49 protein-coding genes (1 of these 49 cut by a window edge) are annotated in these 56823 nt (G+C 66.5%); 18 read left to right on the forward strand and 31 right to left on the reverse strand.

What is annotated here, in order from left to right; translation table 11 throughout:
• Window positions 1–68: 68 nt before the first annotated feature.
• The 14 genes from cheY to flhD form a co-directional block, all read right to left on the reverse strand.
• Window positions 69–458 (reverse strand): chemotaxis response regulator CheY, encoded by a 390-nt coding sequence (gene cheY / locus H3H37_RS01330; RefSeq protein WP_028104141.1) that lies wholly within the window; start codon window positions 456–458, stop codon window positions 69–71.
• A gap of 125 nt (window positions 459–583) precedes the next feature.
• A complete protein-coding gene (locus tag H3H37_RS01335; RefSeq protein WP_182159287.1) occupies window positions 584–1654 on the reverse strand; it encodes a protein-glutamate methylesterase/protein-glutamine glutaminase in 1071 nt (356 codons plus the stop codon).
• 43 nt (window positions 1655–1697) lie between these two features.
• Window positions 1698–2294, reverse strand: a complete 597-nt coding sequence (gene cheD, locus H3H37_RS01340) for a chemoreceptor glutamine deamidase CheD (protein WP_182159289.1) — start codon at window positions 2292–2294, stop codon at window positions 1698–1700.
• A 9-nt stretch (window positions 2295–2303) separates the two neighbouring features.
• Window positions 2304–3176 (reverse strand): CheR family methyltransferase, encoded by an 873-nt coding sequence (locus tag H3H37_RS01345; protein ID WP_182159292.1) that lies wholly within the window; start codon window positions 3174–3176, stop codon window positions 2304–2306.
• A 64-nt stretch (window positions 3177–3240) separates the two neighbouring features.
• Entirely contained in the window at window positions 3241–4962 is a 1722-nt protein-coding gene (locus H3H37_RS01350) for a methyl-accepting chemotaxis protein (RefSeq protein WP_182159295.1), read from the reverse strand.
• A gap of 133 nt (window positions 4963–5095) precedes the next feature.
• Complete coding sequence (locus H3H37_RS01355; RefSeq protein WP_182159298.1) at window positions 5096–5584, reverse strand: chemotaxis protein CheW; 489 nt, start codon at window positions 5582–5584, stop codon at window positions 5096–5098.
• A 29-nt stretch (window positions 5585–5613) separates the two neighbouring features.
• Entirely contained in the window at window positions 5614–7833 is a 2220-nt protein-coding gene (gene cheA, locus H3H37_RS01360; protein ID WP_182159300.1) for a chemotaxis protein CheA, read from the reverse strand.
• Between the two features lie 45 nt (window positions 7834–7878).
• Entirely contained in the window at window positions 7879–8244 is a 366-nt protein-coding gene (locus H3H37_RS01365; protein WP_182152942.1) for a response regulator, read from the reverse strand.
• Between the two features lie 68 nt (window positions 8245–8312).
• Window positions 8313–8861, reverse strand: coding sequence for a chemotaxis protein (locus H3H37_RS01370; RefSeq protein WP_182159302.1), 549 nt, complete (start codon window positions 8859–8861; stop codon window positions 8313–8315).
• Between the two features lie 45 nt (window positions 8862–8906).
• Entirely contained in the window at window positions 8907–9833 is a 927-nt protein-coding gene (gene motB / locus H3H37_RS01375) for a flagellar motor protein MotB (protein WP_182159305.1), read from the reverse strand.
• Window positions 9834–9885: 52 nt separating this feature from the next.
• Complete coding sequence (gene motA, locus H3H37_RS01380) at window positions 9886–10746, reverse strand: flagellar motor stator protein MotA (RefSeq protein WP_182159308.1); 861 nt, start codon at window positions 10744–10746, stop codon at window positions 9886–9888.
• 188 nt (window positions 10747–10934) lie between these two features.
• Window positions 10935–11747, reverse strand: a complete 813-nt coding sequence (locus tag H3H37_RS01385) for a class I SAM-dependent methyltransferase (RefSeq protein WP_375539972.1) — start codon at window positions 11745–11747, stop codon at window positions 10935–10937.
• A 40-nt stretch (window positions 11748–11787) separates the two neighbouring features.
• Window positions 11788–12333 carry a flagellar transcriptional regulator FlhC gene (gene flhC / locus H3H37_RS01390; protein WP_182159311.1) on the reverse strand — a complete coding sequence of 182 codons (546 nt, stop codon included), beginning with the start codon at window positions 12331–12333 and terminating at the stop codon, window positions 11788–11790.
• A gap of 51 nt (window positions 12334–12384) precedes the next feature.
• Window positions 12385–12702 (reverse strand): flagellar transcriptional regulator FlhD, encoded by a 318-nt coding sequence (gene flhD, locus H3H37_RS01395; protein ID WP_182159314.1) that lies wholly within the window; start codon window positions 12700–12702, stop codon window positions 12385–12387.
• Between the two features lie 647 nt (window positions 12703–13349).
• Here flhD and kynU point away from each other — a divergent pair.
• The 3 genes from kynU to H3H37_RS01410 all read left to right on the forward strand — a co-directional run bounded on the left by kynU (window position 13350) and on the right by H3H37_RS01410 (window position 16267).
• Window positions 13350–14600, forward strand: a complete 1251-nt coding sequence (kynU, locus tag H3H37_RS01400) for a kynureninase (protein WP_182159317.1) — start codon at window positions 13350–13352, stop codon at window positions 14598–14600.
• Window positions 14601–14621: 21 nt separating this feature from the next.
• Window positions 14622–15515: a tryptophan 2,3-dioxygenase gene (gene kynA / locus H3H37_RS01405; RefSeq protein WP_182159320.1), complete on the forward strand. Its 894-nt coding sequence runs from the start codon at window positions 14622–14624 to the stop codon at window positions 15513–15515.
• A 140-nt stretch (window positions 15516–15655) separates the two neighbouring features.
• Complete coding sequence (locus tag H3H37_RS01410; protein WP_182159323.1) at window positions 15656–16267, forward strand: CHRD domain-containing protein; 612 nt, start codon at window positions 15656–15658, stop codon at window positions 16265–16267.
• A gap of 98 nt (window positions 16268–16365) precedes the next feature.
• Here H3H37_RS01410 and htpG read toward each other — a convergent pair whose 3' ends face one another.
• Window positions 16366–18285 (reverse strand): molecular chaperone HtpG, encoded by a 1920-nt coding sequence (gene htpG / locus H3H37_RS01415; RefSeq protein WP_182159326.1) that lies wholly within the window; start codon window positions 18283–18285, stop codon window positions 16366–16368.
• Window positions 18286–18557: 272 nt separating this feature from the next.
• Between htpG and H3H37_RS01420 the strand changes: the two genes are divergently transcribed.
• The 4 genes from H3H37_RS01420 (at window position 18558) to H3H37_RS01435 (ending at window position 23752) form a co-directional block, all read left to right on the forward strand.
• Window positions 18558–20507, forward strand: a complete 1950-nt coding sequence (locus H3H37_RS01420; protein WP_182159329.1) for a hypothetical protein — start codon at window positions 18558–18560, stop codon at window positions 20505–20507.
• A gap of 8 nt (window positions 20508–20515) precedes the next feature.
• Entirely contained in the window at window positions 20516–22099 is a 1584-nt protein-coding gene (locus H3H37_RS01425) for a hypothetical protein (protein ID WP_229218593.1), read from the forward strand.
• A 2-nt stretch (window positions 22100–22101) separates the two neighbouring features.
• Complete coding sequence (locus H3H37_RS01430; protein WP_182159331.1) at window positions 22102–23112, forward strand: CFI-box extended C-terminal domain-containing protein; 1011 nt, start codon at window positions 22102–22104, stop codon at window positions 23110–23112.
• Window positions 23113–23305: 193 nt separating this feature from the next.
• A complete protein-coding gene (locus H3H37_RS01435) occupies window positions 23306–23752 on the forward strand; it encodes a phosphatase PAP2 family protein (RefSeq protein WP_229218594.1) in 447 nt (148 codons plus the stop codon).
• Here the strand turns inward: H3H37_RS01435 and H3H37_RS01440 are convergent.
• Window positions 23709–27047: a thioester reductase domain-containing protein gene (locus H3H37_RS01440; protein WP_182159335.1), complete on the reverse strand. Its 3339-nt coding sequence runs from the start codon at window positions 27045–27047 to the stop codon at window positions 23709–23711. The genes H3H37_RS01435 and H3H37_RS01440 overlap by 44 nt on opposite strands.
• Before the next feature lie 173 nt (window positions 27048–27220).
• Window positions 27221–28735 carry an aminotransferase-like domain-containing protein gene (locus tag H3H37_RS01445; RefSeq protein ID WP_182159337.1) on the reverse strand — a complete coding sequence of 505 codons (1515 nt, stop codon included), beginning with the start codon at window positions 28733–28735 and terminating at the stop codon, window positions 27221–27223.
• A 113-nt stretch (window positions 28736–28848) separates the two neighbouring features.
• On the opposite strand from H3H37_RS01445, the gene H3H37_RS01450 reads away from it, so the two are divergent.
• The 5 genes from H3H37_RS01450 to H3H37_RS01470 all read left to right on the forward strand — a co-directional run bounded on the left by H3H37_RS01450 (window position 28849) and on the right by H3H37_RS01470 (window position 34448).
• Window positions 28849–29817, forward strand: coding sequence for a threonine dehydratase (locus H3H37_RS01450; protein WP_182159339.1), 969 nt, complete (start codon window positions 28849–28851; stop codon window positions 29815–29817).
• 72 nt (window positions 29818–29889) lie between these two features.
• Window positions 29890–30819, forward strand: coding sequence for a DMT family transporter (locus H3H37_RS01455; RefSeq protein ID WP_229218595.1), 930 nt, complete (start codon window positions 29890–29892; stop codon window positions 30817–30819).
• 173 nt (window positions 30820–30992) lie between these two features.
• On the forward strand, window positions 30993–31454 hold the full coding sequence (locus tag H3H37_RS01460) for a RidA family protein (RefSeq protein WP_182159341.1): 462 nt from the start codon (window positions 30993–30995) through the stop codon (window positions 31452–31454).
• A gap of 101 nt (window positions 31455–31555) precedes the next feature.
• Window positions 31556–32749, forward strand: coding sequence for an aminotransferase-like domain-containing protein (locus H3H37_RS01465; RefSeq protein WP_182159343.1), 1194 nt, complete (start codon window positions 31556–31558; stop codon window positions 32747–32749).
• A 319-nt stretch (window positions 32750–33068) separates the two neighbouring features.
• Window positions 33069–34448, forward strand: coding sequence for a diguanylate cyclase (locus H3H37_RS01470; RefSeq protein ID WP_220456300.1), 1380 nt, complete (start codon window positions 33069–33071; stop codon window positions 34446–34448).
• A gap of 12 nt (window positions 34449–34460) precedes the next feature.
• On the opposite strand, the gene H3H37_RS01475 is transcribed toward H3H37_RS01470, so the two are convergent.
• The 3 genes from H3H37_RS01475 to H3H37_RS01485 are packed head-to-tail and all read right to left on the reverse strand — an operon-like array spanning window position 34461 to window position 39252.
• On the reverse strand, window positions 34461–36023 hold the full coding sequence (locus H3H37_RS01475; protein WP_182159346.1) for an FGGY-family carbohydrate kinase: 1563 nt from the start codon (window positions 36021–36023) through the stop codon (window positions 34461–34463).
• A gap of 14 nt (window positions 36024–36037) precedes the next feature.
• Window positions 36038–37645 carry a glycerol-3-phosphate dehydrogenase/oxidase gene (locus H3H37_RS01480; protein ID WP_182159349.1) on the reverse strand — a complete coding sequence of 536 codons (1608 nt, stop codon included), beginning with the start codon at window positions 37643–37645 and terminating at the stop codon, window positions 36038–36040.
• Entirely contained in the window at window positions 37642–39252 is a 1611-nt protein-coding gene (locus H3H37_RS01485; protein WP_182159351.1) for an FAD-binding oxidoreductase, read from the reverse strand. The genes H3H37_RS01480 and H3H37_RS01485 overlap by 4 nt, the downstream gene beginning before the upstream one ends.
• Before the next feature lie 132 nt (window positions 39253–39384).
• On the opposite strand from H3H37_RS01485, the gene H3H37_RS01490 reads away from it, so the two are divergent.
• Entirely contained in the window at window positions 39385–40440 is a 1056-nt protein-coding gene (locus tag H3H37_RS01490; protein WP_182159354.1) for an AraC family transcriptional regulator, read from the forward strand.
• A 15-nt stretch (window positions 40441–40455) separates the two neighbouring features.
• Here the strand turns inward: H3H37_RS01490 and H3H37_RS01495 are convergent, their stop codons facing one another.
• The 5 genes from H3H37_RS01495 to H3H37_RS01515 form a co-directional block, all read right to left on the reverse strand.
• Window positions 40456–40893, reverse strand: coding sequence for a hypothetical protein (locus H3H37_RS01495; protein ID WP_182159357.1), 438 nt, complete (start codon window positions 40891–40893; stop codon window positions 40456–40458).
• 33 nt (window positions 40894–40926) lie between these two features.
• Window positions 40927–42420 carry a cytochrome P450 gene (locus H3H37_RS01500; RefSeq protein WP_229218596.1) on the reverse strand — a complete coding sequence of 498 codons (1494 nt, stop codon included), beginning with the start codon at window positions 42418–42420 and terminating at the stop codon, window positions 40927–40929.
• Window positions 42421–42464: 44 nt separating this feature from the next.
• A complete protein-coding gene (locus H3H37_RS01505; protein WP_182159360.1) occupies window positions 42465–43403 on the reverse strand; it encodes a sulfurtransferase in 939 nt (312 codons plus the stop codon).
• Window positions 43404–43515: 112 nt separating this feature from the next.
• Window positions 43516–43716 (reverse strand): hypothetical protein, encoded by a 201-nt coding sequence (locus H3H37_RS01510; RefSeq protein ID WP_182159363.1) that lies wholly within the window; start codon window positions 43714–43716, stop codon window positions 43516–43518.
• Between the two features lie 104 nt (window positions 43717–43820).
• Window positions 43821–46658 carry a M16 family metallopeptidase gene (locus H3H37_RS01515; protein ID WP_311197375.1) on the reverse strand — a complete coding sequence of 946 codons (2838 nt, stop codon included), beginning with the start codon at window positions 46656–46658 and terminating at the stop codon, window positions 43821–43823.
• Between the two features lie 75 nt (window positions 46659–46733).
• Here H3H37_RS01515 and H3H37_RS01520 point away from each other — a divergent pair, with 75 nt between their 5' ends.
• The 3 genes from H3H37_RS01520 to H3H37_RS01530 are packed head-to-tail and all read left to right on the forward strand — an operon-like array spanning window position 46734 to window position 49173.
• The gene (locus H3H37_RS01520; protein ID WP_229218597.1) at window positions 46734–47525 is read left to right on the forward strand and encodes an ABC transporter permease; all 792 of its coding nucleotides are present in this window, start codon (window positions 46734–46736) and stop codon (window positions 47523–47525) included.
• An 11-nt stretch (window positions 47526–47536) separates the two neighbouring features.
• Complete coding sequence (locus H3H37_RS01525) at window positions 47537–48514, forward strand: MlaD family protein (RefSeq protein ID WP_182159366.1); 978 nt, start codon at window positions 47537–47539, stop codon at window positions 48512–48514.
• Window positions 48511–49173 (forward strand): hypothetical protein, encoded by a 663-nt coding sequence (locus tag H3H37_RS01530; protein WP_182159369.1) that lies wholly within the window; start codon window positions 48511–48513, stop codon window positions 49171–49173. Before H3H37_RS01525 ends, H3H37_RS01530 begins: the two co-directional genes overlap by 4 nt.
• 52 nt (window positions 49174–49225) lie before the next feature.
• On the opposite strand, the gene H3H37_RS01535 is transcribed toward H3H37_RS01530, so the two are convergent.
• Window positions 49226–50482, reverse strand: a complete 1257-nt coding sequence (locus tag H3H37_RS01535; RefSeq protein ID WP_182159372.1) for a DEAD/DEAH box helicase — start codon at window positions 50480–50482, stop codon at window positions 49226–49228.
• A gap of 175 nt (window positions 50483–50657) precedes the next feature.
• On the opposite strand from H3H37_RS01535, the gene H3H37_RS01540 reads away from it, so the two are divergent.
• Window positions 50658–51647, forward strand: coding sequence for a dipeptidase (locus tag H3H37_RS01540; protein ID WP_182159374.1), 990 nt, complete (start codon window positions 50658–50660; stop codon window positions 51645–51647).
• Between the two features lie 106 nt (window positions 51648–51753).
• Here the strand turns inward: H3H37_RS01540 and H3H37_RS01545 are convergent, their stop codons facing one another.
• Window positions 51754–52923 (reverse strand): 4-hydroxybenzoate 3-monooxygenase, encoded by a 1170-nt coding sequence (locus tag H3H37_RS01545; protein WP_182159377.1) that lies wholly within the window; start codon window positions 52921–52923, stop codon window positions 51754–51756.
• A 120-nt stretch (window positions 52924–53043) separates the two neighbouring features.
• On the opposite strand from H3H37_RS01545, the gene H3H37_RS01550 reads away from it, so the two are divergent.
• Window positions 53044–53934: a helix-turn-helix domain-containing protein gene (locus H3H37_RS01550; protein ID WP_182159380.1), complete on the forward strand. Its 891-nt coding sequence runs from the start codon at window positions 53044–53046 to the stop codon at window positions 53932–53934.
• A gap of 24 nt (window positions 53935–53958) precedes the next feature.
• On the opposite strand, the gene H3H37_RS01555 is transcribed toward H3H37_RS01550, so the two are convergent.
• The 4 genes in view from H3H37_RS01555 to ligA are tightly spaced (at most 13 nt apart) and all read right to left on the reverse strand, a layout consistent with a single transcriptional unit that may run on beyond the window.
• Window positions 53959–54972 carry an aldo/keto reductase gene (locus tag H3H37_RS01555; protein ID WP_182159382.1) on the reverse strand — a complete coding sequence of 338 codons (1014 nt, stop codon included), beginning with the start codon at window positions 54970–54972 and terminating at the stop codon, window positions 53959–53961.
• 13 nt (window positions 54973–54985) lie between these two features.
• Window positions 54986–55939 carry a Gfo/Idh/MocA family oxidoreductase gene (locus tag H3H37_RS01560; RefSeq protein ID WP_182159385.1) on the reverse strand — a complete coding sequence of 318 codons (954 nt, stop codon included), beginning with the start codon at window positions 55937–55939 and terminating at the stop codon, window positions 54986–54988.
• A complete protein-coding gene (locus H3H37_RS01565) occupies window positions 55940–56794 on the reverse strand; it encodes a class III extradiol dioxygenase subunit beta (RefSeq protein WP_182159387.1) in 855 nt (284 codons plus the stop codon).
• A 1-nt stretch (window position 56795) separates the two neighbouring features.
• Window positions 56796–56823, reverse strand: partial view of a protocatechuate 4,5-dioxygenase subunit alpha gene (gene ligA / locus H3H37_RS01570; RefSeq protein ID WP_182159390.1) — the final stretch only. The gene runs 398 nt beyond the window's last position; the window shows 28 of its 426 coding nt (coding positions 399–426); its start codon lies beyond the right edge, outside the window; it ends in the stop codon at window positions 56796–56798.

The following is a 56823-nucleotide window of genomic DNA, read 5'->3' on the forward strand; positions in this document are numbered from 1 at the left end:
TTCAGCAAGCTGTTTTCATGCTTCTTGCGCATCGTTGCGGGGCGCCGCTGGCATGCGCCCCCTTTTCATCACGCGCCGAGCTTCTCGAAGATCTTGTTGAGCTTTTCGTCCAGCGTGGCGGCCGTGAACGGCTTGACCACGTAGCCATTGGCGCCGGCCTGGGCCGCCGCAATGATGTTTTCCTTCTTCGCTTCGGCAGTCACCATCAACACGGGCAGCTTGGCCAGCGCGGGATCGGCACGGATGTTTTGCAGCATGGTCAGGCCGTCCATGTTCGGCATGTTCCAGTCCGACACCACGAAGTCGAACTGTTCGGCGCGCAACTTGGCCAGCGCCATCACGCCGTCCTCAGCCTCGTCGACGTTGGCATAACCCAGTTCTTTCAACAGATTCCGGACGATGCGGCGCATCGTCGAAAAATCGTCTACGACTAAAAATTTCATCTTTGGATCAGCCATGAATTACTCCGTTGATTCTCTTACGCGGTTGTTAATAGTGACTACAATTGCCAGCAAGTTGTAGGATAGCATTTTCGTTGCTTGAAGGCGAACAAAGTAGCAGTAAAACGTCATCCTTGCACGGATTACACGCGCAGGGCGCGCATACCATGGGCCGCCAGGTAACCGAGCACCATGCCGGGCAGCGCCTGCAGTGCGCCCACCTCGTGCGCGGCGCCGATCGCGATCGCTTCGCGCGGCATGCCGAACACCACGCAACTGGCCTCGTCCTGCGCAAAATTATACGCGCCGGCCGTTTTCATCTCCAGCATGCCCTGCGCACCATCCTTGCCCATGCCCGTCAGGATCACGCCGACCGCGTTCTTGCCCGCGCACTGGGCGGCCGAGCGGAACAGCACGTCCACCGAGGGGCGGTGGCGGTTCACCGGTTCGCTCTGCTCGATCCTGGTCATGTAGTTGGCGCCGCTGCGGGTCAGCAGCAGGTGCGAATGGCCGGGCGCGATGTAGGCGTGGCCTGGCAGCACGCGTTCGTTGCCGGCCGCCTCCTGCACCGAGATCTTGCACAGCGAATCGAGCCGCTTGGCGAACGAGCGCGTGAAGCCTTCGGGCATGTGCTGGGTGATCAGGATGCCGGGGCAGTCGGACGGCATCTGCATCAGGAATTCGCGGATCGCTTCCGTGCCGCCGGTCGACGCGCCGATGATGATCAGCTTTTCCGACGAGGTGAGCGGATTGCGCAACTGCGGCAGCGGCGCATGGCCGTCCGCGCCCGGCTGGGGCAAGGTGCGGGCCCGCACGCGCGCCTTGGAGGCGGCCCGGATCTTGTCCGTGATCAGCTCCGTGTATTCGCGCATGCCGGCCTGGATCGAGATCTTGGGCTTGGTGACGAAATCGACAGCGCCCAGTTCCAGCGCGCGCATGGTGATCTCGGAGCCGCGCTCGGTCAGCGACGACACCATCACCACCGGCATGGGGCGCAGGCGCATCAGCTTTTCCAGGAAGTCGAGGCCGTCCATCTTGGGCATCTCCACGTCCAGGGTCAGGACGTCGGGATTGGTCTGCTTGATCAACTCGCGCGCCACCAGGGGGTCGGGGGCCGCTGCCACCACTTCCATGTCGGGCTGGCTGTTGATAATTTCCGTCATGACCTTGCGGATCAGCGCAGAGTCATCGACGATCAGGACTTTGATCTTCATACACGTCTTTCCGGGCTTGTCGCCCTCTTCTTATCAGAACAGATCAGAACAGATCGATGGCACCGGCCACCGGCGCCACCTTGAGGCGGCTGGCGTACTCGATCTCGCGCCGCGCCAGCGTATCGTTGTGGGTCTGCATCAGCTTCTTGACCAGCACCTTGCCGGTGCGGGGGAAGAAATACACCTTGCGCGGGTGGATGTCGTTGAGGTCCTCGGCCACCACGCGGATGCGCTCGACCTTGAGGAAGTTGAGCACGAAGGCGGCGTTGCGCTCGCCCACGTTGATGGCCGTGAAGCCCTTGAGCACGGCGCCGCCGCCGAATACCTTCGCTTCCAGGTTCTCGCGCTTGGCGCCGGCCTTGAGCAGGTCGTTGATCAGCACTTCCATGGCGTAGGTGCCGTAGCGGGCCGAGGCCGACACGGGGCTGCCGTCGCCGCCGCCGTCGGGCAGCATGAAGTGGTTCATGCCGCCCAGCCCGGTGGTGCGGTCGCGGATGCAGGCCGACACGCACGAGCCGAGCACGGTCACGATCAGCATGTCCTTGTTGGTGTAGTAGTACTCGCCGGGCAGGATCTTGGCGGCGTCGCAGTCGAACGTTCTATCGTAGTAGACGTTCGTGGCAAATTGTTCGAGGTCCATGTTCTAGTCTCACGCGCGGTGGGCCGCGACCTTGTGCACCGCGCCCTGGTGCTGGGTATCGAGCTCGTACACGGTCTTGCCGCGCAGTTTCAGCGAGTCCGACACGTAGAGGAAATTCTCCGAGTGGCCCGCGAACAGCAGCGCATGCGGTTTCATCAGGGGCACGAAGCGCGACAGGATCTTGCGCTGGGTGGCCTTGTCGAAGTAGATCATCACGTTGCGGCAGAAGATCACGTCGAACGGCCCGGTGATGGGCCAGCTGTCGGCCAGCAGATTGAGCTGCTTGAAGGTGATCAGCTGGCGCAGCTCGGGCCGCACCCGCACCAGGCCTTCGCGCTCCCCCTTCCCCTTGAGGAAGAAGCGGCGCTGGCGCTCGGGCGACATTTTCTCGATGCGGTCCATGCTGTAGACGCCGTTGGCGCCCGTGGCCAGCACGTTGGTGTCGATGTCGGTGGCGATGATCTGGCACGGCGGCGTGAGCGTGTTGAACGCCTCGCACATGGTCATGGCGATCGAATACGGTTCCTCGCCGGTGGAACTGGCCGAGCACCAGATGGTGATCGGCCCCTGCAGGTGCTTGACATGCTCGGCCAGCAGCGGGAAGTGGTGGGCCTCGCGGAAGAACGACGTCAGGTTGGTGGTCAGCGCATTGGTGAACGCTTCCCACTCCTCGCCCAGGCGGCCCGCTTCCAGGTCGTCCAGGTATTTGCCGAAACTGTCGATGCCGGTGGCGCGCAAACGCCGCGCCAGCCGGCTGTACACCATCTCCTGCTTGCTGTCGGCCAGCGAGATGCCGGCCCGTTTGTAGATCAGGCCACGGACCCGTTCAAAGTCCCTGGCGTTGAAATCAAACTCCTTGACGGTGTCTTTACCATTCGGCATTTGTTTTACCCTTCACTGAATCCTGCAACAATGCCTGACCTGCTATGCCGGTAGCCGGCCTGGCTTAAAACTCTTCCCAGTCGTCGCCAGGCGCCGAGGCGGCCAGCTTCTTGGGGGCGGCCGGACGGGCCGTGACAGCGGGACGCACCGGGGCCGCAGCCACGGTGGGACGCGGTGCGGGCGCGGCCATGGCCGGCGCCGGCGCGCGCACGGCCACGGCCGGACGACGGGCCTGGTCCTCATGCGACAGCTTGAAGATGCTGACCGCTTCGGCCAGGTTGTGGGCCTGCTCCTGCATGCTCTCGGCGGCGGCGGCGGCTTGCTCCACTAGGGCCGCGTTCTGCTGCGTCATCTCGTCCATCTGGGTGATGGCCTGGTTCACTTCCTCGATGCCGTTGCTCTGCTCCTGGGTGGCGGCCGTGATTTCGCCCATGATGTCGGCCACCTGCTTGATCGAGGTGACGATCAGGTCCATGGTCTGGCCAGCCTCGTCCACCAGTTTGCTGCCGGCATCGACCTTGTTCACCGAGTCGCCGATCAGTTCCTTGATCTCCTTGGCGGCGCCGGCCGAGCGCTGGGCCAGGTTGCGCACCTCGGACGCCACCACGGCGAAGCCGCGGCCCTGCTCGCCCGCGCGGGCCGCTTCCACGGCCGCGTTCAGGGCCAGAATGTTGGTCTGGAAGGCGATGCCGTCGATCACGCCGATGATGTCGAAGATCTTGCGCGACGATTCCTTGATCGAACCCATGGTGTCGACCACCTGCGACACCACGGTGCCGCCCTTCTCCGCCACCGACGAGGCCGACACGGCCAGCTGGTTGGCCTGGCGTGCGTTGTCCGCGTTCTGCTTCACGGTGGAGGTCAGTTCCTCCATCGAGCTGGCCGTTTCCTCCAGCGAGCTGGCCTGCGCTTCCGTGCGCGAGGACAGGTCGGCGTTGCCCGAGGCGATTTCCTGCGAGGCCACGGTGATGGTCTCGGTGCCGGCGCGCACTTCGCCCACGGTCTTGACCAGGCTTTCGTTCATGTCCTTGAGCGCCTGCAGCAGCGCGCTGGTTTCATCCTTGCCTTCCACCGTCACCTGCGAGGTCAGTTCGCCGGCGGCCACTTTCTGGGCCACGGCCACGGCACCCGACAGCGGCACGGTGATGGAACGGGTGATGATCAGCGCGCAGGTCACGCCCAGCGCCACGGCCACGGCGCCCAGGCCGAACAGCATGAACATCAGCTGGGTGTCGGCCGAGACGGAACTGTCCATCACTTCCTTGGCGGCGGCCTGCTGGATGTCGACCACCTTGTTCAACAGGGCCAGCGTCTGCTGGTTCAGCGGGTCGATGCGGCTGGCGATCACCTTGGCCGCGCCCTCGCTGTTAAAGGCCAGCACCTGGCCGATGGCTTCCTTGAAGGCGGCGTCGGTGTCGGCGTCCAGCGTGGCGATGTCGCCCAGGATCTTCTTTTCGGCATCCGTCAGGCCCAGGCTCTTGAGCTGGCCGATGGCCGTCTCATACACCTTGCGCTGGTCCTTGACCTTCGCTTCCTCTTTCTGCATCAGGCTCACGTCCGACTGCAGGCCGATGTTGCGCATCGCGATGCCGGTCTCCAGCATCGAGCTCTTCATGATGGCCGCCTGCAGGCTCTTGGCGGTCGACAGCTGCAAGCCCTTGGTCAGCTTGGCCTTGTTGCTGTAGTTGAGGAAGTTGGCCGACAACACCATGGCCACCAGGATCAGCAGGATGACGCCGAAACCAGCCATCAACCGGGACCCAATCTTAACGTCGCGTAAATTCATTTCAGTTCTCCCCTTGTGCCTGCTCATTTTTGTGCGCCCCGCTGCGCTGGGGCGCGGTGCCGTACTCCAGCTCTCTGCGGAGCGTCGACGGCCTTGTTTCTGTTGCCGCTTGCGCGGCGCCTGTGCACCGGCCTCAGGCGGCCAGCGACTCGATCAATCCCATCTCCGGGCTGGCCATCAATTTATCGATGTCCACCAGGATCAGCATGCGCTCGTCGATCGTGCCCAGCCCGATCATGTACTCGGTGCTGAACGCGGTCCCCATTTCGGGCGCCGGTTTGACCTGCTCCGGCGTCAACGTCGTCACGTCCGACACCGAATCGACCACCATGCCGACGATACGTCCGCCGATGTTCAGGATGATCACCACGGTAAATTGGTCGTAGACCGGGGTGCCCAGGTTGAACTTGATGCGCATGTCCACTACCGGAATGATGATGCCGCGCAGATTAATCACACCCTTGATGAATTCCGGTGCGTTGGCGATCCGGGTCACGGCCTCGTAGCCGCGGATCTCCTGCACCTTCAGGATGTCGATGCCGTACTCCTCCTTGCCCAGCGTGAAAGCCAGGAATTCGTGGCCGGCGATCTCTTTTGCTCCTATGGTAAGCGCTTCCGCCATGATGCGTCCCTATTTATATGTCAAAGAATTCATGAAAAGATCGATTCGTCGGCCAGTTGGCGCGACGAGCGTATCAAGGCCGCCACATCGAGGATCAGCGACACGCCGCCGTCGCCCAGGATGGTGGCGCCGGAAATGCCGGCCACCTTGCGATAATTCGATTCCAGGTTCTTGACCACCACCTGCTGCTGCCCCACCAGGTCGTCGATGAACAGGCCCGCCTTGCGCCCTTCGGTCTCGATGATGACGACGATGCCCTCGGACGGGCAGGTGTAGCGCGGCGTGATGTCGAACATCTGGTACAGCGGCACCAGCGGCAGGTATTCGCCGCGCACCTTGACCACCTTGCCCTTGCCGCTGATCTCCTTGACGTCTTCCGGCGCCGGCTGCAGCGATTCGATCACGAAGCCCAGCGGCAGGATGTAGACTTCCTCGCCGACCCGGATCGACATGCCGTCCAGGATCGCCAGCGTGAGCGGCAGCGAGATCGAGATGGTGGTGCCATAGCCCTTGGCCGAGCGGATGTCGACCACCCCGCCCATGGCCGTGATGTTGCGCTTGACGACGTCCATGCCGACCCCGCGGCCGGACACGTCCGTCACCTGTTCGGCGGTGGAGAAGCCGGGCGCGAAGATCAGCTGCCAGACGTCGGCGTCGGCCATGGCGTCGCTCACGGGCAGGCCGTTCTGCATGGCCTTGGCCAGGATCTTCTCGCGGTTCAGGCCGCCGCCGTCGTCCGACACTTCGATGATGATGTTGCCGCCCTGGTGGCTGGCCGACAGGAACAGCCGGCCGGCGTCGGCCTTGCCGGCTGCGCGCCGCACGTCGGGCATCTCGATGCCGTGGTCGATGCTGTTGCGCACCAGGTGGGTGAGCGGGTCGACAATGCGTTCGATCAGGCCCTTGTCCAGTTCGGTGGCCGCGCCGTTGGTGATGAAATCGACTTTCTTGCCCAGCTTGGCCGCCAGGTCGCGCACCATGCGCGGGAAGCGCGAGAACACGAAGTCCATCGGCATCATGCGGATCGACATCACCGCTTCCTGCAGGTCGCGGGTGTTGCGCGTGAGCTGGCTGACGCTGTTGAGCAGGCGCTCGTGCACCATCGGGTCCAGCGTGTCCACGCGCTGCTCGATCATGGCCTGGGTGATCACCAGTTCGCCCACCAGGTTGATCAGCTGGTCAACCTTCTCGATCGACACGCGGATCGAGGACGACTCGGCGCCCGGGGCGGAGGCGGCCTTCTCCTCCTTCTTGCCGGGCTTTTTCTCGTGCTCGTCGTGGTGCGGCTGGGCCGCCACCACGGGCGCCGCTTCCGGCGGCAGGCCGGCGGCGGTGCGGATCTGTTCGAGCGGCTGGAAGAAGCCATAGCCGCGCGCGTCGTCCGCCCCTTCGGCGGCGGCGGCGCGGATCTCCTCGAGCGGCTGGAAGAAGCCGTAGCCCTGGCCCTGCCCCGCAGGCGCCGGCGCGGCCGGGGTCAGGTCGACCGGGTCGAAGAAACCGTAGCCCAGCGCGTCCTCCGTTTTGGCCCGCTCGGCCTGCTCCAGGCTGGCCTGCTCGGGCGTCAAGGCCGGCAGCTCCGTAACCACCATCTGGTCCGGATTGAGCACGAACGAACAGATGGCGATGATGTCGTCCAGGCTCTCGTGGGTGGTGACCACCATGGCGTTGCGGTCATGGTCGAGCGGGGTGATGGCCACGTGGCCCATCAAGCCCAGCTCCGCACCCAGCGCCGTCACTTCACGGTGCGCCATGGCCGGCAGTTCCAGCCGGTAGCGGCGTCCGCCGCTGTGGTCCACGGCGGCCGCGTCGGGCGCGCTGTTGTGGAACGAAGGCGCGATGTGGGCCAGCGCGGCCACCGGCGCGTCCTGCGACAGCGATTGCAGCATCATGCGCACGTCGGCCACGGCGTCCTGGTCCACCTCGGCGCCGTGGCGGTGGCCGTCCAGTTGCATCTTGAGGATGTCCTTGGCGGCCAGGAAGGCGTCCACGTGCTCGGAGGTGAGCGCCATCTCGCCCTTGCGCACGCGGTCGAGCAGCGTCTCCAGGATGTGGGTCACTTCCGTCATGTCAGTCACGCCGAACGTGGAGGCGCCGCCCTTGACGGAATGGGCGGTGCGGAAGATCGCGTTCAGGTCCTCGGCGTCGGGTGCGTCGATGTCCACGGCCAGCAGCAGCCGCTCCATTTCAGCCAGCAGTTCCTCGGCCTCATCGAAGAAGACCTGGAAAAACTGGCTAATATCGATGGTCATGGTGAGACTCCGTGAAGTTCGCTTTGCATCAGTGCACTCGCTTCATCAGCCGATGACCTTTTTCACAACCTCGATCAGGCGCTGCGGGTCGAATGGCTTGACCAGCCAGCCATTGGCGCCCGCGGCGCGCCCCTTGGACTTCATTTCGTCGGACGATTCCGTGGTCAGCATCAGGATAGGCACCTTCTGGTAAGCGGGCAGCTCACGCAGCAGCTTGATCAGTTGCAGGCCGTCCATGCGCGGCATGTTCTGGTCGGTCAGCACCAGGTCCACGGTTTGCAGCTTGGCTTTTTCCAGACCGTCCTGGCCATCGACCGCCTCCACCACCTGGTAGCCGGCAGCCTTGAGGCTGAAGGCCACCATCTGGCGCAGGGAACTGGAATCATCAACTGCAAGTATTGTTTTAGCCATCTTTGCTCTCACTCTTCAATTCCGGGGACGGGCCCCTCTTTTTTAAATCGATCACGCGCCGGACCGGGCTAGAACAGCTCGATGTCGCCGCTCTCCAGGTGTTTTTGACTGACCGCCTTGCGCAGCACGCTGCGCAGTTCCAGACTCTGTATCGCCAGCGCCATGCTGACCTTGCCCAACAAGGCGACGATCTCCTCGTTGTCGCTCTCGGGCAGCATCTCGGCGCCATGCGCGCCCAGCGTGCCGAGGAATTCGCGCAAGCCGGTCACGCGCTTGAGCGTGCGGTCGATCAGCTGGCTCGTCATGTCCTGGAACTGCATGCTGGTGATGGCCGCGTTCACGTGGTTGCCCACCTGCGCGTGCAACTCCTCCAGCCTGGCTTTCTGCTCGGCCGTGGGGGTGCCGCCGGCCAGCAGCAGCTTGATGGTGTCCTGCTCGGCCTCCACGGCCTGGTGGATGGCCATGAAGTTGAAGGTCAGCTTCTCGATCGCTTCCTCCAGCAGCAGGCCGGTCTGGATCAGGTCGGTCTCCACTTCCGTCAGGTGGCGCCGGCCATGGTCGGACACGCCCGACAACAGGCGCTTCACATGGGAGCCCAATATTTTTTTTCTGGTCATAACAGTCTCATTCTCCTGCTCATCCTTCCGCGCGCCGCGCCGGCTTCATTTGCCGGCCGCGGCGGCCGCCGCCCTGGTTGCAGGTTCGGCGGTGCCGACATCGATTTTGGCGCTGTCGCGCATCACATTTTCTTCCGTCTTCTTGTTCATCACAATGATGCTGATCCGGCGGTTGATGGGGTTGAACGGGTCTTGCTTGTCCAGGTAGGCGGCCGAGGCCAGGCCCACCACGCGCAGGATCTTGTTCTCGTTCATGCCGCCGGCCACCAGCGCCCGGCGCGAGGCGTTGGCGCGGTCGGCCGACAATTCCCAGTTGCTGTAGCCGGCCGTGCTCATGTAGGGGGTGGCGTCCGTGTGACCGGACAGGCCGATCTTGTTGGGCACGTCGTTCAGCACGAAGCCGATCTCGTACAGGATGTCGCGCGCGTACGGCTCCAGCTCGGCCTTGGCCAGCGCGAACATGGGGCGGTTCTTCTCGTCGACGATCTGGATCCGCAAGCCTTCGCTGGTGAGGTCGAGCAGCAGCTGGTTCTTGTATTTGTTGAGCAGCGGATCGGACGAGATCTTGGCCTCGATCTTTTCCTTGAGCGCCTGCAGGCGCACGGTTTCCTCGTGTTCGAGCGCCTGCTTGGCGGCCGACAGGTTGTAGGTTTTCTTGATGGCGGGATCGTCGGTGGCCTTGACCTGGCCTTCCTTGCGCGTCAAGTCCTTGCCGCCGCCGGGGATGACGGACGAGCTGTCGCCGCTGCCGGCGCCGCCCTGCATGGCCACCTTGAGCGGGGTCTTGAAGTATTCGGAGATGCCGTTCAGGTCGCCCTTGGTGGTCGAGCCGAGCAGCCACATCAGCAGGAAGAAGGCCATCATGGCCGTCACGAAGTCGGCGTACGCGATCTTCCACGCGCCGCCGTGGTGACCGCCGCCGCTCTTCTTGATGCGCTTGACGATAATTGGCCGCAAGCCCTCTTCAGCCATGTCCAGTCCTTGTGATGTGCTTCATACCTGAGATCATACCGTGCGACCGGACTTACTTGGACTTCGATTTCTTGATATGGTCCTCTAACTCGGCGAAGGTCGGACGCTCCGTCGAGTACAGCACCTTGCGGCCGAATTCCACGGCCAGCGCGGGCGCATAACCGTTCAGGCTGGCCAGCAGGGTGACCTTCACGCACTGGAACATCTTGGTCGATTCCTCCAGCTTCTGTTCCAGCAGGCTGGCCAGCGGACCGACGAAACCGTAGGCGAGCAGAATACCGAGGAAGGTGCCGACCAGCGCGTGCGCGATCAGGATACCGAGCTCGGCCGGCGGGATGCCCACCGATTCCATCGTGTGCACCACGCCCATCACGGCCGCCACGATACCGAACGCCGGCATGCCGTCGCCCAGCTTGGCCAGCGCGTGCGCCGGCACCATGCCCTCATGGTGGTGGGTCTCGATCTCGTTGTCCATCAGGTTCTCGATCTGGAACGCATCCATATTGCCCGACACCATCAGGCGCAGGTAGTCGGACATGAACTCGATGATGTGGTGGTCATGCAGCACGCCAGGATACTTGTTGAACAAGGGGCTCTCATGCGGCGAATCAATATCGCCTTCGATCGACATCAAGCCTTCCTTGCGGACCTTGGACAGGATGTCGAACAGCAGCGACATCAGTTCCATGTAGAGGTCCTTGGTGTAGCGCGAACCCTTGAGCAGGGTCGGCAGCGCGGCCAGCGTGGCCTTGATGGCCTTGCCGTTGTTACCGACCAGGAAGGCGCCCAGCGCCCCGCCGCCAATCATCACCAGTTCCAGCGGCTGCAGCAGCGCGGCCAGGTGACCGCCATTGAGCGCAAAACCGCCGAACACGCCAGCGCAGACTACGATATATCCGATTATGACTAACAAGTGCGCTGACTCCCCTCATTATGCTGCGCCGCCACACCCGGCTCCGTCACTATGGTGAACATGGACGCCGGATGCGCGAAGAGGGACAGAATGTAAGTTCATCCGCCCTCTGAATTCATCAAATTTATACGTGGAACTACAATAACGTGAGAAAGGCGACCCGGCAAGTAAATAACGCCAAATGATGCTTAAAAGTACCATGCGTACAGGGGTGGACCGCCCTCGACGGGAGCGAGGGTGCGGTCGGGCGCGCGGGCGACGATGGCGAACTCATAACTGAGTAAAACGGTGCCAGGCCGCATTTCCGCTGACGCCTTGCGCCACAAGCCATCCATGGCGGCCGGCGACAGGTAGGCGAACACGAGATCGAATTGAGCGAAATCAAGTAATTCATAATCACCGCGCAGGAAGCGGGCCGCACTGCCCGCCAGCCTGGCCCGCACGGCGCTCACAGCCCAGGGCAGCGGCGCCAGTTCGATGCCGACGCAATCGGCATCGGGACGGCGGCGCGCCAGGTACAGCACCAGTCCGCCGAGGCCGCTGCCGATGTCGATCATGCGCACCGCCCCGGCCGGCAGCAATTGCTCGACCGCCTGCCACACGGCCAGGCGCGACGGGTAGTACGGCACCTGGGTGCGGAACGTCGACCAGTACAACACCAGCAGGAACAGGAAGCCGCCCAGGAACAGCGATGGCGGCAGGCGCAGCGCGCTGGCGCCCAGCAAGGCGACGGGAAACAGGAACTGGATGGGACGCCACCACGGCGCCAGTTCCAGCTTGTAGGTGACGAGGGCCGCCAGCGCGCCCTGCAGCAAGGCCACCGTCAGCAGCGTGACGGGCAGGCGCAAGGTGGCGAGCAGGTAAACGAGGAACAGCGTAGGCAGCACCGCCCCGCACTGGATCAGCAAGGCTTGCACGGCGGGCGCGCGCAGCAGGCGGCGCTGCCCGGTCGGCGCGGCGGCGGAGCCGCGGCGGGAGGCTGGACGATCGGGCCGGCTCACGCCCTGCCCCGCCCGGTTGCGGGCACAGTCTGGCGCGGGGTCACGCGGCCAGGGTGTCGGAATCGCGGGATTTCTTGGTCTTGCCGGCGCGCGAAGGCATGTGACACAGGCCGCAGACGTAGCTGCCGTTCAAGTCCATGCTGTCGACGATGAACTGGCCCTTGCACTTGCCGCAGGGCGCCAGTTCCAGCATTTTGCTGCCGAAGAAGCGCACCAGGGTCCAGGCGCGGGTCAGCGACAGCAGCGGTTCCTGGCCCGGTTCCGGCGGCATCTGCTCCAGGTACAGCTTGTAGGCCTTCATGATGGCTTCGATGCCGGTGGCGCCAGCATGGTCGACCAGAAACTTGTAGATATTAATGAACAGCGAAGAATGGATGTTCGGCTGCCAGGTGAGGAACCAGTCCGTCGAGAACGGCAGCATGCCCTTGGGCGGCGACACCCCTTTCAATTCCTTGTACAGCTTGAGCAGGCGCTCGCGCGACAGCGACACTTCCGATTCGAGCAACTGCAGGCGCGCGCCAAGCTGGATCAGTTCGATCGCAAGCTGGATCTCCTGGGCTTCCGATACGACACTTTTCGTGGCCATGATGTGCTCTCCTCGCTGTTGCCGGTTATTGCTGGTATGAAAGACAGAATCTTAAACGATTTCTTCCACCGGCTGGCCGGCCATCAGGATGGCAGCGTGCGACTGGGCCAGGGCGCGGTCCTTGTTGTGGCTGGTGAGCATGGACAGGATGGCGCTGTCGTCGAAGCGGAAGCGGGCCAGCATCATGTTGCCGCCAGCGAGCTTGAGGATCTGGGCGTTGCTCATGCCCTCGATCAGGTCGGCGATCTCGGCGGCGATACCCAGGCGGAAGATGGCCGTCACCTTGTCCGCACGAATCATTTGCTGGGCCAGCATCAGGTAGCTCAGGTTAGCGTCGCGAATTTCGGCCATCATATCGTTAGCAGTCATTTCCTTCTCCTCGATCCGTTATCTTCAGCGCGGAACACAATTGCGTTTCCAGTGAGATACATTCTGCGGGAGCAACAAAAAACCGAGTAGAGGCAACCCTCTGTATTTTTCGTCGGGAAATAGCGGGTGCGACCTGTCGGTGTTTTTCTTACAAACACTCGCAGATCGGTGTCCTACGCCCTTGCGGCGCGGGTTTCAAGCGGTCGGGAAGCTTCAACAACATCCTGTCCTAAGCATCAAAATAGTTCGTTACGACGACGCTTTTTTGCCACATCTAACCCGGTTACGGCAGCCTTTTCAGGAACTTTAGGGTCTGGACGAAAAAAATTTGAAAATTTTTCGATTTTTTACATCTGCCCTGCCGACTCCGGCCGAAGCACCTTTTCAGCCGCTTCTTGAAACTGGTAACGGCAGCGTTTTCGGGAACTTTAGGGTTTTTTTGAATTTTTTTGAAAATTTTTGAAAAAAGTTTCGCGACCGGCCGCAAAGCCAGCATCCATGCGGGTTTGCGGGCCATCCGGCGATCCGGCGAACGGCCCGCGCGGGCCGTTTTTTTGGCTAAAACACATAAAAAATTGCTACACTCGCGGCTCAGGCCCCAAATGTTGAGGCCTCAAGTATTTCCTCTACCCGAAGAAAGCTACTGAATGACAACTCGCATAGACTGTCAGGAACGCGACGCGCGTGATCCGCTCGCCGCCCTGCGCGACCAGTTCGATTTGCCGCAAGGCGTGATTTATCTGGATGGCAACTCCCTGGGCGCCCGTCCGAAGGCGGCCCTGGCCCGCGCCCAGCACGTGATCGCCCAGGAATGGGGGCACGACCTGATCCGCAGCTGGAACACGGCCGGCTGGTTCGACCTGCCGCGCCGCTTGGGCGACCGGCTGGCCCCGCTGATCGGCGCCGCCGCCGGCGAGGTGGTGATCACCGACACCACCTCAGTCAACCTGTTCAAGGCGCTGGCCGCCGCCCTGCAGATGCAGGCCGACGATCCGCAACGGGCGGCGCGCCGCGTGATCGTCACCGAGCGCAGCAACTTCCCTACTGATATTTATATGGCCGAAGGCTTGTCGGCGTGGCTGGCGCGCGGCTACACGGTGCGGCTGGTGGACGCGGTGGACGAACTGCCCCAGGCCATCGACGATGAGACGGCCGTGGTCCTGCTCACCCACGTCAACTACCGCACCGGCTACCAGCACGACATGGCCGCCACCAGCACACTGGCCCATGCGCGCGGCGCCCTGATCGTGTGGGACCTGGCCCACTCGGCCGGCGCCGTGCCCGTCGACCTGCACGCGGGCGGCGCCGACCTGGCCGTCGGCTGCACCTATAAATACCTGAACGGCGGCCCCGGCGCGCCGGCCTTCATCTGGGTGCCCGCGCGGCACCAGGCCCGCTTCCGGCAACCGCTGTCGGGCTGGTGGGGCCACGCGGCGCCGTTCGCGATGACGCCCCACTTCACCGCCACGGACGGCATCGGCCGCGCGCTGTGCGGCACCCAGCCCGTGGTGTCGCTGGCCATGGTCGAATGCGGCCTGGACGTGTTCGCGCAGACGACGATGGACGCCATCCGCGCCAAATCGCTGGCCCTGACCGACCTGTTCATCGCCCTGGTGGAACAGCGCTGCGCCGCCCACCCGCTGGCTCTGGTGACGCCGCGCGCCCACGCGCTGCGCGGCAGCCAGGTCAGCTTCAGCCATCCGCATGGCTATGCCGTGATGGCGGCCCTGATCGCGCGTGGCGTGATCGGCGACTACCGCGAACCGGCCATCATGCGCTTCGGCTTCACGCCGCTGTACACCAGCTTTGCCGACGTGTGGGACGCGGTCGAGATCCTGCGCGACATCCTGGACCGGCAAGCCTACGACGTGCACGCCAAGCGCGACGCCGTGACCTGACAACACCGACAAGAGCACACCATGACTGAGCAGAACAAACAAGGCGCGGCCGGCGGCTGCCCGCACGCGGCCGGTGCCGCCCCCGCCGCCGAGGGCGCCCAGTGGCACGGCGCCCAGATGGACTTCAGCAAATCGATGAGCTACGGCGACTACCTGGGGCTGGACCAGATCCTCAACGCCCAGCACCCGCTGTCGCCCAACCATAACGAGATGCTGTTCATCGTCCAGCACCAGACCAGCGAACTGTGGATGAAGCTGATGCTGCACGAGATGCACGCCGTGCGCGCCCACCTGCGGGCCGGCGACCTGGCGCCCGCCTTCAAGATGCTGGCCCGCGTGGCCCGCATCATGGACCAGCTGGTGCACGCATGGGACGTGCTGGCCACCATGACGCCGCCCGAGTACACCGCCATCCGCCCCTACCTGGGCGCCTCGTCCGGCTTCCAGTCCTACCAGTACCGCGAGATCGAATTCATCCTGGGGAACAAGAACGCCGCCCTGCTCAACGTGCACAACACCACGCCGGAAGTGTTCGCCCTGCTCGACACGGCGCTGCGCACGCCATCCGTGTACGACGAGGCGATCCAGCTGCTGGCCCGCAATGGCCTGACCATCGCGCCCGAGCGCCTGAACGCGGACTGCACCCAGCCCACGGTGGCCGACGCCTCCGTCAAGGCGGCCTGGCTGGAGGTGTACCGCGACCCGGACCACCATTGGGCCCTGTACGAGCTGGCCGAAAAGCTGGTCGACCTGGAGACGGCCTTCCGCTTCTGGCGCTTCCGCCACGTGACGACGGTCGAGCGCATCATCGGCTTCAAGACCGGCACCGGCGGCACGGCCGGCGTGAGCTACCTGCGCAAGATGCTGGACGTGGTGCTGTTCCCCGAACTGTTCGCGCTGCGCACCGAACTGTAGCGGTACGGCGACCTGCTCTCGCCCGCGACGGCAGCGCAAATTCCTTATCCCAGCAAGAGGAACTCCTCCTTTTACGGTCCGGTCTAACGGTGGCGGGCGACGGTCCGTCCGCCGTTTCAAGAACCAGCAAAGGAGATAAGATGAACAAGCAAATCCGACACGGTGCGGCAGCGCTCGCGCTACTGCTCTCGACCATGACAGCGGCCCATGCGGCCAGCTATGCCTTCCTGCTCGACGGGGCCCACGAAGACCCGGCCAACGCCTCCAAGGGCATAGGCGCGGCGGTGATCGACTTCAACGACATGATGCACCAGTTGCAGGTGACGGTGGCCTATGGCGGGCTCGATGGGGTGACCACGGCCGCCCACGTCCACTGCTGCACCACCACGGCCGGCACTGGCAGCGCCATCGAGGCGACGGAGCTGCCCAGCCTGACGGGCTTCCCGATGGGCGGCCACGGCGGCGCCTACAGCCACCTGTTCGATACCTCGCAGGCCAGCAGCTGGAACCCGGCCTTCATCACGGCCCACGGCGGCACCACCTCAGGCGCGGAAAAAGCGCTGGTGGCCGGGCTGGCGAGCGGCGAAGCCTACCTCAACATCCACACGGACAAATATCCGAACGGTGAAATCCGCGGCTTCACGACACCGGTCTCCCCCGTGCCGGAACCGGGCGGCTTCGCCATGCTGGCCGCCGGCCTGCCCATGCTGCTGCTGGGGCGGCGCCGCCGCAACAACAGCAGCGGCAACTGAGCGCGACGGTCCGTCCATGAAAAAGGCGCCATGCCCACTCACGTGAACATGGCGCCCGGACTGCTACCGGCCCAGCGGCCGGTTGCCGACACGACGGCTTACTTGGCCGCGCCGTTGAGCAGCATTTCGTTCAAACGCTTGACGAAGGTGGCCGGATCGCTGAGCGAGCCGCCTTCGGCCAGCATGGCCTGGTCGAACAGGATGTGGGCCCAGTCGTTGAACTGGCTGCCCGCATCCTGGTATTTCAGGCGCGTCACCAGCGGGTGGTTGGGGTTGATTTCCAGGATGGGCTTGGAATCCGGCGCGTTCTGGCCGGCCGCCTTCAGCATGCGCAGCAGGTTGCCCGACAGTTCGTGCTCGTCCGCCACCAGGCAGGCCGGCGAATCGGTCAGGCGGAACGTCACGCGCACATCCTTGGCCTTCTCGCCCAGCGCTTCCTTCATCTTGGCCACCAGGTCCTTGTAGGAGGTCTCGGTTTCCTCGTGTTCCTTCTTCTCGGCCTCGTCCTCCAGCTTGCCCAGGTCCAGGCCGCCCTTGGCCACCGACACCAACTCCTTGCCTTCGTAGTCCTGCAGGAACGACAGCATCCACTCGTCCACGCGGTCCGTCAGCAGCAGCACTTCCACGCCCTTCTTGCGGAAGATCTCCAGGTGCGGGCTGTTCTTGGCGGCCTTGTAGTTATCGGCCGTGACGTAGTAGATCTTGTCCTGGCCTTCCTTCAGGCGCGCCACGTACTGCTCGAACGAGACGTTCTGCTCGTCGCTGTCGTTGTGGGTGGAGGCGAAGCGCAGCAGCTTGGCCAGGCGCTCCTTGTTGGTGGCGTCCTCGCCGATGCCCTCTTTCAGCACCTGGCCGAACTCCTTCCAGAAGGTGGCGTACTTGTCCTTCTTGTCCTGCTCGTCGGCGTTGGCCAGTTCCTCCAGCATGCCGATCACGCGCTTGGTGGAGCCGTCGCGGATCACCTTCACGTCGCGCGACTCCTGCAGGATTTCGCGCGACACGTTCAGCGGCAGGTCGGCCGAGTCGATCACCCCTTTCACGAAACGCAGGTAGGTCGGCATCAGCTGCTCGGCGTCGTCCATGATGAACACGCGCTTGACGTACAGCTTGATGCCGCTGCGCTTGTTGCGGTCCCACAGGTCGAACGGGGCCTTGGCCGGGATGTACAGCAGCTGCGTGTATTCGCTGCGGCCTTCCACGCGGTTGTGGGTATGGGTCAGCGGCGCCTGGAAGTCGTGCGAGACGTGCTTGTAGAATTCCTCGTACTGCTCGTCGGTGATGTCGGACTTGTTGCGGGCCCACAGCGCGCTGGCCTGGTTGATGGTTTCCAGCTCGTCCTTGAGCACGGTCTCCTTTTTCTCCTCGTCCCACTCTTCCTTGCGCATCACGATGGGCAGCGAGATGTGGTCCGAGTACTTGCGGATGATGGACTTGAGCTTCCAGCTCGACAGCAGCTCATCCTCGCCTTCGCGCAGGTGCAGGATGATGTCGGTGCCGCGCGAGGCCTTCTCGATCTGCTCCACGCTGTAATCGCCCTCGCCGCCCGATTCCCAGCGCACCGCCTCGTTGGCGGCCGCGCCGGCGCGGCGGGTCTCGACCGTGATCTTGTCGGCCACGATGAAGCCGGAGTAGAAGCCCACGCCGAACTGGCCGATCAGGGCCGCGTCCTGCTGCTGGTCGCCCGACAGCTTGCCGAAGAATTCCTTGGTGCCCGACTTGGCGATGGTGCCCAGGTGCGAGATGGCTTCCTCGCGGTTCATGCCGATGCCGTTGTCGGAAATGGTGATGGTGCGCGCTTCCTTGTCGAAGCTAACCTTGATTTTCAGTTCGTGATCGTTGCCGTACAAAGCGTCGTTGTTGATCGCCTCGAAGCGCAGCTTGTCGGCCGCGTCCGACGCGTTCGACACCAGCTCGCGCAGGAAGATTTCCTTGTTCGAGTACAGCGAGTGGATCATCAGTTGCAGCAGCTGCTTCACTTCAGCTTGAAAGCCCAGGGTTTGCTTTTCGTTGTCAGCCATTTTTACCTCTAGTTAGTCTCGGTTGATACAGATTTTGTTGCACGGATTTTCCGGAGGTGGGGATTATATGAGCGAATTCAAGCCCATAGGAAAAATTGCCTGCCCAAACGTAAAACTTGCATCTTAGCGTGTGACAATTGGCGTATTTCCCCGTTGTTTTACTGCCTATATTGAACACAGCCGCGCTCGCTCCCAGCCACGCGGCGCGGCACAAAAACCAGCAGTCCTGATCCACGCCGGGTCCAGGGTGCATCCAAAAACGGGGGGACGTCATGATCGGCATGGCCACCAAACTGGCGGCGCTGCAGCTGCTAAGACAACGCCTGCTCGCCGCGGCGGACCCGCAACTGGCGGCGCTGGGCAACCTGCTCTCCACCCAGGCGCGCTACGCCAGCTTCGGCGCGCTGGGTACGGCCATCGGCGACTTCGCGCCGGTGCGCCTGCCCGCCAGCGGCACGCTGGGCGCGGCCGGCGCCAATCCCTACATCGCCTTGTGGAAGCTGGTATTCAACGTGTTCGGCGGCGACGGCACGGCCGCCAACCCCGGCCTCAAGCCGGTGCTGGACCGCATCCGCGACCTGCTCGACCGGCTCGACGCGGTGGCCGCCGCCGAAGACCTGGACGCGCTGCAGGCGATGAGCGGCGAAGTGGACACGCTGAACCAGATCGCCACCGACCTCAGCGCCATCCTGGTCGCCATCAAGGGCGACGGCACGCTGACCAACCTGGGCATCGTGCCGCAGGTGGCGGACCTGATCGGCACGCGCATGATGCCGGCCTCCGTGCGCCCGCGCGCGGGCGGCGGCGCCGGCTTCCCGCCGCGCTTCTGGACGCTGCGCGAATTCCTGTCGCAGCGGCGCACCGGCCGTTTCGCCAAGCGGCTGTGGGACACGGCCCAATCCAGCGGACGCGATGAATTCAAGGCCTATGCGCTCGGCTGGCTGTCCAGCTGGTCGCTCAGCGCGGGCGGCGCCAGCGCCGTGGCCAGCATCGTCGGCGCGCCGTACCGCAACCAGTGGTGGCGCTCGCGCTTCGTGGGCAACTACATCGACCTGTGGTCCTATGGCTATGCCAAGGTGGGGCCGCGGCCCAAGCCCTACACGGACTGGCCCAACCTGTGCGCGCAAAAGCTGCACGAGCAGATCGCCGTGCCGGGCGCCGCGTTCGACCCCGACCACATGATGCAGGACCTGCGGCTCGGGAACGCGCTGGGCACCGGCTTGCCGGCCGATTTCGTCAGCTACTGGCTGGACGCCTACGAGCACGTGTACGGCGACCTGGGCATGGACCGCCCGCAGATGGACGCCGACCGCCTGCAGGACGCCTACGCGATGGCGTGGCTGGTGCTGTGGTTCCAGACCAGCCCCCAGACCCTGGGCTGCAACGCCGTGGCCCCGGTGGCGCCCACCGACTGCGGCGGCGCCCCGCCATGGACCAATCCCGTGGTGCCGGGCGACGCCGGCGGCAGCACGGGCGGCCCGCCGCCGCCGGAGATCGACAAGAAGATCAAGCCGGCCAACGTGGTGTGCGCCATCCTGCTGGCCATCCTCGGCATCGTGGCGCTGTGCTTCGGCGGCTGGGTGGCCGGCGGCGCGGCGATCGCCGGCGCCATCGCGCTGGCCGCCAGCGCCGGCACCATCGACTGGGACAAGTTCCGCTGCAGCCTGGTGTGGTACCGGATCTATATGTACAACGGCCTGCGCGCGCTGCACGACGTGATGAGCCTGGGCGGCCTGGTCCATCCCTACACGCCCGAACTCAGCACCGACGACACGGTGGTGCAGCTGCTGTCGGCCATCCCCACCCATATCCGCACCGGCGACAACATCGTGCTGACCCGCCCCTCGCGCGAAGGCTACCCGGTGGTGCCCTGGAACGGCATGGGCTTTTCCTGGTTCGACGACGCCAGCGGCGCGCTGGAACAGCCGGGCACGCAGCCGGCGCTGGCGGCGGCCTACCCGTCCGGCTTCCTCGACGATCCCGCCAATCCGCTGGGCAGCCGCTCGCCGTTCGACGCCAGCCCGTGGCCGTTCGCGCCCGGCATGGGCAACCAGCCGGCCGGTTTCATCAACACGGTGGACGCCATGCTGGCCTGGCTGGGCGCGCCCACGTCCGAGCTGCCCGACCACGACCTGGACGGCGACCGGGGACTGGGCTTCCAGAACTGGCATTTCGTGACGGATGACTGGACCAATCCGGTCGACATCGAACCTAGCACGTGAGGCCCATCATGCCCGACTTGAAACCGGCAATGCGCGGCGACCAGCGGCCGCACGAGAAGCGCGACGAACAGCAATGGCTCGACGAATGGCGGCGCACCCAGGAAGCGCTCGACAAGCAAGAGCAGGCGCGCCGGCGCGCGTGGCTGGCCTGGCTCAAGGAACAGGGCGGCCGCGCCCAGTACACGGCGTGGATGGTCCTGCCGTGCAACCTGGGCGACTACGGCCTGCGGCCGCTGGCCTCCGGCACGCCGTACTGGGCCTCGCCATTCATCTGGGTCGAGAGTCCCGATCCGTCCGGCCGCCCCCAGGCCGGTGCGGAGAACCACCTGGTGGCGCGCGTGTTCAATCTGGGCGCGGGCACGGCGGCGCCGGCCAAGATCGATTTCTACTGGGCCGATCCGTCCGTGGGCCTGGGCGCGGCCGACGCCCATTTCATCGGCACGGAATGGGCCGAGATCGGGCCGATGACCTCGCGCGTGGTGCGCTGCGCCACGCCGTGGATACCGAGCTACCTCAATAACGGCCACGAATGCGCCTTCCTCAACTGTGACAACCACGTGCTCGATCCGCTGCTGCTGCCGTTCCAGCCATGGGCCGACCGCCACGTGGGCCAGCGCAACCTGGCCGTGCTGCCGGCCGTGGCGCAGCCGTTCCACTTCTGGGCCCCGGGCGGCAACCGCGCCGAACTGCACGTGACGGCGCTGCGCGGCGTGCTGCGCGAAGTACCGAAGGAACCCGGCAACGCCGTGCGCCTGCTGGGCGAAGCGGCCGCCCACCTGCTGGCCGGGCTGCGGCCGCAGGCGGTGACGGCGCGCCGCGCGCCGGGCGGACCGCGCCAGCCGCCCGTCGCCGGCCAGCAGGTTCCGGCCAAGACCGTGATCGCGGGCGTGCGCCAGACCGGCGCCACGCGCGTGCTGGCGCGCCCGGACGACAAGCTGCATCCGATGCCGCTGGACGGCCGCGCGCCGCTGGGCGAGCACCTGTTCAAGGTGGACGGCCAGGCCGGCACGGCCCAGCAGATCGAACTGCAACTGCAGGAACTGACGCTGCCGCTCAACACCTTCGTGGTGCTCAATATCTGCCACACCACCGCCCAAGCCGTCACCGGCGGCTACCTGCTGGTCCTGGCCCATCCGGCCTGGTTCCGCGCCACCCCGCATCAACCTATGGAGGACGAGTCCATGAAAATTCCCAGCCAAGATCCGCAAGACGCCGCGCTGCAGGCCATGGTGATCGCACAGTTTCCCCAGGCCCGCCTGACGCTGCAGATCGCCCGCGCCATGCAGAAGCACCTGCCTATTACCTCCATCGAGGAAATCGAACGCGCGGTGCAGTACGTGCACGTGGACGATATGTATCTGAACCCCGGCATGGTGGAACGCTTCGGCTTCAAGTCGCTGCTGCCGATCCGCGACAGCGCCGACCTGGTGGCCAAGATCGCCGGCATGCTGCGCATCGCCGCGCAACAAGGCCACGGCGGGCCGTCGTCGCTGCTGGCCGGCGCCCTGCCCGGCAGCCGCGGCGCCGCCATCCCCGCCGCCCATTTCGCCGGACCATCGCTGTTCGGCTACACCGTCGCCAAAGGAGAATAGCCATGGTCTGGGCAGTGACACTCGTGGTGCACGACTGCGCCACCAACGCAGGCTTACAGGGCGCGCTGATCAGCGACGGCTACGGCGGCGGCGGCTACACCGACAGCTATGGCCAGTTCATCGCGCTGATCGACGATTACTACAGCGGCTACATTGCGCAGATTTCCAAGTCCGGCTACTCGTCGCGCAACTTCACCTTCGACCGGTCACAGATAGGCACGCCGCAATCGACCTGTCTGAGCGTGTATGTCCCGCCGCCGCCAAGTTCGGGCGGAGGAGGCATCAGCTGCTTCATCGTGACGGCCGCCAGCGGTTCGGCCCAGTCGAAGGAAGTGACGGGCATGCGCGCGCTGCGCGACCAGGTGGCGGCCCGCGCCCCGCTGGCCGGGCGCCTGATCGACGCCATCTACGACCAGTATTGGCGCTTCAGTCCCGCCCTGGCGGACCAGATCGCGGAAAGCGAGGCCGCGCGCATGGGCGTGATGGCGCTGGTGGTGCGGCCACTGTTCGCGTGGTTCCAGCTCGCCGGCCAGCTGGCGCTGGCGCCGGACGACACGGCGGCCGTGCGCCAGGCCGAGAAGGAATTGCGTTCGGCCTGCCCGCGCTACCTGAGTCCGGCCAAGGTGGCTTCCTACCTGGCGCTGCTGCTGCGCGGTGAGCCATTACCGGCCGGCGCGCCTGGCCTGGTGACGCAACTGGAGCCGCAACTGCGCTCGGCGCTGGCGCTGCCGCTGGTGCAGTGGGCCATCTTCGAGCCACTGCAACGGACCTGGCACGGCGCGGCCGAACGGCTCGACATGCGCAGCCAGGTCGCGGCCTGGCTGGGCGCGGCGCCACTGGACTGTGTGATGTCGCCCACGCCACAGCAGCTTGAGGAGGAACTGGCGTCGCTGGCGTCGCTGGTGCGGTTCGACCCGGGCGCGCGCAACCGGATCGGGGCCACGTTGCTCGCGGCCTGGCCGGGCACCGATGCCGCGCTGGCTCAGGCCGGCCTGCTCGATGCAGGCGCCTGAGGCGCGGCTGTTCTTGGGCACCCGGCTGGCCTGGAGTATGGGGCTGGCCGGGTTTTGGGCGCTGGGCTATTTCATGGCCGGAGTATGGCTGCATCCAGCGCCCGTTTTTAATCCATCGTCCGCATTGGACGCAGCCATTCCGTTCGCCGGACTGGCACTGTGGCCCTATCTGTCTGGCATTATCTGGATGGGCATGCCGGCTGTACTGCTACAGTCGCCCGCGCTGTTCCGGCACACCGCTTACAGTTATAGCCTTCTGATCGCCTTTTCCATCCTGTGTTTTGTGCTGGTGCCAGCCGAGGCGCCGCAACTGCGCACGCAGGCCAACAGCGCCGGCCTGGACCCGGTCACCGCCTGGGCCTTGCTCCAGCTGCATGCGATCGACCCGCCGCGCAACCTGCTGCCATCGCTGCACGTGTCGCTGGCGGCGCTGGCCAGCATCGCGCTGGTGCGCAGCAACGCGCGCTGGCGCGTGCCGGCCATCGTGGTGCTGGCCACCATCGTGGCATCGGTGTGCCTGGCCAAGCAGCATACGGTGGCCGATGCCGCCGCCGGCCTGCTGGCGGCATGGCTGTGCGATCGTCTGGTGCGCCGCCTCAGTCGCGCGCCGCGCCCCCGTCCACTTCCGCCGCCACCGTGAGCGGCGCGATCATGCCCTGTTCCAGCAGGTAGCGCACCAGATAGCTGGCCGTCAGCTCCAGCGAGGGATCGGCACGGCCATCTTCCAGGGCGTCGCGGGCCTGGCGATAGGCGTTGCTGCTGTAGCGCTTGAGCTGCATGGCGGCGATCTTGTCGGCCGACCGGTTGAAGAAGTCGAGCAGCGGATAGACGGGATCGCTGGCCGAACAGCGCAGGTTGAGCTGGTCGATGAAATGGGGAATGTCGTAGTACCGGAACTGGTAGCCGAAATCGCGCTCGATCACGCGCGTCAGGGCCGTCATGCTGTAGTAGTGATCGGCCGTCACATGCAAGGGCGTGACCGGCGCCTGCGGCTGGCGCGCGATCGCCACGATATTGTGGGCGATCACGTCCGCCGCCACGATGCTGAGCTGGTTGGGCGTATCGACGGCGATCCCGTGCCGGATCATGAAGGCCAGCATACGCAGCGCCACGTCGTTGTCGTCGCCCGCGCCCTGGGTCGACACGGAGATCAGCGAAGGCCGGTAGATGCGCACGTCCATGCCGGCGGCGCGCGCGGCCAGCGCCTGTTGCTCGGCCACCCATTTGCTCTGCGCGTAGCCGAAGTCCAGCGCTTCCATGCCCGCGTTGCAGTCCGATTCCAGCAACACGCCCTTGGCGCTCCAGCCGAAGATGAAGGTGCTCGACACCAGATGCAGACAGCGTGCGCCGCTGTCGCGGGCCAGCCGCAAGGCCGTGCGCGTGCCCTCCACGTTGGTGGCGCGCATGGCTTCATACGTCATCACATAATTGACGCAGGCGCCATTGTGGAACACTTCGCCCACGCTGTGGGCCAGCGCCAGCCACTGCGCCGGGTCCAATCCCCACGACGGCAACGCCAGGTCGCCGCACACGGCGCGCGCGCGCGCACGCAACTGCGCGTGCAGCGCGGGCGTGAGCAGGCGCGCGTGCCGCAGCGCTGCTTCCACCCGCGCCATGGCCACGGCGGGATCGGATGCACGCACCAGCAGCACCAGCTCGTCGTCGCCCTGGCGCAGCAGTTCATCGAGCAGGAACGGGCCGAAGAAGCCTGTTACCCCCGTCAACAGGATGGCGCGACCGGCCCGGCCAGCGGGCGGTGCGAGGCTGTCCACTGCGGCCAGCGGGTGGCCACGGTCTTCCGCCGCTGGCAAAGGATGGCTACGGTCTTCCGTGGCGGGCAGCGGGCGGTCACGGTCTTCCAGCATACGGACGGCGATGGCGTCATCCAGCGCAGCGCGCAGTTGCGCCAGGGCGGCCATGGCTGCATCGGCCCCGCCATCTTGGCCGTGGTCGAGCGGCGCCAGCGCGGACAGCAGGCTGCGCTGCGACAGGCGTTGCAGCAACTGCGCATCGAGCGCTTCCGCCAGCGCCCCGGAGCCAAAGCCTCGCAACACGTCTTCCAGTTCCAGCTGGATTTCCGTCAGCGCCAGCGAATCGATGCCCAGGTCGGCCAGCGCCACGCTGTCGCTGGCGATCCCCTGGCGGGCAAAGGCACGCTGGACCGCACTGCGCCAGCTTGTCTGTTCCGATGCCTGATCGCTTTCCTGCGGCAGTTCTGGCGCGTCGTTGCGCCAGCTGGCCAGCGCTTCAGCCTTGCCAGCCTCGAACAGGGCCCGCGTCTCGGCGCGCGCGATCTTGCCCGAGGTGGTCATGGCGACCGTGCCGGGCGCCACCACGTGCAGTTGGTCGGGCAGCAGGCCACACGTGGCGCGGATGGCCAGCGCCAGCATGGCGGGATCGGGCAAGGTGTCGGCGCGCAGCGGTTCGGCCAGCACGGTCACGCTGCCATCGTCGCATTGGAATGCGCAGATGCCGCGTGGCCGCACGGCCGCGCCGCTGGCCGCCACCGCCTGCTCCAGGTCATCGGGGAAGAAGTTGGCGCCGCCGATGATCAGCATGTCCTTGCTGCGGCCGCACACGTAGAGTTGGCCCTGATGGAGGAAGCCCAGGTCGCCCGTGCGCAGCGGCCAGCGGTCTTCGATGCCGCCGCCCTCGTCCACCGGCCCGCCCAGCAGCGCGCGGGTGGCCGCCGCATTGTTCCAGTAGCCAGCGGTGACACAGGGGCCGCCGACCCGGATCTCGCCCACTTCCAGTTCCGCCACCGCACGGCCACTTTCCGCCGCGCAGATCCTCACCTCCACGCCGGCCACCGGCGTACCGCAGCTCGCATATTCGACGGCGCGCCCGCCGGCGGCGGCATCGGCCAGCGCGAGCGTGGTGGCGATGTCCGCACCAGCGCGTGCGTCGCGCACAACGGCGACGCTGCCGCAGCCGCCATGCGTGACGTTGAGCGTGTTCTCGGCCAGTCCGTAGGCCACCGTGCACGCGGTGCGCGCCAGGCCAAAACGGGCGAAACGGCGATGGAAGCGTCGAATCGTATCGGGCCGGGCCGGCTCGCCGGCATTCATCAACACCCGCAGGCAGGACAGGTCCACGCCGTCCAGTTCAGCGTCCGACACCTTGCCCTCGCGCAGGCAGTATTCAAACCCGAAATTGGGCGATGAACTGTAGGTCGCGCCCACTTCCGCGATCATGCGCAGCCACAGCGAGGGACGGCGCAGGAAGTCGACCGGCGCGAAGCCATAGTTGCTGCCGCCGGAAATGATGGGGAACAGGTAGTAGCCGATCAACCCCATGTCGTGATGCTGCGGCAGCCATGAGACTCCCGTGGGCACATGATCGAGCGTCGCGCGCGCATTGGCGATCACGTTCTCGTGGCTGACCATGACCCCGCGCGGCAAACCCGTGGAGCCGGACGTATATTGCAGGAACAGCAGCCGTTCATGGCGGCGTGGCGGCAGGCTGCCCACGACCTGTCCGGCATCCTGGCTGGCCGCGCCGTCGTCCAGCGCCAGCAACGGCCACGGTGGCGTCGTGCCGGCTGCCGCAAACAACTGCGCCAGCCGCGCCGCGTGCAAGTCATCCGTCAGCAGGGCCGCCGCGCCGCAGTTCTCGCCAATGGCGTGCAGGCGGCGCATCGCCGTATCGCCGGCCGTGCGCGGCAAAGCCACCGGCACACCTATCATGCCGGCACGCGCACAAGCGAGCAACGCCGCCACACCTTCCAGTCCGGCCGGATACGCGAGCAGCACGCGCGCGCCCGGCGCGAGGCTTGGCGTGGCCATCAGGCGCGCGGCCAGTGCCAGTGTATGTGCGTGAAATGAGCGATAGGTGTGGCGCGCGCTGGTTTGGCCCAGCCGGTCGCGGAATTCGAACAGGACTTTGTCAGGCTGCAGGCCAGTCCAGTGTTCGAGCAGATCGAAAATCGAATCCATAGGCGCAAGCTCCGGCAGTGCACGGCGGATGCGGCAGCACGTGCAATGTGAAAGTGACCAGTGATGCGTGTGCGGCGAAATCTATCCCGTGATGCTGATCCTGTGAGGCTTATCCTTCGTTGCGCATCCTGTGATGCGCGCGCCAAGTATGTAGCGTCGGCTGCTGGCCTATTCTAGCGTGCCGCGCGCCCGCGCGGCAGCTCCCGTTCAAGAAAACGCCACACGGCCGCATCCTGCATGGCCGCCACATTGAGCCGCATGCGGGTGGACGGCAGTTGCTGCGGCGAGAACAAGCTGCCCGGCGCCAGCAGCAGTCCTTCCGCCGACGCCCGTTCCGTCAGCGCGTTGGTGTCGCAGCCGGCGTCGGCCCAGACGAACATGCCGGCCGTCGGCGCCACGTCGATCGTCATGTCCAGGCGCTCCAGCTGCCGTATGGTCTTGGCGCGCACGCCATCGAGCCGCGCGCGCACCCGATCGGCGTGCTTGCGGTAGGCGCCCTCGGACAGCACCTTGTACACCACCCGCTCGCCGATATCGCTGGTGGTCAGGGTGGTCAGCATCTTGCGGTCGGCCAGGCGCTCGGCCCGTTCCTGGGAAGTGACGATGTAACCGACCCGCAGGTTGGCCGCCATGGTCTTGGAAAAGCCGCCCAGGTAGATCACGCGCCGCAACTGGTCCAGCGCCGCCATGCGCGTGGCCGGCTGCACCGCGCTGCCCGGATGCAGGTCGCAATAGATGTCATCCTCCACGATGATGAAATCGTATTCCTCGGCCAGCCGCAGCACCTGGAACGCCTTGGCCGCCGACAGCGAAGTGGAACTGGGATTGTGCAGCACCGAGTTGATGACATACAGCTTGGGCCGGTGGATGGCGGCCAGTTGGGTAAGCTGGGCGATGTCCGGTCCGTCGGCCAGGCGCGGCACGCCCACCACCTTGGCCCCCAGCGCAGCGAACGAGCCAAACATCAGGAACCAGGCCGGGTCGTCGACGAAGACCGTGTCGCCCGGCCGCAGGAATTCGCGCGCCACCAGGTCCAGCGCCTGGGTCACGCCGGCCGTGGTGACGATCTGCTCGGGCGTCGCGCCGATCTCCAGTTCCGCCAGCTTGCGCTGCAACTGCTGGCGGAGCAGCAGCGAGCCATGCGGCACGCCGTAATTGAGCAAGGTGCCCGGATGCTGGCGGCTGACGGCGCGCAGCGCGTTGGCCACCATGGGGCCGTCCAGCCATTCGGCCGGCAGCACGCCCGTGCCGGGCATCTGCTGGTGCGGCACCTGGCGGAACATGTTCCGCACCAGCCAGACCACGTCGATCGGTTTGGTATCAAAGCGCTCCTGCGGCAGGCGGGCCACCTGCCCCGCTCCCGGCGCGGCGGCGCCCGGACCGAGCGCGGGCCGTTCGCGCACATAAAAACCGGCGCCACGGCGCGATTCCAGGTAGCCGCGCGCCACCAGCTTGTCGTAGCTGGCCACCACCGTGAAGGCCGATACGCCATGCGCGGCGGCGAACTGGCGGATCGATGGCATGCGCGCACCGCCGCGCAGCAGCCGGTCGTCGATGCGCGCGGCCACGGAACGGACGATCTGGTCGATCAGCGATTCGCCTGATTCGCGCGACAGCAGCGCCACCAGCGCCACCGGCCGCGCCTTGCCGGGCTGTGTGGATGCTTGCGGGGACAGTGTATTGGTCATTTTGCCATCACAGTATCTAAAATTATGTGGAAAAGTGTATTGGGACTGTACTGGTGTTGTCGCTTAGGATACACCCATCACCTCCACCACGCCACCCACCGAGGAAAGCCGCCATGCACCTGCCCACCAGTTCCGATCTTGATGCCGCCGGCGCCACCGTCTACGCCGCGATGCCGCCCACGCCGCAATACAGCTGGCCCCTGCTGAACGAGGCGCTGGGCGTGGAAACGTGGATCAAGCACGAAAATCATACCCCGACGGGCGCCTTCAAGGTACGCGGTGGGCTGGTCTACGTGGACGCACTTGCACGCCGTTTGCCCGGCGTCAAAGGCATCGTGCTGGCCACGCGTGGCAACCACGGCTTGTCGCTGGCGTACGCGGCCCGCCGTCATGGCCTGCAGGCGACCATCGTCGTCCCGCACGGGAACAGCACGGAGAAGAATGCCGGCATGCGCGCGCTGGGCGCCCGACTGATCGAACACGGCAACGAATTCCAGGCCAGCCGCGAGCACGCGCTGATGCTGGCCGAACGCGACGGCCTGCACATGGTCCCGTCCTACCACCCGGACCTGGTGGCCGGCGTGGCCACGGCCTGGATGGAGCTGCTGCGCGCCCATCCCGGACTGGAACTGCTGCTGGCGCCGATCGGCCAGGGTTCCAGCATCTGCGCGGCCATCGCGGCGCGCAACGCGCTGGGGCTGAAGATGCCCATCATCGGCGTCGTGTCGCAGCATGCGCTGGCCTACCAGTTGTCGTTCCGGGCCCGGCGCAGCGTTGAATCGCCCGTCACCACGGTGCTGGCCGATGGCCTGGCCTGCCGCGTGCCCGATCCGGATTCGCTGGCCATGATCCTGGAACACGTGGAGGACGTGGTGGCCGTCAGCGACGAACAGGTGGCCGCCGCCATGCGCCTGTACCACCGCGCCACCCACAACACGGCCGAAGGGGCCGGCGCCGCCGCGCTGGCCGCCGCCCTCGCGCTACAGCAAGATCCGGCCTGGCGCGGGCGCAGCATCGGCCTGCCCCTGACCGGCGGCAATGTGGACACCGCCATGCTGGCCGGCGTGCTGCACGGCGCCTGAACGGCGCCCGCACACACCAGATCACTGTACCGGCACAGGCCATCACACAACAGGAACAGGAAGGAACACACCATGCCCACACCAGCCGCCGTTCCCCGGCCCCTGGCCACCACCACCCGCCTGAGCGACGATGCCGCCGGCATGCTGCTCGGCCTGATCGGGGTGGCCATGTTCAGTCTTACCCTGCCGTTCACCCGGATGGCCGTGGCCGACCTCGACCCGGCCTTCGTGGCGCTGGGCCGGGCCGTGGCGGCCGCTTGCTGCGCGGCCCTGTGGCTGGGCTGGAAGCGCGCGCCATGGCCGCCGCGCTCCGCCCTGCTGCCGCTGGCATGCGTGGCGGGCGGCTGCATCATCGGTTTTCCCTGGCTGTCGTCGATCGCCATGCGCACCGTGCCGGCCAGCCACGGCGCGGTGCTGGTCGGCATGCTGCCGCTGGCCACGGCCGTGTGGGCCGCGCTGCGCGGCGGCGAACGGCCCTCGGCCGGCTTCTGGTGCATGGCCATGCTGGGCACGGCGCTGGTGGCCGGCTTCGCCCTGCACGGCAGCGGCGGCAGCCTGCGCCCCGCCGACCTGGCCCTGCTGGGCGCGGTGCTGCTGGGTTCGATCGGTTACGCGGAAGGCGGCAAGCTGGCCCAGCGCCTGGGCGGGCCGCAGACCATCTGCTGGGCGCTGCTGCTGGCCGCGCCGCTGCTGACGCCCGCCGTGGCCTGGCTGGTCTGGCATGACGCGGCCCGCATCGCCACCGCCGGCGCGCGCGCCTGGACCGGCTTCGCCTACGTGTCGCTGATCTCGATGTTCATCGCTTTCTTCTTCTGGTACCGCGGCATGGCGCTGGGCGGCGTGGCCCGGGTTGGCCAGGTGCAGCTGGTGCAGCCGTTCCTGACCATGCTGGGCGCGGCCCTGTTTCTGGGCGAGGCGCTGGAATGGCAAACCCTGTTATTTGCACTGGCGGTGATCGTTGTGGTGGGCGCGGGCCGCAAAATGCAGGTGAAGCGGCGTTAAAACCGTAGAGAATTCTGATTTTGCCTGCTTTGTGGGCAGCGCCCCCGGCACGACGTACAATATCGGTCTGCCGCGCACGACGCGCTCACCCGTTACCACCAACCGCACACCCACGGCCAGACACACAGATAAATAAACCCGTCGCTCGTTCGACTTCACCTATTGGAACCCTCATGTCCGTCTACGAAAAACTCAAAGCCCTCGACATCACCCTGACCGCGCCCGCCGCGCCGGTGGCCGCCTACGTCATGTACGTCCAGAGCGGCAACCTGGTATTCCTGTCCGGCCATATCGCGCGCAAGGCGGACGGCTCGCCATGGGTGGGCCAGCTGGGCAAGAACATCAGCACGGAAGAAGGCAAGGCCGCCGCGCGCGGCGTGGCCGTGGCCCTGCTGGGCACCCTGCAGGAAGCCGTGGGCGGCGACCTGACGCGCGTGCGCCGCATCGTCAAGCTCACCAGCCTGGTGAACTCCACGCCCGACTTCACGGAACACCACCTGGTCACCAACGGCGCCTCCGAGCTGCTCGGTGAAGTGTTCGGCGACGCCGGCAAGCATGCCCGCGCCGCCTTCGGCGTGGCCCAGATTCCGCTCGGCTGCTGCGTCGAGATCGACCTGGTGGTGGAAGTCGCGTAATTCCCGGGCGGCGCCCTACCCGGCGCCGCCCTTTCGCAGGCCGCCACAAGCGCGCCTGACTACAGTCCGGGCCAGCCCGGCATCTACTCAGTGAGACCAGCATGAAAATTGAAAACCCGAATCCGATGCCATGGCGCTTCTCCGAGCGCGCAGCGCAGATGCAAAGCTCCTTCATCCGCGAGATCCTGAAGATCACCCAGCGTCCCGAGATCATCTCGTTCGCCGGTGGCCTGCCCTCGCCCGCCACCTTCCCCGTGGCCGAGATGAAGGAAGCGTTCGACCAGGTGCTGACCGACTCGGGCAATGTGGCGCTGCAATACGGCCCCACCGATGGCTACCTGCCCCTGCGCCAGTGGATCGCCGATTCGCTGTCCTCGAACGGCGCGAAGATCGTGCCGGAACAGGTCCTGATGACGTCCGGCTCACAGCAGGCGCTGGACCTGCTGGGCAAGGTGCTGATCGACGAAGGCAGCCGCGTGCTGGTTGAAACCCCGTCCTACCTGGGCGCGCTGCAGGCGTTCTCGGTGTACCGCCCCGAGTTCGTGTCGGTGGAAACGGACGACCACGGCCTGGTGCCGTCCTCGCTGGACAAGGTGGCCCAAGGCGCCCGCCTGCTGTACGCGCTGCCCAACTTCCAGAACCCGACGGGCCGCACGCTGTCCGTGGAACGCCGCCAGCAACTGGTGGAAACCTGCGCCCGCCTCGGCCTGCCGCTGATCGAGGACGATCCCTACGGCGCCCTGAGCTACAAGGGCGAGCCGCTGCCGAAGATGGTGGCCATGAATCCGGACGGCGTGATCTACATGGGTTCCTTCTCCAAGGTGCTGACGCCCGGCATCCGCCTCGGCTACGTGGTGGCCCCGCTGCCGCTGGTGCGCCGCCTGGAGCTGGCCAAGCAGGCGGCCGACCTGCACACCTCGCAGCTGACCCAAATGGTGGTGCACCGCGTGATCAAGGACGGCTTCCTGGAGCGCCACATCCCGCAAATCCGCCACCTGTACGGCGACCAGTGCCAGGTGATGCTGGACGCGATGGCCGAGCACTTCCCCGCCAGCGTCAAGTGGACCAAGCCCGAAGGCGGCATGTTCATCTGGGTCACGCTGCCCAAGCACGTCAACGCCATGGCGCTGCTCGATGAGGCGATCGCCAACCACGTGGCCTTCGTGCCGGGTGCGCCGTTCTACGCCAACGAGCCGGAAACCAACACCTTCCGCCTGTCGTTCGTGACGGTGCCACCGGAGCGCATCCGCGCCGGCATCGCCACCCTGGGCAAGCTGATCGCCGCGAAGGTCTGAGGCTAGCTCGAATAACCCCAGCCACACGTCATTCCCGCGCAGGCGGGAATCCATACGTCAGCGCCAAAACTGACGACGCATGGATCCCCACTTCCGTGGGGATGACGGCTTCAAGGCGCTGCGACTTTATCACCAAAAGTAACAAAGATTCCCGACGGAAATGGGAAGCGTGATAAAAATGCAGGCGAAATGCCGCATTGACGGCTATTCCGCATAAATTCTGAGGTTTCCTTCGAATAAGCCTGCATTTTTTTTCACAATTACACATTGCAAAGCGGTATTATTTGGACGGATAGTCACCTTATCGTCAGGCCAGCCTTTGTACGCAAGCGCACACCCTTCCGCCCTCCCCCCCGTCGCCACCGCATCGCGGCGCGACGCCGCCATCCTGATCGTGGACGATGCGCCGGACAACCTGGGCACGCTGCGCAAGATGATGGTGCAGCAGGGCTACCAGACCTTCGTCGCCACCTCCGGCGAACGGGCGTTGCAGATCGCGCGCCGCGTGCATCCGGACCTGATCCTGCTGGACGTCGTCATGCCCGGCATGGACGGTTTCGAGACCTGCCGCCAGCTCAAGAGCCATGCCGCCACCCAGCGCATCCCGGTCATCTTCATGAGCGCGCGCACGGAGACGGAGGACGTGGTGGCCGGCTTCGACATCGGCGCCGTGGACTACATCGGCAAGCCGCTGCGCATGGCCGAGGTGTGCGCCCGCGTGCGCACCCAGCTGCAAATCCGCAGCAACAACGAGAACCAGGAAGAACAGGCCGAGCGCCTGCGCACCATCGTCAACAACATGGCCGAGGGCTTGCTGATCATCGAGGCGGACGGCCGCATCCAGTTCACCAACCCGGCCTGCGACAAATACCTGGGCTACCAGGAGAACGAGCTGGCCGGACGCTCCATCGCCGAGCTGCTCAACCCCATGGTGGCGCAGGAATACCTGGACTACTTCGAGCGCTACGCGGCCGCGCCGCAGACGGCCCACAACCACGGCACGCGCGAAGTGATCATCCGCCACCGCAACGGCAGTTCCGTGTGCATGGACCTCACGCTCACCCCTATGTATCTGCGCCAGCCGCTGTTCATCGGCCTGCTGCACGACATCACCCACCACAAGCAGTCGGAGGATGCGCTGCAGCGCGCGGCCATGGTCGATCCGCTGACCATGATCGCCAACCGCCGCCACTTCGACGCCTTCCTGGAAAAGGAATGGCAACGCGCCCTCCGCAGCGGCCTGCCGCTGTCGCTGGTGGTGCTGGACGTGGACCATTTCAAACTGTACAACGACACGCTGGGCCATCCGGCCGGCGACGCCTGCCTGCAGCAAGTGGCGCAGGCCATCGCCTCGCACGCGCTGCGTCCGACGGACCTGGCGGCCCGCTACGGCGGCGAGGAATTCGTGCTGCTGTTCGCGGAAACGGACGCCGATTCGGCCTACCTGCTGGCCGAGTCGATCCGCGCCCACGTGGAAGCGCTGCAGCTGCCCCACCCCCGCTCGCCCACCTCGCCGTGGATCACGGTCAGCATCGGCGTCTCCACCATCCTGCCCCAGCAGCTCGACAGCACGGAATCGCTGTTCGTGGCGGCCGACCGCGCCATGTACGTGGCCAAGGAAAGTGGCCGCAACCAGGTGCAGGCCACCCTGCCCGGCAACGCGGCCATGGACGCCATCAAGGCGCTCGCTTCGCGCTGAGCGCCGGCCCGCCTACAGCTGTTCCGGATAACCGGTGATGTCGGCGATCTCGGCGTACATGGGCTGTAACCGCTCGTACATCTTCAGGTAGACGCGCCGGTACAGCCGGTCGTACATCTTCTGGTTGGCCGCGATGGGCGCGAACACGCGCCCGGGGCGGGTCATGACGCGGATGGCGGTATCGAAATCGGCATGCAGCCCCAGGCCGGCCGCGACGGCGATGGCCGCGCCCAGGCCCGAGGTTTCGTACACGTGGGCGCGCGCGGCCGGCAGGCCGAAGATGTCGGCCGTCAGCTGCATCGCCGCGTCGCTTTGCGAGCCGCCGCCGGCCACCCGCAATTCCGTCACGGCCACGCCGCTGCGTTTTTCGATGCGTTCCTTGCCCTCGCGCAGCGCATAAGCCAGCCCTTCGAGGATGGCGCGGTACATATGGGCGCGCGTGTGCACGTCGCCAAAGCCGATCATGGCGCCCTTGGCCTCCGGCCCCGGCACCCGGATGCCGGGACTCCAGTACGGTTGCAGCATCAGGCCCATGGAACCGGGCGGCACCTGCTCCACCAGCTGGTCGAACATGGCTTCGGGCGCCGTGCCCCGTTCGCTGGCCGTGGCCTGCTCCAGGTGGCCGAACTGCTCCTTGAACCAGTTCACCATCCAGTAGCCGCGGAAGATCTGCACCTCGGTGCTGTAGGCGCCGGGGATGGCGGCCGGATACGGCGGGATGAACGGCGTGACCTCCACGTATTTCCTGGTGGTGGTGTTGATGGTGGCCGTGGTGCCGTAACTGAGGCAGCCGATGTGCGGCGCCAGGCCGCCGGCGCCGATCACCTCGCACGCCTTGTCGGCGGCGGCGGCCACCAGCGGCGTGCCCGCCGGGATGCCGGTGGCCTCGGCGGCGGCGACCGTGATGGCGCCGATCACCGTGCCTGGCTCCACCAGTTCCGGCAGCATGTCCGGCTTGATGGCCAGCGCCTGCCACTTCCAGTCACGCTTGCCGGCCCACTTGTGGCCCTTGTAGTCGAACGGCAGATAGGCCACCTGGGAGCCGATGGAATCGACCATGCGGCCGCACAGGCGGTAATTGAGGAAGCCGGACAGCAGCAGGAACTTGTCGGTCTTGGCCCAGATGTCGGGCTGGTGGGCCGCGATCCAGTTGATCTCCGCCTCGCGCCGGAAGTATTCGATGGTGCTGCTCACGCCGGCCACCTTGAAGGCCGTGCGCCAGAAGGCGTTCAGCGGCGGCACCTGCTCCGTGCGGCGCTGGTCCAGCCACGTGATGGCCGGGCGCAGCGGATTGCCGTCCCGGTCCAGGTTGATGACGGTGCCGCGCTGGGTGGTGACGGCCACACCCTTGACGGCGGACTTGGGGATATCCGTTTCCGTCCATAGGCGCTGGCAGGCCACGCAGACGGCCTTCCAGTAGCCGTCCGCACTGTGCTCGGCCCAGCCGGGATTGTCCGAGAAATACGGCTGCAAGTGGACCTGGGTCTTGGCCGCCAGGTTGCCGTGCAAATCGAACAGCAGCGCGCGCACGCTCTGGGTGCCGTTGTCGATCGAGAGAAGATATTGTTCGGCCATATCGTCTTATTGTTTTAGTTGTTGGCGGCGCGTTGCGCCGGCAGGCTGTAATGGGTGGCCCATAATGCCAGATAGGCGCGCTGTTCGTCATCCCAGCGCTGGTCGCTCCAGCCCAGTTCCGGCTGGCAGATGGCGCGCACGCGCGGCAGGATGTCCGCGCCGCCGCCGCGCAACTGGATGCCGATACGGCTGCGGCGCAGCAGCAGGTCGTCCAGCTTCTGCACCGATTCGCAGCGGGCCGCCCAGCGCAGCTGGACCCACAGCGTTTCCGTGCCCGGTATGGTGGCCAGTTCGCCCGGCTGGGCCGCGTCCACCAGCTGCTGCGCCTGGGCGCCGTAGCGGCCTTGCAGCCGCGCGGCCTGGGTGACGGACAAGCGGCGGTCGTAGCGCAGTGGCGCGGCCGGATCGAAGATGGGACGCGGCTCCAGCTTGTCGCGCCAGTCCGGCAGCAGCGAAGCAGCCTTGCGCAGCGCGTCGAGCGCGATCACGCGGAAGGTGGTCATCTTGCCGCCGGTGACAGTCAGCAGGCCGTCCTCCAGCCATAGCGCATGGTCGCGCCCTTCCTTGGATGGATCGCTCTTGCCACTGTCGATCACGGGGCGCACGCCCGCGTAGCTGGCCACAATGTCGCTCTCCTTCAAGCCCAGTTGTGGGAACTGGTCGTGCAGCGCCGCCATCAGGTAATCGACTTCGGCCCGCGTAATCGCGGCCTCGTGCGCCATATCGCCCTTGTGGTCCACGTCCGTGGTGCCCACCAGCGTCACGCCCTCCCACGGGAAGGCGAACACGGGGCGGCCGTCGGCCGGATGCATCAGGCTCACGGCCTGCGCCAGCGGCAGCCGCCAGGCCGGCAGCACCAGGTGGCTGCCGCGCAGTGGCCGCAGCCGGGGTGCCGCCCCGCCCTGCGCCCGCAGGCCGTCGGCCCAGGCGCCGGTGGCGCTGATGACGAGCCGCGCGCGCACCTCGTGCGCCTGCCCCGTCACGCCGTCGCGCACCTTCGCACCGCACACCTTGCCGCCGCCATCTGCTGAACGCAGCAGCGATTCCACCGCCATATAGTTGAGTGCCACGCCACCATGCTGCTGCGCCTCGCGCAGCACGCGCAGCACCAGACGCGCGTCGTCGGTTTTGGCGTCCGTGTAGCACATGCCGCCTTGCAGGCCAGTGTTGGCGATGTTGGGCGCCAGCGCCAGGAAGTCGTCATGGCCGAAATAATGGCGCGCGCGCTGGCCCGCCATCAGATCGTAGATGGCCAGGCCGAGCAGGAACATGCGGCGGCCCGGCTTGCGGCCCAGGTAGTCGCCGAACGCGAAGCTTTGCGGCTCCACCAGCCCGGCCGCGTCGCGCAGCAGTTGCTGGCGCTCGTGCACGGACTCGCGCGTGAGACCGAATTTGCCTTCCTTCAGGTAGCGCAGCCCGCCGTGCACCAGCTTGGACGAACGGCTGGACGTACCCCACGCGAAGTCGCGCTGCTCCACCAGCAGCGTCTTCAGGCCGCGCCGCGCCGCTTCCAGCAGGATGCCGGCGCCCGTGATGCCGCCGCCGATCACGATCAGGTCCCAGTCGCGCGTCAGCAATGACGCTGCCTCGCCCCGGCCGCCGCTGTTCCAGTGGGCGCTCACGACGGCACCGCCTCGGACGGCAGCAGTTTGCCGGGGTTCATGATCTGCTGCGGGTCGAAGTGGCGGAACAAGGCCTGCATGGCGCTCAGCCCCAGTTCGCCCTTTTCCGCCGGCAGGTAGGGCGCATGGTCGCTGCCCACGCCGTGCTGGTGGCTGATGGTGCCGCCGTTGGCCACGATGGCCTGGCTGACGGCCTGCTTGAGCGTGCGCCAGCGCGCCAGGTCCTGCTCGAAATTGCCGGCCAGCCGGTAGACGAAGGTGGTGTACACGCTGGCGCCCTGCGCGTACAGGTGCGACAGGTGGGTGTAGGTGTGGACTTTCTCGCCGTGCTGGCCCAGCGCCGCCGTGGCGGCCGCCTCCACGGCCTGCATCATGCCGGCCACGCGCGGCCAGTCGACGGCCGTTTCCACCGTGTCGATGGCGTAGCCGTGCTGCCAGGCCGCGTTGCGCAGGTAGACATTGCGGAAGCGATTCTGCTTCCACTTGTCGCCCATGTGGCGACCGATATGCACCCCGCCGCGCGCCCGCGTGAGGGCCAGCGCATCCTTCAGGGCGGCCTTGGCGGCAGCCTTGCGCCCGCTCACACCGATCATCAGCATGCACTTGCCTTCGCCGCAGCCGCGCAGGCGCAGCCAGGTCTCCAGCGCGCCGATCAGGGTCTTGTGGCCGGCCAGCGCCAGCATGGTGACCGTCTCCAGCGGGTTGGACAGGCGCAGCATGGACAGCGACAGGCCGGCCTGCACCACGGCGCGCACGGCCTGCTCGGCCTTATCCCAGCTGGGGAAGAACACGGCATGGAACGATTCGTATTCGGGCAGCGGCGTCACGCGCACGGTCGCTTCGGTCAGGATGCCGAGCCGGCCTTCCGAACCGAGCACCACTTCGCGCAGGTCGGTGCCGGCGGCCGAGGCGGGGAACGTGGGAATATCGAGCGTGCCGGCCGGGGTTTCCACCTTCCCGCCCCTGAACATCTGCTCGATGCGGCCATAGCGCAGCGATTGCTGGCCGGACGAGCGGGTGACCACCCAGCCGCCCAGCGTCGAGTATTCGAACGACTGGGGGAAGTGGCCCAGCGTGTAGCCGTGGGCGCGCAACTGCGCCTCCAGGTCCGGGCCGAACACGCCGGCGCCGAACGTGGCCAGTTGCGACTGGGTGTCGAGGCTGAGCAGGTTGCGCAGGCGGGTCAGGTTCATGGCCAGCACGGGGCGCGGGCCGCCCGGCGCCGTCAGGTGGCCGGCCACGCTGGTGCCGCCGCCCTGTGGGATCAGCGCCACATGGTGTTCGGCCGCGTAATCGAGCAGTTCGCGCACCTGTTCCGGGCTGTCCGGATAGGCCACGCCATCGGGCGCCGTGTCGATCACGCCGTAGCGCAGGCGCAGCCAGTCGGGCAGGCTCTGGCCCAGCGCGTTGCGCAGGCGGACGGCGGGCGCCGTGTCGATCAGGCGATGGGGCGCCAGCCGCGACGGGCGCAACTGCGCGCATGCCTTGTCGAAGGCGGCGTCCGGAAACGGCGTGCCGCTCCCGATGCGCTGCGCCAGAAATCCCAGCGCATCCTCGCCCAGCGCGAATTCTATGGTGTCGTCACCCCAACCGTTCCAGCGTCTCATCGTCGTTCCGTCCTCATTGCGGCGCGCTTGCAGCCATTGTTATACTGGCGCGCACCTGGCTAATCATGGCAGCAGAATAAGACAGAACCCACTCAAGGTATTGCGTATTCATGACATCCGCATTGTTCGATCATGCCAAGCACCACGCCTGACGCGCGCCCCCAACATGGCGCCCGCGTGGCCGGCTCCTATCTGCAGCCTTTGCTGGAGGCGGCCGCCGCGCGCGGCGTACAGGCGGCCGCGCTGGAGCGGGCCGCCGGCTTGCCCGCCGGGGCGCTGACCCCGCTGCCCGAATCGCTGGCGGCCGACGACTACGTGCGCCTGCTCGACGTGGGCGCCGCGCTGGCCGACGATCCCCACTTCGGCCTGCACGTGGGCGAGCGCTTCAAGCTGGGCACCTACAACGTCTATGGCCTGATCCTGCTCAGCTGCCGCGACTTTGGCCAGGCGTTCGAACAGACCATGCGCTACGAGCAGCTGGCGCACGACCTGGGACGCTCCACCCTGCGGGTAAGCGAGGGCATGGCCCATTACACCTGGCATTGCCACTACGGGCCGGAGCGGCGCCACCTGATCGACAGCGTGTTCGCGGGCATCCGCGTGTTCGGCAACTGGCTGGCCGGGGTGACGCTGCCGCCGCCTGCACTGGTGCTCAGCCACGATGGCGGCGATCCGGCCGGCCATGGCGAATACCTTCGCGTGTTCGGCGCCCTGCCCCGCTTCAACGGGCCGGCCAACACGGCCAGCTTCGACGCCCAACTGCTGGCCTGGCCCGTGCCGAACGCGGACACGGGCTTGTATCCCGTACTGCGGCAGCACGCCGAACAGCTGCTGCAATCGCGCGCGCAGACCGGGGCCAGGACCGGCGCCGACGCGGGCATCAGCCAGCAGGTGCACGAAGCCATCGTGCGCAACCTGGCCCAGGGACAGGTGCGGCTGGCCTCCATCGCCGACGAGCTGAAACTGTCGCCGCGCACGCTGCAACGCAAGCTTAGCGAGGCAGGCGCCACCTTCCAGCAGGTGCTGGACCAGGCCCGCTTCGCGCTGGCGCGCGACTACCTGCGCCAGCCGGAACTGAGCCTGGTCGATATAGCCTTCCTGCTAGGCTACCAGGAACAGAGCGCGTTCAACCACGCGTTCAAGGAGTGGTCGGGCATGAACCCGGGTGCGTTCCGCGAACGGGGCTGAACGGGGCCGCCTGGGTCAGGTGGTGCTGCCGCGCACGCGGATGAAGGGGCCGATGCAGCTGTTCATGTCGCGCTCGAAACACATGAGGAACAGGTTGCCGCTGGGGTGAAACAGGATGTAGCTGGTAGCCACATGCCCCACCTCCGTCACCTCGCCCGAGCAATCGGGCTTGCCGTTGTCCTTGACGATGGTGTCCACGTGCTTGTAGAAGCCCAGCTGGTCGGGCTGGTCGGCCACGTCGAACGCCGATTCAGCCACCTCCTCGTTGCTGGTGACCAGGCTGCTGCCGTCGTCGTGGATATGGTAGGTTTCGCTGCACGAACCGTCGGCCATCGTGATCTGCCAGGTGCCAATCAGCGGATGGTCGTGGCGCAATGGGGCGGCCTGCCCGCCCGCGGCCGCCAGCACGCACAGCGCCACGGCCGCGCAACCGGAAATGAGATTCTTGAACATGACGGCCTCCGCTGACGGCAACTCGGGAATACCCTAGCCTAGCACTTTTTCAGGTTCAGGTCTCCGCGCCAGCAGGGTAACGGGCAAGGCGCTGGGCGAATTGGTGAACGTGAAGGTCTCCTCGGCCGGCGCCGCGCCCGGCACGGCGGCGATCGTGAAATGACGCGCCAGCATCGACATCACCATCTTGATCTCGGCCATGGCCAGGTAACGGCCCGGGCAGAAACGAGGGCCGCCGCCGAACGGGAACAGCTTGCGGCCCGGATCGTCGCCGCGCTCGCCCGCACCGTCCAGCCAGCGCTGGGGCAGGAAGGCGTCCGGCTGCGCCAGTTCGCTGTCGCGTTGCGCGGCCAGCCGCGTCATGGTGAAGATCACGGTGCCGGCCGGCACTGCCAGGTCGCCCAGCATCACGTCGCGCGTCGGCTCCACGGCCAGGAATGGCGCCACCGGCTTGAGCCGCATGGCTTCGCGGGTGGCCGCGTCCACGTAATGGAGCTGCTCCAGCAGGCGGTAGTCGCGCAGCACGGGCGCGCTGGCCAGCACGCGGTCCGCCTCCGCCGCCAGCGCGCCGGCCGCCACCGGGTCGCGCGCCAGGAAATCGATCAGCCACGCCGTCGTGTTGGAGGTGGTGTCCTCGCCCGCGAACACCATGGTGATGGCGTTACCCACCACGCCCGCGTCGGTGAAGCCGGAACCCGGCTCGTCGCAGGCGGTCACCAGCGCTTCGAGCATATTGGACGGCTTCTGGCGCAGCGCCGGCTGCAGCGCCAGGCGCTTGCGGGTCTGGGCGATAAAGCCCATCACGGCCTGCTGGATGCGGGCGGCGGCGGCATCGGCCTCGCGGTCGGGCGAGCGCTTGAGCAGCGGCACGCGCCAGTACGGCAGCGCCGTCGTCAGGCGCCGCGCCACCCGGTTGAACAGGAACTCAATATCGCGCTGCAGCGGATTGTCTTCCAGTTCCAGCGTGTTGATGTCCTGGCCCATGGCCAGCCCGATGGTCACGTCCAGTGTATAGGCCTTCAGGTCGCGCAGCACGTCCACCGGACGGCCGGCCGCGATGGCCGCGCTCCAGCGCTGCTGCAAACGCTCCGTCATCATGCTCAGGGTGGGGAAGAAACCGTGGATCACCTCCGGCGTCAGCGCCCGCATCACCAGCTTGCGCTGGCGGCGCCATTCGTCGCCCTCGGCCGTGAACAGGCCGCGCGTGCCCACCTCCTCCAGCATCTGCGCCGTGCGCGCGGAACGGCGCATCACGTCGGGCCGGTCGCGCAGCAGGCCGGCGATCACGTCGCGATCCGAGGTGACGAGGAACTGCTTGCGCATGATCCTGAAACGGTACAGGGTGCCGTACTGGCGGCCCCAGTCCTCCAGCACCTGGTGGAATGGCCGGCGGTTGATGTCCGCGATCACACCGGTGAACGGGCGCCCCTTCGGCCCCGGCAAGTCGGCGATGCGCCGCGGCGGCGCCGGTGGTGGTGCCAGTGCGGCCGCGCCCTGCGTCATGCCCATGCTGCCTTTGTCCATCATGTCTCCCAAGATGTCGCCCGGCCGGCATCGCACGTGCCGGTCCGCTAAGCTGTTCCCGTGCGGCAGACGACGGCGTTGGCCGGGTCGCCGCTCCATTCGCACCAGCCGCCGTCGTACACGCTGATATGCGGCCAGTCCATCAGCCAGGCGTAGAAGAAGGCCAGCGACGCGCGCCAGCCCGTGCCGCAGTAGAACGCCATGCGCCGCTGCCGGTCTATGCCGGCCTCGCGCCACAACTGGCAGATCTCGCTGGCTGGTTTCATGCTGCCGTCGGGCCGGTGGAAGTCGCTCATGCTGTTCACATCGTCGTCGTTGCCGGCCCGCCCCCACAGGGCGCCCGGAATATCGCCCCGCGCGGCGATGTAACTATACCCCGAAATCTTGCCAATAAATTCATTCCAGGTGCGGATGCTGACCAGCGCGCCGTCGGGCGCTTGCAGCAAGGCGCGCGCCTGTGTTATGCCGATCAGGTAGTCGGGACGGGCCGGGAATGGCGCGCCGAAGCGGGCCACGCCAGGGTAGCGCCGCGGCGCCCCGGCCACCAAAGGGTGGCCGCCGGCCTGCCACAGCGCGTAGCCGCCATCGAGCAGGCGCACGTCGCGCACGCCAGCGTACAGCATCAGGTGGGCGGCGCGGGCGGCGGCCAGGTTGTTGCGACCGTAGAGCACCACCGTGCTGTCGTGGCGGATGCCGCAGGCGAGCAGGAGGCGCAGCAAGGCCTGGTCGCACACCTTGTTCCACAGGGGCGCCTGTTCCAGCTGGTTGGTGTCGATATAGCCGGCGCCGGGGATATGGTCCTGCTCGAAGGCCGCGGCGCCGCCGCAGCCCACTTCGAACAGGCGCCAGTCCGGCGGCGGTGCTTCCGCCACGGGCTCGCCGGCCAGCGCGGCAGCCAGCCAGGCAGGCGTGACGAGCTGGCGCCAGCGGACCAGGTCCGGGCGGAAGGCGGGTGCTGCCGGATTGTCGTGCGGGTCGGACTTCATGGGTATGCGGGACGGCGGCGGCGCGCCCTCAGGCGCGGCCGGTGCTTGCGGAATGGCCGCTATTGTACGGCATGGCGCGGCGCGGGCCGCCGCGCGCGCGCCGGGACGAGGCTCAGGCCAGCGCTTCCTTGGCCGCTTCCTCAGGGGTCAGGCCGTCATAGAACTGGTCGGTGAACCACTCCACCTGTTCCTCGATGTGTTCCTGCGCTTGCTGCTGGGTGGCGCCGCCGGCCACCAGGAAACCTTCCACTTCGATGCACCACTGGATCAGTGCCATCGTTTCCGGGTCCAGCTCTTCTTTTTTCTTCGCCATGGTGTTGCCTCTTGCCTGTCGCAGTGAATATCAGCCGCCAGTGTAGCAGTTTCGCCGCACCGGCCCGCTGATTAGAGCTTTTCCTCCAACGGGCGGGCGACGCATCATGGGGCGAGGGTGGATGCTGGATAGAGCACCACCTGAAGGTAATTATCCATGTCGAAGTAGCGGCGCGCCGTCTGCTTGAGGTCCGCCGGGCGGATGGCGGCGGCCCGCTGCTCGACCGTGAGCAGCGCGGCCGGATCGGTGCCGTTGATCAGCGCCGCCTGCAACTGCCCCAGCCAGTAGCCATTCTCACGCAAGCCCTTGTGATAGTTCCTGGACCAGCTGGCGCGCACCTTGTCCAGGTCCTGCTGCGATACGCCCTGCTCCTTGACCTTGGCGATCTCCGCGAAGGTGGCGGCGATCACTTTGTCCACGTTCTCCGGCCCGCAGGGCAGGTTGATGCTGATGGCGTAGCCCCCATACGGCACCTTGGTCAGCGCGCCGGACATGCCGCCGCCGTAGATCAGCCCCTGCTGCTCGCGCAGCACTTCCAGCAGCTTGATGTTGAGCGCTTCCAGCAGCGCCTGCAGGCGCATCTGCTCATCGTCCGAGTAGTCGGCCGTGCCCGTGAACGTAATCGAGATGGTGCTCTTGGGCTCCGCACCCATCCGCACTTCCTTCTTGACCACGCCCTTGACCGGCCGCACGCCCCAGTCCTTGTACTGCACCGGCACAGGGGGCGTGGGCAGCGCGCCCAGGTAGGCGGCCACCAGCGGCTTGATCTGCTCCACGTCGAAACTGCCGACGATGAAGAAGGTGAAATCCCTGGCGCTGGACAGGCGGCTACGATAAATCTCGAACACCCGGTCCAGGTCGATGCGGTCGAAGTCCTCCGGGCGCGGCGCGCGCGCCACCCGCGCGTTGTTGTCGTACAGCGTGCCGACGATGGTGTCGCCGAACACGGCTTCCGGGCGCGACAGGCTGTTGCGCGCCAGTTCCTTCTGCTTGCCCACGAAGGCATCGAAGATGGCACGGTCGCGGCGCGGCGCCGTCATCTGCAGGTAGGTCAGCTGCAGCATGGTTTCCACGTCCGCCTTGCCGGACTGGCCGCTCAACGTCTCGCTCAAATTGCCGACCGTGGCGCCGGTCATGGCGACCTTCCCGGCCAGCACCTTGCTCAAATCGGCCGGCGAATAATCCTGCAAGCCCATTTGCGCCACGATGGCGCTGGCGTAGCGCGCGTTTGCCAGATCCGGTTCGCCAAACAGCGACTGGCCGCCGAAACGCACCGCCGACATCAGCACCTGGTCGTTATTGAAGTCGGTCGACTTGAGCACCACCTTGACGCCGTTGCCCAGCGTGAGCCGGGTCAGCCCCAGCACCGGGTCCACGCTTTGGCTGACGATGGCGCCGCCTTTGGGCGGCTGCGCCATCAGCACGCTGGCGACCTGCTTCTCCGCCTGGGGCTGCACTGGCGTGCGCTCGGCTGCCTCCACCGCCGCGAGCAGCTCGGCTTGCGAGGGAATGGGCGCTTCGGCCCGGTCGCTGCCGGTATAGATCACCAGCTTGTTGCCGCCCGAGGGAATCGTCGCCCGCGCGGCCGCGTTGACTTCAGCCAGCGTAATGCCGGGCACCAGCTGGCGCACGTAGTCGTACTCGTTGGCGATACCGGGTATTGGCTCCTGCTCCAGGAAGTTGCGGATGTACTCGGCCGCATAGCCGGAAGAATTGGACTTGTCGCGCTCGTTGTAGCCTCGCTCGACAGCGCGCAGCATGTTCTTCTTGGCCCGCTCCAGCTCCGCCTCCGTGAAACCGAACTGGCGCGCCCGCTCATCCTCCCGCACCAGCGCGGCGATGGCCGGCGCCGCGCCGCCCTTGCCCAGCACGGCCGCCGCACGGAACGAGCGGTAGCCGCGCGCCACCTTGGTCATGCTGCTGCCGCCCTGGATAAACGGCGGGTCGGCCTGCTGCGTCAATTCCGCCATGCGCTGGCCCAGCATGGCGCCGTACAGGCCCTCGACCAGGCTGGCGCGGTAATCGCCCACGGTATGGTGGGCAGGTTCCGGCTCGATGCCGTAGCGGATGTAGACGCCGTTGGTATTGGCTTCCTTGTCCGTCACCACCACGCCCTCGGACGCCTGGCGCTGCGGGATCACAGCATAGTCACGCGGGCGCTCATGGGCCGGGTTGGCCAGGGCGCCGAAGTGGCGCTCCACCATGCGCTGGGCGACGGCCGGGTCCACGTCGCCCACCACCACCACGGCCATCAGGTCGGGCCGGTACCAGTCATGGTAAAAGCGGCGGATCGCCTCGGGCCGGAAGCTCTTGATGACGTCCTCCTTCCCGATCGGCATGCGCTGCGCGTAGCGCGAACCGTTCATCAGCTTGGGCATCAGCACCTTGTTCATGCGGTCTTCCAGGCCTTTGCCCAGCCGCAGTTCCTCCAGCACGATGCCGCGTTCGCTGTCGATGTCGGCGTCATTGAACGACAGGCCATGGGCCCAGTCCTCCAGCACCTGGAAGCCCTGCTCCACCACTTCCGGACGTTCGGTGGGGATCGGCAGGATGTACACCGTCTCGTCGAAGCTGGTGTAGGCGTTCAGGTCGGCGCCGAACTTCACGCCGATGCCCTGCAGGTAGGACACCAGTTCGTTGCGCTTGAAATGGGTGGAGCCGTTGAACGCCATGTGCTCCGTAAAATGCGCCAATCCCTGCTGGTCCTCATCTTCCAGCATGGAGCCCGCCTTCACAACCAGCCGCAACTCCAGCTTCTGCGCCGGCCGCGCGTTCTTTTGAATGTAGTAAGTGAGGCCATTGGCCAGCTTGCCCACCTTGACTTGCGGCCCGATGGGCAGGGTATCGGATAGCGCCAGCGCGCTGGCGTCTGCCTGGGCCAGCGCGGCGCAGGCCAGCAATGCGGCCGCGATGGCGGCGCGCAGGGTCGGTGGAATCATCATGGATGCGATAGGGTGGACAAGACACGTACAGTACACTGAATCGCGCGGCCCAGGCAAAAATGCTAGACTGACAAGATGAACCCTTCCACCTCCACCCTCGCCGCCATGCGGCGCCTGGAAGCGGCCATCCGGTCCTGGCTGGCCAGCTGGTGGCGCCTGCTGCATTTCGCCGTGCGCATGTGGGCGCTGGCGCTGTCGCCGTCCAGCTACGGGAGCGCCAACCGCCCGCTGCTGGCACGCCAGCTGGTGCAGGCGGCCGCGCCGAACCTGCTGTGGTTCACGGTGCTGTCGTCGCTGGTGAGCCTGGTGTTGATCCGCATCGTGGTCGTCACCTCGCAAAGCTATGGCCTCACGCGCTACGCGCTGGCGCTGGTGGTGCGGGTGCTGGTGCTGGAACTGATCCCCTTGACGGCAGCCGCTTTCGTCGCCCTGCGCGCCACCCTGCCGGCCGGCCTGGAATTCTCGCAACGCCGGCGGCAAGCCGGCACCGGCGCGCCGGACGCGGCCCAACTGCGCGCCGACTTCTTCCCCCGCGTGGCGGCCGGCGTGTTCGCCGTCTGGCTGCTGGCGGCCATGAGCTGCGTGCTGACACTAGCCCTGGCCTACCTGTCCATCTACGGCTTCACGCCGTGGGCCTTGCCTGGCTACACCCGCGTGGTGGGGCAGATCTTCACGCCCGCCGTGTCGCTGATCCTGGTGCTCAAGATCGTGTTCTTCAGCTTCGCCGTGGGGCTGATCCCGATGGCGTCCTCGTTCTACGACGAGAGCTACCGGGGCAAGCTCACGCACGGCCTTTCGGACATGGTGCGCCTGTTCGCGGTGCTGCTGCTGGTCGAAATCGCCTCGCTGATGGGCAACTACTATTGAAAGAGTACGTCATGACCGACACCCCCACCCCGCCGCCGGACCCCGCGCCGGTGCGCAACGCCGAACTGAAAGCGGGCCTGCTGCTGGCGTTGATGGTCCTGCTGGTGGCCGCCACCGCCGTGTACCTGATGTATGCCCGCGGCGCGTTCGAGGCCACCCAGCGCCTGCTGCTGCAGGCCGATGATTCGGAAGGCGTGGTGGTGGGCATGGACCTGACCTACGCCGGCTTCCCCATCGGCCGGGTGCGCCGCATCGAGCTGGCGCCCGACGGCAAGGCCCGCGTGGTGATCGACGTGCCGCAAAAGGACGCGCACTGGCTGCGCAGCTCCAGCATCTTCACGCTGGAACGGGCCGTGGTGGGCGGCGCCAAGCTGCGCGCCTACAGCGGCGTGCCCACCGATCCGCCGCTGGAGAATGGCGCCCAGCGTCCGCTGCTGGTGGGCGACGCGACGGCCGAAATCCCCCGCATCCTGTCGGCCGTGAAGGACGTGCTGCAGAACCTGAACCAGCTGACGGGCGAAGGCTCGGCGCTCGAAGCGAGCCTGCGCAACGTCAAGGGCATGACCGACAAGCTCAATGGCCCGGGTGGCGCCATGAGCCTGGTGGCGGGCGACGACAAGAAGGCGCAACTGCTGCTGCAGCGGGCCAGCGAACTGCTGGTCACGGTGGACGCGGCCACGCGCAAGGCCGACAGCCTGATGGCCCATGCCGACAGCCGCCTGTTCGACCAGAACGGCATGGTGAACGACGCCCAGACCACGGTGCGCCAGCTCAACGCCCTGCTGGCCGATGCCCGCGCCAGCCTGAAAAAGGCGGACGCCGTGCTGGCGGACGCGCAGGTCATCAGCGGCAACGCCCGCGTCGCCTCGGCCGACCTGGGCACGCTGCGCGCGGAGGTGGAGACCAGCTTGCGGCGGGTCGAACAGCTGGTCAATGAGATCAACCGCAAGTGGCCGTTCAAACAGGATACGGAGATCAAACTGCCATGAGAGCGCACACCGCAGCATGGGCCGGCGCGCTGGCACTGCTGGCCGCATGCGGCAATAATCCGCCCCAGCCGGACTGGCAAATGAATGCCCACAACGCCATCGAACGGGCCGTGGCGGCCTACATGGAAGGCGAGACACTGGTGGAGACGGCCGAATTCAAGCGCGCCCGCGCCCAGTTGGCCAGCACGGGAAAACCGGAACTGGTGATACGGGCGGAACTGGTGCGCTGCGCGACGCGGGTGGCGTCACTGGTGTTCGACGCCTGCTCCGGCTTCGAGCAGCGGCGCCAGGACGCCGGCCCGGGCGATCTGGCCTACGCAGCCTATCTGGCCGGCACGCTGCGGGCGCAGGATGCGGCCCTACTGCCCGAACAGCATCGCGCCGTCGCCACGGCGCAGAACGACACAGCGGCAGCGGCGGCCGTTCAAGCCATCGCCGATCCGCTGGCCCGTCTGGTGGCGTCGGGCGTGCTGCTGCGCACGGGACGCGCCACTCCGGCCGTGCTGGCGGGCGCCGTCGATGCGGCGTCGGCCCAGGGCTGGCGCCGGCCGCTGCTGGCCTGGCTGGGCGCGCAGGCCATGCGCGCGCAGCAGGCGGGCGACACGGGCGAGCAGCAGCGTCTCCAGCGCCGTATCGATCTGGTGCTGGAAAAGCGCTGAGGCGCGCCGGCACGTCGTTGCGCCGGACGAGCTATAACGGCGCTTGGGCTGCCTATTCGGCGGCCGCGCGCGCCGCTGCCTCGCGCAGCTTGTCCTTCTTGCTCTTGCGCTTGCCCTTGATGCCGCCGTTGACGGTGTCCGTCACCGACGCCACCGGCACCGGGGCCTCCGTCTGCTTCGGCTCGAACCCGGCCACCTGCTCGCGCGGCAGCAGGATACCATTGCGCTTTTCGATCAGCCGGAAATGGGCTTCCGTGTCGGCGCTCACGAAACTGACCGCCACCCCGCTCTCCCCCGCGCGTCCGGTGCGGCCGATGCGATGGGTGTAATCGACGGCCGAACGAGGCAGGTCGTAGTTGACCACGGCCGGTAGCCGGGCGATGTCGATGCCGCGTGCCGCCACATCGGTCGCCACCAGCACCTGCAGGCGGCTGGCCTTGAAGTCGGCCAGCACCTCGGTGCGCGCGCCCTGGCTGAATTCGCCGTGGAAGGCGGCCGCGCGGATGCCGTTGCGCTGCAACTTGTCGGCCACGTGCTCGGCTGCGTACTTGGTGGCCACGAACACCAGCACGCGCGGCCATTTGTGCTGCTGGATCAGGTGCTTGAGCAATTGCGTGCGGCGCGGCGCGTCCACCATGATGGCGCGCTGCGCGATATCGGGCTTGCTGACCGGTTCGGACAGCACTTCGATCCGGGCCGGCTGGTGCAGCATGCGGTCGGCCAGCGCCTGCACCTCCGGCGGGAAGGTAGCCGAGAAGAACAGGTTCTGGCGCTGCGCCGGCAGCAGTTGCAGGATGCGCGCCAACTCCTCGCTGAAGCCCAGGTCCAGCAGGCGGTCGGCCTCGTCCAGCACCAGCATGGCGGTGCGCGAAATCTTCAGCGCGTTATGGTCAATCAGGTCCAGCAGGCGGCCCGGCGTGGCCACCACGATGTCGGCCCCACCGCGCAGCGCCATCATCTGCGGATTGATCGACACCCCGCCGAACACGATGGACACCTTGACCGGCATCGCCAGGTGCAGCGCCAGCTTGCGGATCGATTCGCCGACCTGGGCCGCCAGTTCGCGAGTGGGCACCAGCACCAAACCGTGCAGCTGGCGCGGGCCGCTGCGGTTATCGAGCAGCGACTGCAGCAGCGGCAGCGCGAAGGCCGCCGTCTTGCCCGAGCCGGTCTGCGCGGCACCCAGCACGTCCTCGCCGCGCAAGATGGCGGGGATGGCGGCGCGCTGGATCGCGGTTGGCTCCTGGTAGCCGATTTCGGCCACGGCGTTAATAAGCGAGGGAGCGAGGCCCAGCGAGGAAAATGACATGACAGCCTTATAGCGTTGATTCTACGGTAAATAATGCGCCAGTATAAAGCAGCGCCGCGCACGGAGCGAAAGCGCCCGAGGACCTCCTCGATTGCCCTGCACCGCCGTTTCGTGGGAATATATGCGCCTGCGGTTGTACGACGCACAACTATCATGACGAAAAGAGTACACGCTGATGATCAACTGGGACGCCCACGCCTGCCTGCCACAACACCCGCAAGCCGACTTCACGCCGGTGGACCAGTTGCGCGCCGCCGGCGTGAATTATGTGTCGCTCAACGTGGGCGCGGACATGAACCCGGTGTCGCAGGTCATGTCCGTGATCGCCGGCTACCGCGCCACCATCGCCGCCCACCCGGAGCGCTATGTGCTTGTGTCGAACGTGGACGACATCATCCAGGCCGCCGCCGACGGCCGCATGGCCCTGAGCTTCGACCTGGAGGGTGCCATGCCACTGCTGGAGCAGCCGGAAATGGTGGCCCTGTACGCGCAACTGGGCGTGCGCCAGATCCACTTTGCCTACAACCGCAACAACAGCGTGGCCGACGGCTGCCACGACGTGGCGCGCGGCCTGACGGGGCTGGGACACCGCATGGTCGCCGCCGTCAACGACGCCGGCATCCTGATGGATTGCTCGCACACGGGCCGCCGCTGCAGCCTGGAGATCATGGCCGCCTCCTCCCAACCGGTCATCTTCAGCCATGCCAATCCGCTGGCGCTGGTGCAGCATGGCCGCAACGTGAGCGATGAGCAGATCCAGGCCTGCGCCGCGACGGGCGGCGTGGTGTGCGTGTCCGGGCTGTCGTGGTTCCTCGGCAGCGAACGGCCTGGCGCGGACGACGTGGCGCGCCACGTGGCCTACATCGCCGAACTGGTGGGCGTGGCCCACGCCGGCATCGGCCTCGATATCTGCTTCCAGCAGCCCGGTTTGGACGACACGCCGCCCGGCGCCTTCGATCCCGGCCACTGGTGGCCCGCCTCGGCCGGCTACGACGCCAGCCGCCCACCCACCTTCACGCCGCCGTCCGTGTGGCGCGAACTGGCGCCGGCCCTGCGCCGCACCGGCATGAACAACGCCGAAATCGAGCAGGTCCTGGGCCGCAACATGATGCGGGTGGCACAGCAGGTGTGGAGCGTGCCGGAGCAACTGCTCAAGGCGGCTTGACGGATAAAAATGAGGCGACCGCCGTCTTGTCTGACGACGACCGCCTCCCGCTACCGCACCCGCCGCAAATGATCCCCCTGCGGCAGGCCGGATAGGCGCTCCCGCGTCAGAACGCGCCCACGTAGTTTTCCGCCAGCGAGGTGGCCAGTGCGCGCGAGGCGACGATGTTGTCCAGCTCCGCGCGCTGCATTTCGCGCTCGAACGGGGTGGCGTCCGCAAAGGTGTGCAGCAGGCGCGTCATGGTCCACGAGAAGTACTCGGCGCGCCAGATCCGCTTGAGCGCGTCCTCCGTGTAGCTGTGCAGGCGCTCCTGGCTGCCCTGGCGATAAAACTGCTCAAAGCCGCGCGCCAGCAAAGCCACGTCGGACGCGGCCAGGTTCAGCCCCTTGGCGCCGGTGGGCGGCACGATGTGGGCCGCGTCGCCGGCCAGGAACAGGCGCCCGCCCTGCATCGGCGTGGAGACGAAGCTGCGCATGCCGATGATCCCTTTCTGGAAGATGCGGCCCTCCTTGAGACGCCAGCCATCGTTGGTCTCGGTGCGCGCATGCAGTTCGGCCCAGATGCGGTCGTCGCTCCAATTGTCCACGTGGTCCGAGGGATCGCACTGGAAGTACAGGCGCTGGACAGTCGGGGTGCGGGTGCTGATCAGCGCGAAGCCCCGTTCGTGCTGGGCGTAAATCAGTTCATCGGACGACGGCGCCGATTCCACCAGGATGCCGAACCAGCCGAACGGATAAATGCGCTGGAAATCCTGACGCTGCTCCTGTTGTGGCATGGAGGGGCGCGACACGCCGTGGAAGCCGTCCGCGCCGACGACGAAATCGGCCTCGATCACGTAGGGCTCGCCGCGATGGGTGAACGTCACCGACGGCGATTCCGTCTCCACGCCATGCACAGCCACCTGGCTCACTTCGAACAGCACCTGCCCTTGCGCGGACAGGCGCGCCGCCACCAGGTCCTTGATCACCTCGTGCTGGGGATAGACCATGATGGCCTTGCCCGTTAGTTCCGTCAGGTCGATGCGGTGGCGCTGGCCGCCGAAGGACAGTTCGATCCCGCGGTGCAGCGCGCCTTCGCGGTGCATGCGCTCGCCCACGCCCGCCTCGTCGAGGATGTCCATCGTGCCTTGTTCCAGCACGCCGGCGCGGATCGTCGCTTCGATCTCTTCGCGCGAGCGCGATTCGAGCACGATCGATTCAATGCCCCGCAGATGCAACAGGTGGGATAACAGCAGACCGGCCGGGCCGGCGCCAATGATAGCGACTTGGGTACGCATGATGGATGTCTCCAATGTTGTTTGAACAGGAGCTCATCGTAGCTTCGGCGGGACCTGAAATGAATGGATGAATGCCGCTAAAACTTGTACTATTCGAACATCCACTCCCAATTGAAAAACATGCCCACATCCACCATCCACAGCGCAGCCGAAATTCCGATCTTCGCCTTATACGGCGAGCAACAGCAGGCAGAAAATGCCGAACTGGTGCACATCGAGCTGATAGAAACGCGCAGTCGCCTGTACGATTGGCATATCGCGCCGCACACGCACGCCGGCCTGTTTCAGGTACTATTTTTGTTGGGCGGCGAAGTGCGCGCGCACGTCAGCGGCGCGCTGTGGGAGTGTCGCGGCCCGGTGGCGATCACCATCCATCCGTCCGTGGCGCACGGCTTCGATTTTTCGCCGGAAGCGCACGGTTATGTGCTGACCGTGGACCAGAACGTGGTGTTCTCTGCGGCCGATAATCGCGCCAACCTGTTCTCGTCGCTGTTCGTCGCCCCGCTGGCCATCGAGCTTGCGGGTCAGCCGGACATGCTGGCCCGGATAGAACAATTGCTGCAGCACCTGATCGCCGAAGCGGCGTGGCCCGAATATGGCAACACGCTGATGCTCGAATGGCTGGCGCGAAGCGCCTTGCTGCTGCTGGTGCGCGCCCACGCGGAGCGCCGCCTGTCCGACCAGTCCGGGCGCGGCGACTTTGAACTGTTCAGCCGTTTCCGCGACGAGGTGGAACGCCACTTCAAGGAACAGTGGCAACTGGCCCAATACGCCAGCGCGCTGCACGTCACGCCGAGCCGCCTGAACCGGCTGTGCCTCAAACTGGCCGGCAAATCCGCGTTCGACATCACGCAGGACCGGCTGATGCTCGAAGCGTGCCGCAAGCTGACCTACCTGCCCGCCAGCATCGCCAGCATCGCCTACGAACTCGGGTTCCAGGACCCTGCCTACTTCAGCCGCCTGTTCAAGAAGCGCATGGGCCAGAGTCCCAAGGAATTCCGCCGCGCCTGAACCGCCGGCGCGGCGGCTTGCGGATCAGTTGAATTCTTCCGTATCGATTTCCACCTGGGTGGCCGCGTTGTAGCGCGCGCCGGACACGGTGGCCCGGTTCACCAGCGCCTCCAGCCGCGCCATCATGTCGTCCGTCAGGCGCACCGAAGCCGCCGCCGTGTTCTGCTCAAGGTGCGCGAAATTGCCGGTGCCGGGTATCGGCAGGATATGGGGCGCCTTGTGCAGCAGCCACGCCAGCGCCAGCTGCGCGGGCGTGCAACCGGCCTCCTGTGCCAGCGCGCTCAACGCCGGCAGCCATTGCAAGTTGGCCGCCAGGTGTTCGCCCTGGAAGCGCGGCATGGAACGGCGCAAGTCCTTGGCCACGAACGCCTCGGCCGCCGCCGCATCCGGCACCGCGCCGGCCAGGAAGCCGCGCCCCAGCGGACTGAAAGCGACGAAAGCCGTGCCCAGTTCGCGGCACGCGTCGAGCACCGCGATCTCGGGATTGCGCGTCCACAGCGAGTATTCGGACTGCACGGCCGCCACCGGATGCACGGCATGCGCGCGGCGCAGGGTCTCTGCCGACACTTCGGACAGGCCGATGGCGCGGATCTTCCCTTCCGCCACCAGCTGCGCCAGCGCGCCCACGCTGTCCTCGATGGGCACACTGCGGTCCCAGCGGTGCAGGTAGTACAGGTCGATCACGTCCGTGCGCAAGCGCCGCAGCGCCTCCTCGCAGGTGCGCCGGATCGCTTCCGGACGCCCGTCGATCACGCGGCGCTTGACGCCACCCTCACCCACCACGCCGTCCATGCCGCACTTGCTGGCCAGCGTGAAGCGCGAACGGTGCGGCGCCAGCGCCCGCCCCACCAGCGTTTCGCTGGCGCCGAAGCCGTACAGCGCGGCCGTGTCGAAATGGGTGACGCCCATGTCCAACGCCGCCAGCAGCAGCCGCTCCGCATCGGGCGCGGCCAGCGGCTCGCCATAGGCATGGCACAGGTTCATGCAACCGAGGCCGATGGCCCCGACCTGGAATGGTCCCAGCGCGCGCATGTTCATCTCAGCTCCCTTCTCAGCCCTTCAGCTGCTGTTCGAGCTGGTGCAACACTGCGTAGCAAGGCAGCACCTGGGCCACGCTGCCATTGGGCTCGCGGCCTTCACGGATGGCGGCGAAGAATTCGCGGTCCTGCAACTCGATGCCGTTCATCGACACGTCCACCTTCGACACATCGATCTTCTGCTCCTTGCCGTCCACCAGGTCGTCGTAGCGGGCGATGTAGGTGCCGGTGTCGCCGATGTAGCGGAAGAAGGTGCCCAGCGGGCCGTCGTTGTTGAACGACAGCGACAGCGTGCAGATCGCGCCGTTGGCGGCCTTCAGCTGGATCGACATGTCCATCGCGATGCCCAGCGTGGGATGAATCGGTCCCTGGATCGCGTTGGCCTTCACCACCGGGCTGCCGCACTGGTAGGCGAACAGGTCGACCGTGTGGGCCGCGTGGTGCCACAGCAGATGGTCGGTCCAGCTGCGCGGCTGGCCCAGCGCGTTGATGTTGGTGCGGCGGAAGAAGTAGGTCTGCACATCCATCTGCTGGATATTGAACTCGCCGGCCGCGATCTTCTTGTGCACCCACTGATGGCTGGGATTGAAGCGGCGGGTGTGGCCGCACATGGCCACCTTGCCCGTCTCCCGCTGCACGCGCAGCACTTCCTCACCTTCCGAGAACACGTCGCACAGCGGAATCTCGACCTGCACGTGCTTACCCGCCTTCATGCAGGCGATGGCCTGGCTGGCGTGCATCTGGGTCGGCGTGCACAGGATCACGGCCTCCACCGCCGGCAAGGCCAGCGCATCGTCCAGCTCCGTCGTCACATGGGGGATGGCGTATTTGGCCGCCACCGCCTTGGTCGCCTCCAGGTCGCGGCTGACCAGGGACACCACTTCCACGCCTTCGATCTGGGCGATCGCGTCCAGGTGCTTGATGCCGAAGGCACCGGCGCCGACCAGCGCCACTTTGATGGTTTTCATTCAGCTGTTCTCCAAAATCAGATGGCCGACGGCGGTGTTGGACGCCGGCACATGGTAAAAGCGGTGTTTGAGGGTGGGCGCGGCGCCGCCGGCCACGTCGGCCATGGCGCCACGGGCGATCAGCCACATGACCAGTTCGATGCCTTCGGAGCCGGCTTCGCGCACGTAGTCCACATGCGGGATGGCGGCGGCGGCGGCCGGGTCGGCCATCAGCTTGTCCAGGAAGGCATTATCCCATTCGCGGTTGATGAGGCCCGCGCGCGGGCCCTGCAACTGGTGGCTCATGCCGCCCGTGCCCCAGATCTGCACCTTGATGTCGCGGTCAAACGATTCCACCGCGCGCCGGATGGCCTGGCCCAGCTGGAAGCAGCGCCGGCCCGACGGCGCCGGATACTGCACCACGTTGACGGCGAACGGGATCACGGGGCATGGCCAGGCGTCCGGCTGGCCGCACATCAGCGACAGCGGCACCGTCAGGCCGTGGTCCACTTCCATGCGGTTGACGATGGTGAGGTCGAAATCGTCCTGGATCACGCTTTGCGCGATATGCGAGGCCAGCTCCGGGTGGCCCACCACCTTGGGCACGGGGCGCGGGCCCCAGCCCTCGTCGGCGATGGCGAATTCGGCAGCCGTGCCGATGGCGAAGGTGGGGATCATGTCCAGGCTGAACGCCGTCGCGTGGTCGTTATAGACCAGGAAGATCACGTCCGGCCGGTTGTCCTTCATCCACTGGCGCGAATAGTCGTAGCCGGCGAACAGCGGTTTCCAGTAGTCGTCGCCGGCCTTGCCCAGGTCCAGCGCGGCGCCGATGGCCGGCACGTGCGAGGTGTAGACGGATGCGGTGATGCGTGCCATCTCACTTCCCTCCCTGTGGTTGGCGGTGC

The organism is Rugamonas brunnea, assembly GCF_014042345.1.
Classification (GTDB): domain Bacteria; phylum Pseudomonadota; class Gammaproteobacteria; order Burkholderiales; family Burkholderiaceae_D; genus Rugamonas; species Rugamonas brunnea.

Excerpts from the sequence above, each read along its gene's own strand:
- cheD (WP_182159289.1), bottom strand. The coding sequence starts at position 2,294 with ATGGACCTCGAACAATTTGCCACGAACGTCTACTACGATAGAACGTTC.
- H3H37_RS01535 (WP_182159372.1), bottom strand. The coding sequence starts at position 50,482 with ATGTCATTTTCCTCGCTGGGCCTCGCTCCCTCGCTTATTAACGCCGTG.
- H3H37_RS01455 (WP_229218595.1), top strand. The coding sequence starts at position 29,890 with ATGCCCACACCAGCCGCCGTTCCCCGGCCCCTGGCCACCACCACCCGC.
- H3H37_RS01445 (WP_182159337.1), bottom strand. The coding sequence starts at position 28,735 with ATGACCAATACACTGTCCCCGCAAGCATCCACACAGCCCGGCAAGGCG.
- H3H37_RS01485 (WP_182159351.1), bottom strand. The coding sequence starts at position 39,252 with ATGAGACGCTGGAACGGTTGGGGTGACGACACCATAGAATTCGCGCTG.
- kynA (WP_182159320.1), top strand. The coding sequence starts at position 14,622 with ATGACTGAGCAGAACAAACAAGGCGCGGCCGGCGGCTGCCCGCACGCG.
- H3H37_RS01410 (WP_182159323.1), top strand. The coding sequence starts at position 15,656 with ATGAACAAGCAAATCCGACACGGTGCGGCAGCGCTCGCGCTACTGCTC.
- H3H37_RS01420 (WP_182159329.1), top strand. The coding sequence starts at position 18,558 with ATGATCGGCATGGCCACCAAACTGGCGGCGCTGCAGCTGCTAAGACAA.
- H3H37_RS01345 (WP_182159292.1), bottom strand. The coding sequence starts at position 3,176 with ATGCCGAATGGTAAAGACACCGTCAAGGAGTTTGATTTCAACGCCAGG.
- motB (WP_182159305.1), bottom strand. The coding sequence starts at position 9,833 with ATGGCTGAAGAGGGCTTGCGGCCAATTATCGTCAAGCGCATCAAGAAG.
- H3H37_RS01365 (WP_182152942.1), bottom strand. The coding sequence starts at position 8,244 with ATGGCTAAAACAATACTTGCAGTTGATGATTCCAGTTCCCTGCGCCAG.
- H3H37_RS01350 (WP_182159295.1), bottom strand. The coding sequence starts at position 4,962 with ATGAATTTACGCGACGTTAAGATTGGGTCCCGGTTGATGGCTGGTTTC.
- H3H37_RS01460 (WP_182159341.1), top strand. The coding sequence starts at position 30,993 with ATGTCCGTCTACGAAAAACTCAAAGCCCTCGACATCACCCTGACCGCG.
- htpG (WP_182159326.1), bottom strand. The coding sequence starts at position 18,285 with ATGGCTGACAACGAAAAGCAAACCCTGGGCTTTCAAGCTGAAGTGAAG.
- H3H37_RS01510 (WP_182159363.1), bottom strand. The coding sequence starts at position 43,716 with ATGGCGAAGAAAAAAGAAGAGCTGGACCCGGAAACGATGGCACTGATC.
- H3H37_RS01545 (WP_182159377.1), bottom strand. The coding sequence starts at position 52,923 with ATGCGTACCCAAGTCGCTATCATTGGCGCCGGCCCGGCCGGTCTGCTG.
- H3H37_RS01465 (WP_182159343.1), top strand. The coding sequence starts at position 31,556 with ATGAAAATTGAAAACCCGAATCCGATGCCATGGCGCTTCTCCGAGCGC.
- H3H37_RS01495 (WP_182159357.1), bottom strand. The coding sequence starts at position 40,893 with ATGTTCAAGAATCTCATTTCCGGTTGCGCGGCCGTGGCGCTGTGCGTG.
- H3H37_RS01560 (WP_182159385.1), bottom strand. The coding sequence starts at position 55,939 with ATGAAAACCATCAAAGTGGCGCTGGTCGGCGCCGGTGCCTTCGGCATC.
- H3H37_RS01520 (WP_229218597.1), top strand. The coding sequence starts at position 46,734 with ATGAACCCTTCCACCTCCACCCTCGCCGCCATGCGGCGCCTGGAAGCG.
- H3H37_RS01475 (WP_182159346.1), bottom strand. The coding sequence starts at position 36,023 with ATGGCCGAACAATATCTTCTCTCGATCGACAACGGCACCCAGAGCGTG.
- H3H37_RS01335 (WP_182159287.1), bottom strand. The coding sequence starts at position 1,654 with ATGAAGATCAAAGTCCTGATCGTCGATGACTCTGCGCTGATCCGCAAG.
- cheA (WP_182159300.1), bottom strand. The coding sequence starts at position 7,833 with ATGACCATCGATATTAGCCAGTTTTTCCAGGTCTTCTTCGATGAGGCC.
- H3H37_RS01515 (WP_311197375.1), bottom strand. The coding sequence starts at position 46,658 with ATGATGATTCCACCGACCCTGCGCGCCGCCATCGCGGCCGCATTGCTG.
- H3H37_RS01505 (WP_182159360.1), bottom strand. The coding sequence starts at position 43,403 with ATGAAGTCCGACCCGCACGACAATCCGGCAGCACCCGCCTTCCGCCCG.
- H3H37_RS01555 (WP_182159382.1), bottom strand. The coding sequence starts at position 54,972 with ATGAACATGCGCGCGCTGGGACCATTCCAGGTCGGGGCCATCGGCCTC.
- H3H37_RS01435 (WP_229218594.1), top strand. The coding sequence starts at position 23,306 with ATGCCGGCTGTACTGCTACAGTCGCCCGCGCTGTTCCGGCACACCGCT.
- H3H37_RS01530 (WP_182159369.1), top strand. The coding sequence starts at position 48,511 with ATGAGAGCGCACACCGCAGCATGGGCCGGCGCGCTGGCACTGCTGGCC.
- cheY (WP_028104141.1), bottom strand. The coding sequence starts at position 458 with ATGGCTGATCCAAAGATGAAATTTTTAGTCGTAGACGATTTTTCGACG.
- H3H37_RS01355 (WP_182159298.1), bottom strand. The coding sequence starts at position 5,584 with ATGGCGGAAGCGCTTACCATAGGAGCAAAAGAGATCGCCGGCCACGAA.
- kynU (WP_182159317.1), top strand. The coding sequence starts at position 13,350 with ATGACAACTCGCATAGACTGTCAGGAACGCGACGCGCGTGATCCGCTC.
- H3H37_RS01370 (WP_182159302.1), bottom strand. The coding sequence starts at position 8,861 with ATGACCAGAAAAAAAATATTGGGCTCCCATGTGAAGCGCCTGTTGTCG.
- flhC (WP_182159311.1), bottom strand. The coding sequence starts at position 12,333 with ATGGCCACGAAAAGTGTCGTATCGGAAGCCCAGGAGATCCAGCTTGCG.
- H3H37_RS01440 (WP_182159335.1), bottom strand. The coding sequence starts at position 27,047 with ATGGATTCGATTTTCGATCTGCTCGAACACTGGACTGGCCTGCAGCCT.
- flhD (WP_182159314.1), bottom strand. The coding sequence starts at position 12,702 with ATGACTGCTAACGATATGATGGCCGAAATTCGCGACGCTAACCTGAGC.
- H3H37_RS01540 (WP_182159374.1), top strand. The coding sequence starts at position 50,658 with ATGATCAACTGGGACGCCCACGCCTGCCTGCCACAACACCCGCAAGCC.
- H3H37_RS01550 (WP_182159380.1), top strand. The coding sequence starts at position 53,044 with ATGCCCACATCCACCATCCACAGCGCAGCCGAAATTCCGATCTTCGCC.
- H3H37_RS01450 (WP_182159339.1), top strand. The coding sequence starts at position 28,849 with ATGCACCTGCCCACCAGTTCCGATCTTGATGCCGCCGGCGCCACCGTC.
- H3H37_RS01430 (WP_182159331.1), top strand. The coding sequence starts at position 22,102 with ATGGTCTGGGCAGTGACACTCGTGGTGCACGACTGCGCCACCAACGCA.
- H3H37_RS01500 (WP_229218596.1), bottom strand. The coding sequence starts at position 42,420 with ATGATGGACAAAGGCAGCATGGGCATGACGCAGGGCGCGGCCGCACTG.
- H3H37_RS01490 (WP_182159354.1), top strand. The coding sequence starts at position 39,385 with ATGCCAAGCACCACGCCTGACGCGCGCCCCCAACATGGCGCCCGCGTG.
- H3H37_RS01565 (WP_182159387.1), bottom strand. The coding sequence starts at position 56,794 with ATGGCACGCATCACCGCATCCGTCTACACCTCGCACGTGCCGGCCATC.
- H3H37_RS01425 (WP_229218593.1), top strand. The coding sequence starts at position 20,516 with ATGCCCGACTTGAAACCGGCAATGCGCGGCGACCAGCGGCCGCACGAG.
- H3H37_RS01525 (WP_182159366.1), top strand. The coding sequence starts at position 47,537 with ATGACCGACACCCCCACCCCGCCGCCGGACCCCGCGCCGGTGCGCAAC.